Raw genomic sequence first — 54,992 nt, 5'->3', positions numbered from 1 at the left:
TGGAGGTCCTCGAACTGCTCCTGCACGCGCTCTTCCTGCTTCTCGAGGGTCTCGACGCGGACTTCGAGGCTGGAGACCTTCTCTTCGAGGTCGTCCTTGGCCTCGTCGAAGCCTGTCTTCACGAGGAGTTCGCCGACCTCGCGGTACATCGTCGTGTCCTCGTCGACGTCCTCGAGCTCGTCCAGCGCGGTGCGGGACTCCTGGAGGTTCGTCTCGGCCTGCTGTTTCTGTGCGGCGACCTGCTGTGCGGTCTCCTGCAGATCCTGCAGTTCCTCGAGCTTCTCCTGTGCTTCAGGCGGAAGATTACCCTGCATACTCCGAGGGTCGGGGCCCGGAGTGTTAAACCCACGCTTTCGTACCTATCGGTGCACCCACGTCGACGCCCGACGGCGTCGGGGTGGGCGTTTCCGGCGCGTTTCCGGTGGCCTGCGGCACCCCCGGTCGTCGTCGGGGACGCACCCGACCCCGCTACTCCGCAATCTCGCCGACCGCGCGTTCTCGTAGTTCGCCGGTGAGGTGCATCCCGTGCTGGTCGATGCGACGGACGATACGTTTGGCCTGTCGCGAACTGAGGTACTTGTCCTCGATGGCCGCGCGGACGACGACGCCGAAACTGCTCGTCACCTCGGCGCCGAGTCCCTGCGCGGTCCGGCGGACGGTGCGGTCCTCCGAGACGACGGCGACGGCCGAGCGGTCGGACTGGTCGCGGTGCGCGAGGACGCCGGCCAGAACGGTGACGGCGGCACCGATGTCCTTCTCGCCGAGGACGGTGCGGGCACGTTCTATCTGGCCCTCGTCGACGGCCGTCTCCACGTCGCCGCCCGCCAGAAACTCCGAGAGGTTGGTCGCGGTCGGTTCGACCGGTACCGCCTCGATGACCGGGTCGGGGACCACCACGTCGCCGTCGAACGACTCCAGCAACGCCAGTTCGCCCACCTGCCCGAGACTGTACAGCGCGGTGGGGCCGACGTAGATGCGGGTCATAGCTCCGCGGCGGTGTCGGCGTCGAGTTCGAGGTCCGACAGTTGCAGTTGCGTGGTCAGGTTGCGCTCGCGGGCCACGTCTAGCCACTCGGCGATGGAGAGGTCCGCAATCTGGGCGGCCTCCGCCGCGGAGATGTCGCCCGACTGGTACTGCTCGACGGCCACGCGGATGCGCAGGGTCTCTAACCCCTCGCGGAGTGCCTTCCGGATGGTGGTCGAGCGGTCCTCGGAGAGCAGTTCCGCCACGTCGTCGAGTTCGGCCTTCTCCTCGCTGGGGAGCCGCGCGCTAATTGTTGGCATTGTTTGCACAGTGGTCTCAGGTAAACACACATCAAGGTAGGGGTCGAGGAACCGAGTGTTAGTGCAGTGACCACTCCGGGCGCCGACGGCCCGGACCGCCAACCGTTAAGCGGGGCGGTCCCCGATAGATGGGCAATGAGCGAGCAGGCACGAGCGTTCGTCCCGGGCCACGTGACCGGGTTCTTCACGGTCGACCGGGCGGACGACCCGACGGAGACGGGGTCCCGGGGTGGTGGGCTGGCGCTGTCGGACGGCGTCTCGGTGACGGTGGAACCGGCCGCCGAGACGGCGGTAACACTCGACGGCGAACGCGTCGAGATGGCCGCCGTGGAGCGAGTGCTGGAGGCGCTCCGCGTCTCGGCACGCGTCACCGCCGAGACGCCGTTGCCGCTCGGTGCAGGGTTCGGCGTCTCCGGCGCGACGGCGCTTGGGACGGCGCTCGCGGCCAACGCGGCGTTCGACCGTGCTCTCTCGTACAACGAACTCGTCACGATAGCCCACGGCGCGGAGGTACAGGCCGGTACCGGGCTGGGTGACGTGGTCGGGCAGGCCCGCGGCGGGGTGCCGCTTCGACTCGAGCCCGGCGCGCCACGACACAACTACGTCGACGCGATTCCCGCCCGCGCCCGCGTCGAGTACCACACGCTGGGCGAACTGTCGACGGCCGACGTGGTGGGCGGGGACACGGCGACGCTGACGCGGGCCGGCGAGCGAGCGCTCTCGATGGTCGTCGAGGACCCGACGCTCGACACGTTCACTCGCGCGTCACGGCAGTTCTCCCGGGAGGCAGAGTTGCTGACCGAGGACGTCGGGCGCGTGGTTCGGGACGTGACCGGGGCGGGTGGCGACGCCGCGATGGCGATGCTCGGCGAGACGGTCTTCTCGTTCGGCACGGGGCTGACCGACGCGGGCTACGACGCCAGCGTCTGTGAGGTGTACCCGCCGGGCGCCACCGTCGAGAACGGACCGCCGTAACGGCCCGCGACCGACGACTTTTCGACGGTCCGCCGTCGAACGAACTGTATGAGCGACGAGGTCGACGTTCCCGAGAGCCACCCCCGCTACGAGTCGTTGTTGACGCGTCACCGCATCGAAGACGGCGTCGACCGCGGTATCACGTCGAGACAGGGACTCATCGCGCAGGGCCGCGGCGAGGCCTACGACTACCTGCTGGGCGAACGGACCCTCGAGAGCGCCGACCGGGCCGAACGGGCGGCGGCCGCCTACCTGTTGCGGGCCGACCACGCCGTCGTCTCTGTCAACGGCAACGCCGCCGCCCTCGTCCCCGGCGAACTCGTCGAACTGGCCGAGGCCACCGGCGCCGACCTCGAAGTGAACCTGTTCAACCGCACCGAGGAGCGGATTCGGGCCATCGCCGAGTACCTCCGCGACCACGGTGCCGAGGAGGTGTTGGGACTCGAAGCGGACGGGCGCATCCCGGGCCTCGACCACGAACGCGCGAAGGTGGACGCCGACGGCATCGGCGACGCCGACGTGGTGCTGGTCCCACTGGAAGACGGCGACCGAGCGGAGGCGCTGGGCGAGATGGGCAAGACGGAACTCGTCGTCGACCTCAACCCGCTCAGCCGGTCGGCACAGGTCGCGACGGTCCCGATAATCGACAACATCGTCCGGGCGATTCCGAACGTGACCGCTCACGCGCGCGAGATGGCCGACGACCCCGAGGCCCAGCGGGCGGCTATCGAGGCGTTCGACGCCGACGAAGCGCTCGAGGCCGCCGAGCGAGCGATTCGCGACGGGGCGTAGGCGGAGCGGGACGGCGGGGGCTTCTTGCCGCCGCGGCCCGTATCGCCCCGTAGATGCCTGTCTATCCCTCGGTCCGCGACCACGGCGTCTCGCTGTGCGAGCGGGCCGGTTACGACGTGACCGTGCACGAGGGCCTCGCCGGGCCGCCGGCGCTCGCCGAACCGGGCCAGTCAGCCGTCGGCCTCGTCGACGCGGAGGACCCGCGCCCGGTCGCCATCGAACCGCTCACCGAGGCCGACGTGGGACCGTCGGGACTGGTCCCGCGCTTCGCCGACGCCCTCCGGGAAGACCGTGACTGTCTGTTCGTCGTCCCCTCGACGGAGGCGACCGGGACGACGCTCACACAGGTCGTCGCGACGGTGCTCGGCGACCCCGCGTGCGTGGCCGTCGACGAACCCGACGGCAGACACTTCTACAAGGGCCCGGACCGCGTGCCGCTCTCGGACGGGAGCTACGCCTGTGCCCGCGCACCCGCCTCGGACCTCCAGTGGCGGGAGGTGCGCGTCGACGAGGGTCGGCCGCGACTGGAACTGAGCGTCGGCACCGAAGTCGTGGCCGTCTTCGAACACGTCGACGCACTGGGCGACGCGGGACGGCACGCCTTCCAGCACGCCTATCGCCGGGCCGACGACGGCCGCTTCGAGGTGACTGCTGGCGGCGAGGTGATAGAGCGGTTCCCCGGGCCGACGGCGATGCGCCGCGGCGGCTACGCCCCCGTGCCGATGCCCATCGTCCCCGAACACCTGTTCCCCGCCGACGCCGACCGGTCGCGCTGGGCCGTCTGCCAACCCGACGGTGGACGGGACGTTCTGACGGTCGCTGGCCTGCACGCCTGGGCCTGACTGCCGCCCGAAGCGCATCGTCGCCCGGTTCTCGCTTCCATCTGTCGCCCGAGCGACGGCACCGACCACACCACAACACCTATTTACCACAGTAAGATATTACTAGGTGGTATGAGCGAATTCGACAAGTTCAGCGACGTCGGCGAGGCGGAAGTCACACGCGCAATCGGACAGGAGTGGACCGAGGAGTTCATGGACTTCTCGGACTCGGACGTCATCATCGTCGGTGGCGGCCCCTCCGGCCTGATGGCCGCGAAGGAACTCTCCGAACGCGGCGTCCAGACGATGGTCGTCGAGAAGAACAACTACCTCGGCGGCGGGTTCTGGCTCGGCGGCTTCCTGATGAACAAGGTGACGGTACGGGACCCGGCCCAGAACGTCCTCGACGAACTCGATGTCGACTACAAGCGTTCGCAGGACAGCGAGGGCCTGTACGTCGCCAACGGGCCGGAGGCCTGTTCCGGCCTCATCAAGGCCGCCTGTGACGCCGGCGCGAAGATGCAGAACATGACCGAGTTCACGGACATCGTCGTCCGCGAGGACCACCGCGTCGGCGGCATCGTGATGAACTGGACGCCGGTCCACGCCCTGCCCCGGGAGATTACCTGCGTCGACCCCATCGCCGTCGAGGCCGACCTCGTCATCGACGCGACGGGCCACGACGCCATGGCGGTCAAGAAACTCGACGAACGCGGCGTCCTCGACGCGCCGGGTATCGAGGAGGGTGACACGGGGATGGACCAGACCGGCGACGACACCTACGGCGCACCCGGCCACGACTCACCCGGCCACGACTCGATGTGGGTCGGCGAGAGCGAGGACGCCGTCGTCGAACACACGGGACTGGCCCACGACGGCCTCGTCGTCACCGGCATGGCCACCGCGACCACCTACGGCCTCCCGCGCATGGGGCCGACGTTCGGCGCGATGCTCGTCTCCGGCAAGCGCGCCGCACAGGTCGCACTGGACGAACTGGAGGTCGACGCCGACCCAGTCGACCTGACCAGTCGCGACGCCGCGGCGACCGCCGACGACTGACGAACGGTCGTCGATTCTCGAACCTTATTCGTGTACTTACAGTAATATGTGGCTAGTGCCAACGATTATGTAGGAATTTCCCCCAATCGTGATTGTGATTGCCAACCGATGTCCGACGGATTACAACATCTGAACGGAACGGCGCCCGACACCGGTCCGGCGAACGGTCTCACGGTCGACCTCTGGACGCGACGGCCGGTGTGTGGGCCACGGACGACGGTCATCGACCGGTTGAGTAGCCTCCGGACGGCGGGGACGCTGAGCGACTTCACGGTCACGACGTGGCCCGACGAGATAGTGGTCTCCGACCGGAACCAGCACAGCGAGTTGCTGGCGACCATCGAGACGTTCGAGGCGTGGGCGGCCGAGAACGGCGTGAGCGTCCGGCCACCGTTCGAGACGCGGACGGCGTCGCTACTGGTCGGCGAGAGCAAGGAGGTGCTGACGACGCCGATGATGCTCGCCAGCCTCACCGACGGCGAGGACATCCTCGGGGTCTACCCCTGTACCGACGGCGACCGCACGTGGACGATTCCCGAGTTCCTCGACGTCCTCGAAGCCGACGAGACGTCGCTCGGCGGTACTGGCGAGCGAGCGGCGTTGCCGATGACCGGACTGGGGACTCCCTGAGAGAGCGGCGCACGCTCGTACGACTGCCGTCGTCGACTCGACGCTGTGACCGCCCCCACGTCGAGACCGAACCCGGTCCCGTCGACACTGATGTCCCTACTTCTACTCCGTTCACAACCTGTATCACTGGGCGGTACCACTGGCCGATATGATCGACCAGATCACGCTCTACCGCGCGCCGACTGCGGCGGCCGACGCCGACGCGATCGCCGACTGGCTCGGCGCCCACGTCGACGCCGAGGTAGCCGTCCGCGAGCGGTTCCTCTCTCGGTACGCCGACGACGACCTGCCCGAGGAGATGGCCTCGGTGCGCGTGCTGGACCCCTACGAGCGCGAGACCGGCAACACGATGCTCGGTATCGTCCGCTACGAGGAGCGCGCCGTCGAGAGCCCCGAACGGGCGGGTGGCGTCATCTACGACGGCCTCGAACTCCAGCGACTGTTCCACCGCCGGATTCCCGACGCCGAACGGTCGCTCGCCCACCTCCACGTCGTCCTGCTGGACCGGGTCGTCGGCACGTGGGGCGACCACGACGGCCGCTGGCACAAGCGCGTGAACGTCCTCGGCCAACCCGCCATCGTGTCGGTGCCGGGGCTGTACGAAGCGCCCGCGAAACCCGACCAGTACTACGAGGCACAGCAGCGACACGCGTTACTCACTGGCGACTCGCCGCCCCGAGAGGTGCTGGAGAACGAAGTCGAGGGCGACTTTCTGGTCGAGAACGACCCCCGGACGACCGAGGCGCTGAAGGGGTACGTCCTGCAGGCCTACCACTACCTCGCGACGGGCGAGGCGTTCTGCGACGAGGAGCAGTGTCGGCTGCACAACCCACACCGGCACCCCGGCGTCGTCGAAGCGCAACTGCGCGACCCCGACTTCTGTCCGCGCCACGCCGAGCGCTATCGGCGCTGAGCGGCCGCGTCTCCCGTCACTCGACGCGCCCGGAGACCAACCCGAGGTACCCACCCGCGAACGTCTCGTAGCGCCGGTCGACGGTCCGTTCGGCCAACCGGTCCCGGGCCGCCGTCACTCGTCGCTCGAAGGCGTCGGCGTGTGACTGTCGCGAGAGTCGCGTCCCGGGCGCGGAGAGGCGGACGAACCCCTCGAAGGCGACGTTCACCGGTGTCGCGAGTGGGTTCCGACTCCGCTGGAAGTTCAACAGCGCGACCCGGTCGCCGGGGGCGACGCAGTCACACCACGCGTCGACGGCCGCGGCGGGGTCCGCGAAGACGCCGGCGACGAACGTCGCCAGCACCGCGTCGGCACTGTCGACGGGCGGGCGCGTCGCGTCGCCGAGCAAGTAGTGGACGCCGTCGCCGGTCCGGTCGTCGTGGGCGCGTGCCTGCGCGAGCATCTCGCGAGTCAGGTCAACGCCGACGACCCGGCCCCCCGCCCCCACGCGACGGCGGAGGACCGGCACGTTCGCTCCGGTGCCACAGCCCATCTCGACGACGGTGTCGCCCGCCGACAGGTCGAGCGCGTCGGCCGCGCGGGCGCGCCACGACCGGAGGACCGGGAGGTCGGCGACGCTGTCGTAGAGGGCGGCCCAGCGCGCGTAGACGTTCGGGGGGTCGCTCACAGCAGGTCTCTGGTCCACTCGGCGACGGTCACGGCGTCGTCGCCCAGCAGATAGACGACCGGCTCGACGCCCATCCCGCCGGTCTGATAGATGACGTCGGCGTCGGGGTCGTCGGTCAGCGCCGCCTCGATAGCCGGTTCGAGAGCCGTCTCGGCGTCGAACTCGACGGCGGTGTGGCCGGCCTCTTCCAGCGCCGCGACGACGGACTCGTCGTACCGGACGTTCAGCGCCGCGCGGGCGTCGCTCCCGGCGGCACGCGCCGCCAGCAACACCGTGGCGACGTGTTCGCTCACACCGTACTCCGGTTCGGCGGGGATGGTCGCCCGCCCCTTCACGTCCAGAATCCGGCCGGGGACGGCGGCCACGTCCTCGATGCTGTCCCCGTCGGGGAGCGCCTGCACGAGGTTCGACCCGACGGCGGGGATGAGCGTCGCGAACCCGCTGGTGTTCTCTAACACCCGCAGGCCCTGCCGCACCGTCGACAGCGTCCGCTCTGCGGCCCGCAGTGTCGAGTCCGGGTCGTGGACGCTGAACTCGCCGCCGTACTCCGCGAGTTCCGGCACCGCGTCCTCGTGGAGCGACGCGAGCAGGCCGCCCTGTTCGAGTTCGCGGACGAACACCTCGGCCTCGACGAGCGCCTGCACGGGGCTCACGTCGCCGTCGGCCAGCCCCTCGGCCAGTCGCTCGACGAGTTCGTTCAGTCCGCGGTGGTCGAGCAGCGCCTCGTTGCGCTCGACGTCGCCGTGGACGTACTTCGAGACGGCGCTCTGACTGATGCCCAGCAGGTCCGCCACCTCGGACTGGGTGAGGTCCCGCTCTCGGAGGGCCTCGGCCAGCATCGACCGGAACGTCGGGAGGAACTCCTCGACGACGATCTCCTCGACGAAGCGCATCTACTGGTCGCCTCCGAACTCCCTATCGCCCTGTATCTTGCTCGCCTGCGGCCCCCGCTGGCCCTGATACTTCGAGCCGCGTTCGGACCCGTACGGCCGCTCTGCGGGCGTCTTCAGTTCGGTGAAGGTGAGTTGCGAGATTCGCATGCCCGGGGTGAGCGCGACCGGAGCGGTGCCCAGATTCGACAGTTCGAGCGTAATCTGGCCCTCGTAGCCGGGGTCACACAGACCGGCGGTGGCGTGGACGACGATGGCGAGTCGGCCGAGCGAGGACCGCCCCTCGACGTGGGCGATGAGGTCGTCGGGAATCTCGACGCGTTCGTGGGTCGTCCCCAGCACGAAGTCGCCGGGGTGGAGGATGTACTCGCCGTCCTCGTCTATCGTCGTCTCCTCGACGTAGTCGGCCACCTCGTCCTCGGAGTTGGGGTGGATACAGGGGATGTTGGCGTGCTGGAACTCCAGAAACTCGTGGCCGAGTCGGAGGTCGACGCTCGCTGGCTGAATCTGGATGTCGGGGTCGTCGAGCGGTTCGACCACGAGGTCGCCCTCGCGGAGGCGACGCTCGATATCCGCGTCGGAGAGTATCATTACCCGACGTAGCGGCGCGGGATACCTAAAGCGTCCCGTCTCGACCCCGACGACGCGAGCCTTCGGGTACCGCTCAACGCTCGTTTTTAGCATCCGTCGGGGGTTTTTTACAGGGTGGTGTACGGTCGAGTGGATGCGCGCTACTTGCCCTCCACCCATCCGAGACAGACCGTACAGCCCTATCGACCGCCCGACGCCGCAGGAGGTGTGCCCGTGACCGCCCGTCGAACCGCCGTCGTCAGTGTCGTCGCCGTCGGCGCGGTCCTCCTCGCCGGCGGCCTGTTCGCCCTGCCGGCCCTCTCCGGCCAGACGGGCGGGCCCGCCGAGGCCCCGACGACTGACTCGCCGGCCCCGAACGAGGTGAACGGCACCGTCGTCTCCCCGGTGAACGACTCGCTCGTCCTCGAGACCCGGGCGAACGAGACGGTCGACGGAGTGACCGACCTCGACCCCGGCGCGACCCTGACTCTCAGAATCAGGAGCGACAGCGCCGAGAACCCGTTCCTCTACCAGCGACAGACGACGGTACGAGAGAACGGTACCTTCGCGGTGCAGGTCGACCTCTCGAACGTCGAGGGGAACGCGACGGCGACCGTCAGCGTCCGTCACGACGGCGCAGAACTGACCAACCGGACGGCGCAGATTCGCCACGTCCCCGGAGCGTCGGACGGTGAGGCCGACGACGAGTCGAGCGCGGGGACGCAGTTCGACTACGACGGCGACGCTCTGACCGTCCGGAACGACGCCGACCAGTCGATTCGCGGGACGACCGACCTCGACCCCGGCACGAACGTCACGATTCGCGCGCGTAGTACCGGGTCGAGTACGCCGTTCATCCGGCAACGCGTGGCGACGGTAGCGGACGACGGGTCGTTCACCGTCACGATGGACTTCGAGTCTCTCCCGGACGGCACGGAGTTCGTGGTGCGCGCAGTCCACGACGACGAGACGCTCGCCGAAGCCGACGCACGCGTCGAGTGACGGCGTCGGCCTACGAGAGTACCACCGGCACGGTCGCCACGACCACGCCGACGACCACTGCCGCTCGACGACTGAGTTCGTGGGCGACGCGGAGGCCGCCGGCCCAGACGAACGCCTGCCACGCCGCGCCGACTATCTGTATCAGGAGGAACGTCAACCCGGAGACGCCCGACTGGAGCGTTCTGACCTCCGAGAGGAGCGTCTCCGGGGTCGCACTGGCGAGGTCGGCCTGCGCGGCGAAGGAGACCAGCGCCACGCCGGCCGCGGCCGTCACGAACGCCGTCGGGACGAGCCCCCACGCGGCGACTTCCATCGTCGCCCCGAAGCGCCCGCTCCCGCCGCCCAGCCACGCACCGACGTGGAGTGCGACGGCGAGGCCGAACCAGACGACCAGTACACCGACGAACAGCCACGGGAGCGTGCCGGTTATCTCCTCCCAGAGGAGCGCGCTAATCTCGACGGTCACCGTCGCCGGTTCGTCACAGCCACTCGGGGTCGTCCCGCCGACGCCGCCGTCCTCGCAGAACGTGTCGCCGGGATACGCCGGGTTGTCGACGGTCGTGGTGCCGGTGAACTGCCGGCTGAACAGGCGGAGCACGACGCCGAGGGCGAGGACTATCAGGAGCGAGAGTGCGGCGGCGAGGCCGGCCCCACGCAGACCGCTCAACCGGTCCGCTCGCCGCTCGAAGAACTCGCCGGGTCGCGCGACGAACGTCCTGACGGTGGCGGGCATCTCCGGGGAGTGCACACCCACACGGTAAGTGCCCTGTGGTACGTGCAACCGGTCGGGTACTCCGACGGGCGTTTAAGTACGGGTCGCTACGTACGGTGTATGAAGCAGGCCATCGTCGCCCGGGCCGACCTCGGTATGGGCGAGGGCAAACTCGCCGCGCAGGTCGCCCACGCCTCGCTGTCGGCCTACGAGGACGCCGGTCGGACGGCCCGCAACGCCTGGAAGGGCGAGGGCCAGAAGAAGGTGGTCCTGAAGGCGACCGGCGAGTCCGAACTGTTCGAACTCGCCGACGTCGCCGAGCGCGAAGGCCTGCCGCATGCCATCGTCAGGGACGCTGGCCACACGCAGTTGGACCCCGGGACGGTCACCGCCCTCGCGGTGGGGCCGGCCGAGGACGACCACGTGGACCGCGTCACCGGCGACCTCTCGCTGTACTGAGGGCAGCGGAGACGACATCGACGATGTCGTTATATACCAGAAGCCCTAACCTCAGGTGAATAACAGAGAACACCCACAATGCAAGGAAACGAACAACAGGCGTACGACCGCGGGATAACCATCTTCTCGCCGGACGGGCGCCTCTATCAGGTCGAGTACGCTCGTGAGGCAGTCAAGCGAGGGACCGCGAGTGTCGGCGTCCGCACGGCCGACGGCGTCGTGCTGGCGGCCGACCGCCACGCCCGCTCCCCGCTCATCGAGCGCGACAGCATCGAGAAGATACACGAGATCGACGACCACGTCGGCGTCGCGAGCGCCGGCCACGTCGCCGACGCCCGCCAGCTCATCGACGTCGCCCGGCGGCAGGCCCAGGTCAACCGCCTGCGCTACGACGAGCCCGCCAGCGTCGAGTCTCTGACCAAGGAAGTCACGGACTACATCCAGCAGTACACCCAGACCGGCGGCGCACGCCCGTTCGGGGTCGCCCTGCTGGTCGGCGGCATCGAGGACGGCGAGCCCCGCCTGTTCGAGACGGACCCCTCGGGGACGCCCTACGAGTGGCAGGCCGTCGCCATCGGCGGGTCTCGCGAGGAACTCCAGACGTTCCTCGAGGACGAGTACGCCGATGAGATGGACTTAGAGGGCGGCGTCGAACTGGCGCTACAGGCACTCGCCTCGGTCAACGAAGAGGGCCTCGACGCCACCGGCGTCGACATCGCCACCGTCGACGTCGAGACCGAGACGTTCACCAAGCTCGGCGAGGACGACATCGCCGGTCGCATCGAGGAGTTCGAACTCGGAGGTGAGAACTGATGTACGACCCCGATAACCGCCTGACCGACGCCTACGAACCCGAGGTCGGCACGCTGCCCAACGACGACGGCGGCCGCGACGAGGAGACGGTCACCAAGACCGGGACGACCACCGTCGGTATCAGTACCGAGGAGGGCGTCCTCATCGCGACGGACCGCCGCGCCTCGCTGGGCGGCCGCTTCGTCTCGAACAAGAGCGTCCAGAAGGTCGAGCAGATTCACCCGACGGCCGCCATGACGCTGGTCGGCAGCGTCGGCGGTGCCCAGTCGTTCATCCGCTCGCTGCGCTCGGAGGCGAACCTCTACGAGGTCCGCCGCGACGAACCTCTCTCGATTCACGCGCTGACGACGCTCGCGGGTAACTTCGCTCGCGGCGGCCCGTTCTTCGCCATCAACCCCATCATCGGTGGGGTCGACGACGAGGGCAGCCACGTCTACAGCATCGACCCGGCCGGCGGCGTCCTGCAGGACGACTACACCGTCACCGGCTCCGGGACGATGGTCGCGACGGGGACCATCGAGGGCGAGTACGACCCCGAGATGAGCCTCGAAGAGGCCCGCGCGCTGGCCATCCGCGCCGTGCAGGCGGCCGCAGAGCGCGACACTGGCTCCGGGAACGGTATCGTCCTCGCAGAGGTCACCGAGGACGGCGTCGAAATCGACCGCTTCGACGACTACGAGTCCGCGGCCTGACGGCGCGTCGGGACTGCGTTCTTCGCTTTTCTCGCCAGTCGTGAGCGACGCTCAGCGCGGCACGTCGACCCAGCCACATATCCACGACTCCTCGACGTCGGGGAGGTACGCGACGGTGCGCCCGCTGAACTCCGTTATCTCGACGTCGCTCGCGCGCCACTGCTCGACGCGGTCGGCCATGTCGTCGCGCCTGCGGTCGTGTGCGTGTTCGGGTTCGGTCACGGTCCTTGCTCGGGTGGACCTCGGTCGCCCACCGTTCTCGTTATGGAGCCGCTAACCACCGACCGAGTGGCGGGCTCCGAATCCGTATATAGCGGTATGGAGCGCCTGAAACCGGCAGAGTGCAGGTATAAGTGCCACCCGCCTCTTGCTCCGGTCGATGGCCACGGACCACGCCGAGGACGACGTCGACTTGCTCGACGCCTTTCGGCAGTTCTTCGCGCTCGAACGGGACGTCCTCGTCCTCTCGCTGTCGATGCTGGCGTTCTCGCTGGCCTTCCAGATGACCAGTCGGTACGTCCCCGAGTACATGCGCCTGCTGGGGGCGAGCGCGGGCGTCATCGGTCTGTACGGTAGCGTCGGGAACCTCATCAGCGCCGTCTACCCCTACCCCGGCGGGGCCGTCTCCGACCGCCTCGGCTCCCGGTTCGCGCTGACGGCCTTCGCCGTCCTCGCCACCGTCGGCTTCGGCGTCTGGTATCTCGCCGCCGTCGTCGGCACCGTCGCCGTCGGTCCGCTGACGGTCCCCGCGTGGGCCTTCGTCTTCGTCGGCCTCTTTCTGGCACAGGCGTGGAAGTCGTTCGGCCTCGGGGCGACGTTCGCCATCGTCAAACAGAGCGTCCCGCCCGAGCGACTGGCGATGGGCTTCGCCAGCACCGAGGTGTTCCGCCGCCTCGGCTTCCTCGTCGGCCCGCTCGTCGCCGCCGGTTTGCTGGCCGTCTCGGCGACGTTCGTCGGCGGCTTCCAGCTCGTCCTCCTCGTCGCCGTCGCCTGCGGCGCGGTGGCCACGGTGGCCCAGCACCGCCTCTACGACGCGGGCGAGGACACGCTGGGCAAGTCCTTCGAGGGACTCCAGCAAGTCCTCGGGGACCTGCGTGGGATGCCGGCGACGCTTCGCCCACTGCTCGTCGCCGACACGCTCGTCCGCTTCGCCAACGGCATGGTGTACGTCTTCTTCGTCATCGTCGTCACGGACTTCCTCTCGGTCGGCTTCTCGGGCTTCGGCCTCTCCCTGCGACCCGACGCCTTCTTCGGCGTCCTGCTGGGCGTGGAGATGGTCGTCGCCATCCTCTCGATGGCACCCGTCTCGAAGCTCGCGGAGTACGCCGGCCTCAAGCCCGCCGTCGCGCTGGGGTTTTCGGTGTACGCCCTGTTCCCGCTGGTGCTCATCTACGCACCGGCCGACCAGTGGATTCTCCTCCTCCTCTTCGCGTACTCGGGCCTGCGCTTCGCCGGCCTTCCGGCGCACAAGGCACTCATCGTCGGCCCCGCAGAACGGGACGCCGGCGGCCGCGTCACCGGCACCTACTACCTCGTCCGGAACACGCTGGTCATCCCGAGCGCCGCGCTGGGCGGGTGGCTCTACGGGAGCGAGTGGGTCGTCGGCGTGGCCGGGACGACCGTCCGGGCAGGCCCGGAACTGGCCTTCGGTCTCGCCACGGCCGTCGGGAGCGTCGGCGTCGCGTACTTCCTCGTCTTCGGCGAGGAGTTCGAGGCGTACGCGTGAGGCGGCGACCGGTAGGCGGAAGCCGTCGGCAGACGAGAGGGACGGTAGTCGCTCATGGACAGGAACAGGCAGTGGACTGCGCTCGCCGTCGCCGTGGGTGCCCTCGGCGCGGTGCTCGCGTTCGCCATCGAGGCCGACCTCGGCCTCGCCGACGGCATCTGGTACCCCGTCGTGTACGCGTGCGTGCCCGCCGTCGCGGCCACGGCGGCCTTCGCCCACGAACGGCCGGGTGAGAGCCCCGTTCTCGTGGCGACGGTCGGTGGCTGGCTCCTCGTCACGTCGGTGTTAGCACTCGCCGGGTTCCTCGTCCTCTCGCTCGGGTTCCCGCCACGAACCGCGCGCCCGCCGATAGTGGCGCTGGGGTTCGTCCTCGCCCTCTATCTGGGCTACCTGCTGGTCCCCGTCGCCGCGGCGCTGGCGGCCGGCCGAACCCGGGGTATCCGGGCTATCGGGGCACTCGCTCTCGCCCCGGTGGGCCAACTGCTCGTCGGTGCCGTGCTCGTCGTGCTTCGGTGAGAGTCTGGGCGACGAACGCCAACGCTAAACCCGGCCCGACGAACAGACCACCAATGCGCGAGGCCCACCCGATAGAGCAGGTGGTCGGCATGGAGTACTACGTCAGCGACGCCGACGGCGTTGGCGGCCGTCTCAGAGTCTCGCCCGAGGATTTCCGCGTCACCGAACTGGAGGCGTTCGACACGTCGCCCGTCGACGCCGACACGGGGGGGTACCCCCATCTCGTCCTCCGCGTCGAGTTGCACAACTGGGACACGAACGACTTCGCCAGCGCCCTCTCGGACAAACTGGGCATCTCCCGCGAACGCGTCTCGTGGGCCGGAACGAAGGACAAGCGGGCGGTCACTCGACAACTGTTCTCGGTGAAGGGTATCGACGCCGGCGACGTGCCCGAGGTGGACGGCGCCGACGTCGAGATAGTCGGCCGCGCCGGCCGGCCGGTCCTGTTCGGTGACCTCGCGGGCAACGCCTTCGACATCGTGGTTCGGGACACCGAGGACCCCGAGAACGCCGCGTCGGTGCTGGCAGATCTGCGGGCGTTCGCGGGCGAGGACGCCGATGGCATCGACGCCGACTCGCTCCCGGACGACGAGTCGACCGTCGGCGTCCCGAACTTCTTCGGCCAGCAACGCTTCGGGTCGCGCCGCCCGGTTACCCACGACGTCGGACTGGCAATCGTCCGCGAGGACTGGGAGGAGGCCGTCCTCGCCTACGTGGGTAATCCACACGAGCGTGAACCCGAGGACACGCAGGCCGCCCGCGAGTACGTCGACGAGACACACGACTGGCAGGGGGCGCTGGACCGCCTGCCGCGAGCGCTGGGCTACGAGCGGTCGATGTGTCACAAACTCGTCGAGAACGGTGCCGAGGGTCCCGAGGACTTCCGCGCGGCCGTCGAGACGCTCCCGACGAACCTCCAGACGCTGTTCGTCAACGCCGCGCAGTCCTACGTCTTCAACCGCGTCCTCTCGAAGCGACTGGAACGGGGCCTGCCGTTCGACCGGCCCGTCGAGGGCGACGTGGTGTGCTTTGCCGATAGTGACGCGCCGGCGGACCTCCGCCTGCCCGACCCCGACCGGACCCAGCGCGTCACGGAGAAGCGCCTGCGAACCGTCGAACGCCACTGCGAGCGTGGTCGGGCGTTCGTCACCGCACCGCTCGTCGGCACCGAGACGGAACTGGCCGACGGCGAACCCGGGGAAATAGAGCGCGAGGTCCTGTCCGACGTGGGCCTCGAACCCGCCGACTTCGACCTGCCGGGCGAGTTCGACAGTGAAGGGACCCGGCGGGTCGTGATGGTCCGCACCGACCTCGGCGTGGACCGCGACGGCGACGACCTGACGTTCTCGTTCGCGCTCCCGAAGGGCAGTTACGCGACGGTCTTGCTCCGGGAGTTCCGGAAGACCGACCCGGGCGCGTAGGGAATCTCGAACCGTCCGGCTTATCCGGCCGAACCTCCCTACACCCACCTATGGACTGCCGGCAGTGTGCGACGCCGCTGGACCGACCGGGCGACTACTGTCTGGTCTGTCACACTGCCAACACCGAGGCCGTCGTCCTCGAACTCGGCCGCGACCGGGCGACCGTCTCCTGTATCGCCGACGAGTCCGTCGTCGGCCGGCGCACGGTGACGACGACGCCGGAGGGCGAGGACACCGACGAGAAGGCCGTCGTCGAGTTGCGCAACTTCGCCGGCCTCGTCGCCGACGAGGTACGGCGCAAGCGCCCCGAAGAAGTGTACGTCACCGGCGACCGGGACGTCATCGCCGCCGTCCGAGGTCAGTTGCACCACGAGTTCTTCCGCGTCGAGGGCGACGACCCCGTTCAGCGCGTCCTCGACCGGCAGGGCGAACCCGCGCTCGACGTCGTCGACGCCGCGCCGGCCGAGAAGTTGGGTGGGAGCCACTCGACGCTCATCGGCGGCCGCTCCGGCCAGCGGGTCATCCACACCGTCGCCGGCCACCCGCACGTCAAGAAGGTCATCCCCGGCCCCATCGACGCCGGCGGGTCGAGTTCGCCCACGGGCGTGCGGGCGAAGGCGACCCGCGCCGACACCAACGGCAACGTCCGCGTCCTGATTCGGGACGGCTCCAGCGTGCAGGAGAACCGCGTCGTCACGACGGCCGGCGACCGGGAACTCGGCGAGCACGTCCGCGACGACCTGAACGAAGCCCTGCGGGACGCCGAGTTACAGGACTGAAGACGGCGATGACGCTCAGTCCGTCTCTTCGAGCGCCGCTTCGTAGCTCGACTCGACGAACGGCGCGAGTCGTTCGACCCCGTCTTCGTCGACGGTCACCTGCACCCACTTCGTCACCGTCCGCTCGCCCGCCCGAAACGGTCCCGTCTCGAACGCCGCCTCGAGTTCCGGTCGGTCCGTCTCGGGGAGGCGCGTGAGTGCGACGCCGTCGGTGACGACGACGGCGAACAGCGTCCCGTCGGCCTGATACGACGGACAGCCGAACATCGTTCGTTCGGTCACCGCCGGCCACTCCGAGACGAGGTCGTCGAGGGCCGCCTTCAGCGCCGCGCCGGTCTCCGGGTCGTAGTACGTCATCTGTCGGTCTCCGTGTACTCGCGAGTACGACAGCGAGCACGATAGCTGCTGTGACGCCCGCTCGGTGGCCGACCGAGTTCGCGGCCGGGGGACGCGTGGTTAGGATAGCCGCCGGGCGTCGAGCGCCAGCGGGGCCACGTGGAGCAACCCCAGCAGGAGAAAGGCGACCGGTTCGACGAGCGAGAACCGCACGCTCCCGACGAGGAGGACGGCCAGTGCGACGGCGCCCGAGGTGAGGTAGGTCCGGCCCCGCTCGGCGTCGCCGGCCCCTTCGAGCAGGCCGCCGGTCCAGCAGTAGCCGACTGCTGCGGCGCCGGCCCACACGTGCCAGAAGGCGATGGAGGCGGGGACGAGTCCCGCGAGACCGGCCAGCGTCAGGCCCGTCGCCGTGCCGTTGACCGCACCCCAGACGAACATCGCGTCGGAGAACCGCACGGCGTCCGGGCCGTGCAGGACCGTCGTGCCCGCGAACGCGCCCACGAGGACGACCCACAGCGCCGTAGCGGCAAGCGCGGCGTTCGGGGGGTCGAGCCACGCGAGCGCCTGTGTCCCGCCCCAGCCCAGAGCCCCCGCGGCGGTCCCGGCGAGCAGGAACTCGGATTCGGTGAGGCGGCCGCTCGTGGCGGGTGCGACGTCGCGGAGCCGAAGTCGGAGGCCGTCGGTCGGTGCCATCGCTCCTCGTTCGCGGTCGACGGTAATGGATGTGGCTGTCCCTACGTCAGCTCTGCGGCGAGCAGGAGGACGCTCGGTGCCACCAGCAGGACGACGCCCACGAACATGAGCAACGCCGGGAGCACGAGCAGTCCCATCTCGGTGAACAGCCAGAGCCCGAGCCCCGCGAGCAGTGCGACGAGCCCGACGAGGCGCAGTAGCCATGTGACGACACCCTCGAGTTCGGAGTCTGCGACGACTTCGACGACTTCGAGTGCTTCGTCCATAGCACCAGCACTGTTTGGCACGGCGTGGTTTAGTCGCTGTGGCCACGGTTCCACCGTTCCGTGGGTCACCGCGGGAGTGAGTGCCTGACGCAGTTCGGTTTGCGTCCGTCTCGAAGGGCTTATGTGGCCGCTCGGCCGACCACAGAGTACTATGGCCAACAAGAGAGGACGAACCGGGAGCGCCGGCCGCTTCGGCGCTCGCTACGGTCGCGTCGCTCGCCGCCGCGTCGCCGAAATCGAGTCGGAGATGAACGAGGACCACGCCTGCCCGAACTGCGGCGAGGACCGCGTCGACCGGCAGGGGACCGGTATCTGGCAGTGCAGCTACTGTGACTACAAGTACACCGGCGGGAGCTACAAGCCACAGACGCCCGGTGGCAAGACCGTCCGCCGTTCGATTCGCGCCGCGCTGGCCGAAGACGAGGAGTAAAGGGCCTTCACGCCCACCCATCTGGTATGAGCTACAAGTGTTCACGCTGTAAGCGCGACGTAACACTCGACGAGTACGGTGGCGTCCGCTGTCCGTACTGTGGCCACCGCGTCCTGCTGAAGGAGCGGTCGCCCGACGTCAAAGAAATCGACGTCAATTGACAGCGCCACACCGAACCGTTCTCACGTTCGACTACCCCGACGCGGAGCGCGCACGCCGCGTCGAGCGGAGCCTCCGTCCGGAACTCGGTGCCATCGACGGCGACCGGACGACGGCGACGCTGACCCGCGACGGCGCGACGCTGGAGTTCACCGTCGCGGCAGAGGACCTCGTCGCCCTCCGCGCCGGCTGTAACACGTGGCTGACGCTGACGAGCGTCGCCGAGGCCGCGGGCGAGAGCCTGTAGCACGGGTCGCAGTCGGTCGATTCTACTATCGTCTCTGATAAATTGACCGACAGTATATAGTTGTCAGAGGTGGTGCGTATGTGCAACGTGAGACGGCGGACCACTTCATGACAGACCACTCTCAGTCCCGGACTGTGGCCACGGATAGCCAGCAGACCGAGCGGACCACTATCCTGTACGTCGACGCCGACCCAGCGACGCGCGAACGGACGCGGGCCGAGGTGACTGAGCACCGGGCCGACATCGACGTCGCCGCCGTCGGGAGTACCGACGCGGCGCTCGACGTCGGGGCGGCGACGCCCCCAGAGAGTCTCGTCGTCGACCCCGTGGGTATCGAGGGGGCCGACCGACTCGTCGACACCTTCGACTGCCCAGTGGTACTGTACTCGGCACGGGACCCGGCGGACGTCGACGAGGCGCTGATCGACGCGGCGACGACGGTGGTCGAGAAGGGGGCCGACGCGAACGAGTCGTTCCTCGCCGAGAAGGTCGCCAGCGTCGTCGAACCGGCCGTAGACCGGTCCACACACGCCTTCCAGACCGCAGTCGAAGACGTCGCGGACCGCGCCGACGAGGGCGAACTGACGGTGTTGGTCGACGACGCTGGCGACCCGGTCTGGTCGCGTGGGGCCCTCGACGGCGTCGGCCTCGACTTCGGGGCGACGAACGTCTACGACGCGGTGGCGACGCTGGCGTCGGACACTGCGGCCGACGACGTCGCGGAGCGCCTTCGGGACGACCCGACGGACCCGGTGACGGTCCGCGTGGAGACGGACCAGAACGACCGACACCTCCGGCTTCGGGGCTACGACCTACCGGCCGCGGCCGGGTCGCTCCGCCTCTTCGAAATCGAGGACATCACGGGGGAGGCCCGTCGGGAGGCCAGACTGTCACGGCTCGAAGGACTCACCGAGCAAGCGCAGGACGGCTTGTACACCCTCGACGAACGCGGCGTCGTCGACTACTGTAACGCGTCGTTCGCCGAGATGCTGGGCTACGAGCCGTCGGAACTGACCGGGAAACACGCGTCGGAGACGCTCGCACCCGGCGAACTGGCGACGGGCCAAGAGACCATCGAACAGTTGCTCGAAGACGAGGCCGACGGCACGAGCGTCGACCTCACCTTCCGGTGCAAGGACGGGACGGAGCGGGAGATATCCGTCCACTACACGCTGCTCCGAGACGACAGCGGCACGTATCGCGGCCTGCACGGCGTCGCCCGGGACGTCACGGAGCGACGCGAACGCGAGCGCGAATTCAGGGAACGCACGGAACTGTTCGAACAGTTGGTCGACCGCTTCCCGAACGGTACGGTGTTCCTGTTCGACGAGGAGTTCCGGTACACGGAAGCGGGCGGCGAAGACCTGGCCGCACACGGGTTCGAACCGTCTGATTTCGTCGGGAAGACGCCACGAGAGGTGCTGCCCCCGGAGAACGCGTCGCTCCTCGAAGAAGCGTACGAAGCGGCCTTCGAGGGGCGGACCAGCGCGTTCGTCGACGAGTACCGGGGCACCCACTACTACGTGCAGGTGATACCGATACGCGACGACGACGGGGCGGTCGTCTCGGGAATGACCGTCGCACAGAACATCACGGACCGGGTGGAGTACGAACAGGAACTCGAGCAGTCGAACGCGCTCCTCTCGACGCTGCTCGACGCGCTCCCGGTGGGCATCCTCGTCGAGGACGACGACCGCGAGATTCTGACGGCCAACCAGCGACTCGTCGACGTCTTCGACATCCCCGGGTCGGCCGAGGACCTCGTCGGCACGGACTGTTCGGCCGCCGCCGAGCGCGTGAGCCAGCAGTTCGCCGACCCCGAGTCCTTCCTCGCCGAGACGGAGCAGTTGCTGGCGGACCGCTCGACCGACCTCCGAACGGACCTCGAACTGAGCGACGGGCGGACGGTACAGCGGAGTTACATCCCCATCGACCTGCCGGACAGCGAGGGCAATCTCTGGCTCTATCGGGACGTCACCGAGCAGCGAGACAGAGAGCGGGAACTGGAGCGAACGACCGAGCGCCTCGAACTCGCGCTGGAGGGGGCCGAACTGGGCGTCTGGGACTGGAACGTCGAGACTGGCGACGTCGCCTTCGACGAGCGCTGGGTCGGGATGCTCGGCTACTCACTGTCGGAAATCGAACAGCGAGTCGAGACGTGGGAGGAGTTAGTCCACCCGGACGACACCGACCGCGCCTGGGACGCTATTCAGGCCCACTTCGACGGCGAGTCGGACATCTACCAGTGTGACCACCGCCTGCGGACGAAAGACGGCGACTACAAGTGGATACGGGACATCGGCCGGGTGTTCGAACGCGACGAGGACGGGACGCCGCTCCGGGCCGTCGGTATCCATCAGGATATCACCGAGCGAAAGCACCGCCAGCAGGAACTCGAAGCACAGCGTGACGACCTGGCGACGCTCACACAGGTCCAAGTCCTCATCCAGGACGTCATCCGGGCGCTCGGGACGGCGGCGACCCGAGACGAAATCGAGACCACCGTCTGTGACCGACTGGTCGAGTCAGAGTTCTACGAACTCGCGTGGATCGGCGAACGTGCGGGCCCGGACAATCGAATCACCAGAGAGGCGGTCGCCGGCGACGAAGACGGGTATCTCGACATCGTTGCCGACCGGACGACGCCGTCAGACCGCGCACACGGACCGGGGACCGTCGCGATTCAGACGGGCGACGTGCAGGTCGTCGACGACATCGCCACCGACGACCGACTGGCTGGCTGGCGCGACGAAGCGCTCGACCGGAACTACCGGTCGGCGGTCGTGGTTCCGCTCCGACACGACGACGTCGTCCACGGGGTCCTCGTCGTCTACGCCAACCGCGTCGACGCGTTCAGCGACCGCGTCGTCGACGCGTTCACGGTCCTCGGTGAGATGGTCGGGTTCGCCTTCACCGCCGTCCAGAACAGACGGCTCCTGACGCACGACCGGGTCCTCGAGATGGAGTTCGAGTCCGAGGACCGGGACGCGTACCCCATCGTCGTGGCCAGCCGACACGACTGTCGGCTCGAAGCGGCGGGCAGCGTCGACGTCGGCGACGAGGCCCTCCAGTACATCCGCGTCGACGGTGCCCCGCCGGCAGACGTCCTCGAGAGTCTGTTGACGTTCGAGCCGATTCTCGACGGCCGCGTCGTCCGGGCCGGCGCTGACGGCGGTGTCGTCGAAGTCCGGACCACGGAGACTTACCAGTCGCTGCTCCTCGACGTCGGTGCACGCCTCGTCGACGCCGTCGCGGAACCGACCCGACTCTCGGTGGTCGTCGAGGCGCCGACGGACGCCGACCCGCGGACGATACAGGAGACGCTCTCGGCCCAGCACAGCGGGTTCGACCTCGTCGCGAAACGGGAACGCGAGCACCGACCGACGACCGTCACGGACGACTCGCCGCTCCGAGACCAGTTGACCGACCGGCAACTGGAAGTGCTCAGGGCGGCCTACCTCGCCGGCTACTACGAGTGGCCGCGGGATACGACGGCCGAACAACTGGCCGACACGCTCGACATCTCTTCCCCGACCCTCCACCAACACCTGCGACGGGCCGAACGGAACCTGTTCGACGCGCTGCTGGACGTCTGACCGTAGCGGTCCGAACGAACGGCCGGTCGCGACACTGTACCTAGAAGACTAGGTGCTGTGTTGATGTGCGATACTATCGTCGATTCGCACACGCGCCAATGAGCGACCAGTCATCCAACCCGGGGCCGGGGGAAGAAACGTGGCGTGGGATGACTCCGCAGGACCGGGGTCTCACGACGCCGATGGTGGACGACGTCTTCGAGGCACTGTCGGACTGGCGACGACGTGCGGTCTGTCGCTACTTCACGACCTGTGGGGGGACAGGAGCCGACGTCGGGACGCTCGCTGCCGCCGTCGCGGAACGGGGACGAGAGACCAGTCTGCCCGAGGCCGACACCGACGTCGAGGCCGTAGAGGCCGAACTGGTCGAGACACACCTCCCCGAACTCCACCGCCTGGGTATCGTCGACTACGACGAACGGAGCGAGGCCGTCCGGTACTGGGGGTCACCGACCGTCGAGAAGTGGGCCGAACACGCGGCGGCGGTCAGCGACCGCACCGAGTTCTGAGACGAACCGCCGTACTCGCGCGAGTACTGCGACGTGGCGGTTGCTACGAGCGTCACGCCGTCGTAACCGACACGCCCATCCGTTCGTCGTCCGAGCGAGGACTATGGACCTGCCACCGGTCGGTCTCGGGACGATGGGAATCGACGACCCCGACACCGTCACGACTGCTATCGACGCCGGCTACCGGCACCTCGACACGGCACAGGTGTACGAGAACGAACGCGTCGTCGGCGACGCCGTCGCGTCGGCGACTGTCGACCGCGAGGCGCTGACCGTCGCGACGAAACTGTGGATAGACCGCCTCGCGGAGGACGACGTTCGACCGGGGACCGAGGCGAGTCTCGACTGTCTCGGCCTCGACAGCGTGGACCTCCTGTACGTCCACCGGCCGCGCGGCGACTACGACCCGGCGACGACCCTACCGGCAGTCGACGCGGTTCGCGAGGCCGGCCTGACCACGCACGTCGGCCTGTCGAACTTCGACCCCGACCAACTCGACGCCGCCCGCGACCACCTCGCGAGTCCCGTCGCCGCCCATCAGGTCGAGTTCCACCCGTACTTCCGACAGGAGGCGCTCCTCGAGGACGCCCAGCGCCACGGCTACCCGCTGGTGGCGTACTCGCCGCTCGCCGGCGGGCAGGTGTTCGACGACCCGACGATACGGGCCGTCGCGGAGAAACACGACACCTCCCCCGCCGCCGTCAGCATCGCGTGGGTCACGTCCCACGACGACGTCGTCACCATCCCGAAAGCGTCCTCGCGGGCACATCTCGAAGCTAATCTCGCGGCCGCCGACCTCGAACTCGACGACGACGATATCGACCGCATCGACGCTATCGAGCACAGAGAAGAGCTGTTCCCGGAGTAGGCCTCCCGGTGCCGCCCGCCGGTACCGATACAGTTTGGGTCTGTCTGTTTACACGCCTCGCATCTATTGGTCCGTATGTCGACACTCGACGCAGTCACGACCGTTCCGCTCCAGACGACACAGTCCGATGCAGCGGCGGCCGTCGCATCGGACCTCCTGTTGTCCTCGTCGCTCTGGGTAAACATCGCGCTCGCGGGGCTCTCCATCCTCCTGTTCGTCTACATGGGCCGGGGGGTCGACGCGTCCCGCCCGAAGCTCATCTGGGCGGCGACGCTGTTCGTCCCGCTGGTGTCGCTGGCCAGTTACGCGGCACTGGTCGCCGGCCTCACCGTCGGCTTCACCGAGATGCCGGCGGGTCACCCGCTCGGCGGGCAAGAGGTCCTGAGCCAGTGGGGTCGCTACCTCACGTGGACGCTCTCGACGCCGATGATACTGCTCGCGCTGGGCCTGCTCGCGGACGTCGACACCGCAGACCTGTTCACCGTCGTCGTGGCCGACATCGGGATGTGCGTCACGGGACTGGCGGCCGCGCTCATCACGTCCTCGTACGGTATGCGCTGGTTCTTCTACGGCGTCAGCTGTGCGTTCTTCCTCGTCGTGCTGTACGCCATCCTCGTCGAGTGGCCGCGGGACGCCGCGGCCGCCGGGACCGACGAGATATTCGGGACGCTCCGTACCCTGACGGTCGTCCTCTGGTTGGGGTACCCTGTCATCTGGGCACTCGGCGTCGAGGGCCTCGCGCTCGTCCAGTCCGTCGGACTCACGTCGTGGGGGTACTCCCTGCTCGACATCGGCGCGAAGTACCTCTTCGCGTTCCTCCTGCTCCGCTGGGTGGCGAGCAATCAGTCGACGGTCGCCGAGGGGGCCGCCGGGACGACGGGCGGCGACGCCGCGCCCGCCGACGACTGAGTCCCCGGCACCGACGACCCGGCCGCTCGCCCACTCAGTTCTCTAGTTCGTCGGTGACGGCGTACCGGTCGGAGAACCGTTCCAGCGTGTCCCTGCGGAGCGCCACGTAGAGTCCGAACACGGCGAACATGGTGACGAGATAGACGTAGATGACCGGCTGTGAGAAGTCGGTCCCCCCGACCGGGAACGTCCCGAACCGGCCGACCGGCGTATAGAGGCTCGGGTCGGCGTCGCTGGCGGTCCATACGCTCGCTGCCGGCCGCTGGAACAAAAATCCCGGCGGACGCCGGTATCGGTACCGTCCCGGGGCGCGGTCGGCGGTCGGGCCGTCGCCTAGGGCGACAGACGCTGTCGGTCTCGCGGGAACAGCACTGCTTCGCGGATGTTCTCGAGTCCGAGCATCGTCATGACGAGGCGCTCGCCGCCGAGGCCCCACCCGGCGTGGGGCGGCATGCCGTACTTGAACATCTTGGTGTAGTAGTCGAACGCCTCGGGGTCCAGCCCCTGCTGTTCGAAGCCGGCGACGAGGTGGTCGTAGCGGTGCTCACGCTGGCCGCCGGAGACCAGTTCCATCGACGGGTGCATCATGTCGAACCCGGTCGAGACGTCCTCGTCGTCGTCGTGGTCCTTGATGTAGAACGGCTTGATCTCGCTTGGCCAGTCGGTGATGAAGTAGTGCTCGCCGACTTCCTGCCCGAGGACGTGTTCGGCCTCCGTCGAGAGGTCGTCGCCCCAGACCAGCGGCTCGTCGAGTTCGCCGGTGGCGTTGATCTTGTCGATGGCCTCCTGATAGCTGAGACGCGGGAACTCGCCCTCGGGGGCCGCGAACTCGTCTTCGAGGCCGAGCGCTTCGAGTTCCTCGGTGCAGTTCTCGGCGACGCCCTCGTAGGCGGCCGTGACGACGTGCTCGCAGGCGTCCATCGCCTCGGTGTGGTCGTAGAAGGCCGACTCGAAGTCGATGGAGGTCGCCTCGTTGAGGTGCCGGGGCGTGTTGTGCTCCTCGGCGCGGAAGATGGGGCCGATCTCGAAGACGCGTTCGAGGCCGGAGCCGACCATCAGCTGTTTGAACAGCTGCGGGCTCTGGTTCATGAACGCCTCGCGGCCGAAGTACGTGATGGGGAACAGTTCCGTGCCGCCCTCGGTCCCCGTGGCGACGATCTTCGGCGTGTTGATCTCCGTGCAGTTCAGCTCGCGGAAGGCCTCGCGCACGGAGCGCAGGACCTCGGCGCGAATCTCGAAGATGGCCTTGACCTCCTCCTTGCGGAGGTCCAGCGTGCGGTTGTCGAGTCGGGTCGGGAGTTCGGCGTCGACCTTCCCGGAGGGGTCGAGCGGCAGTTCGGGGTCGGCTTCCGAGACGACGTCGACGCTCTGGGGCGTGACCTCGACGCCGGTGGGAGCGCGTGGCTCCTCCTCGACGGCGCCGGTGACAGAGATGACGGACTCGCGGTGGACGTTCAGCCCCGTCTCCACGAGGTCGTCGTCCATCTCGTCTTTCTCGAACTTGACCTGAATCTTCCCGGTCGTGTCTCGAAGGATGAGGAACGCGATGCCACCGAGGTCCCGAATCTCGTGGACCCAGCCTGCCACGGTGACTTCGTCACCGGGCTCGGCGTCCGCTGTGTAGGTGCGGTCTTCCATAGGGATGCGTTCTGGTGGCCGGGACTTAAGGAAAGTCATTCGTAGCGAGGGGCCGCCCTCCGGGAGCGGCCCTCGAAGCAGCGAGCGGGGAGAGGCGGCCGGTCCAAACTAGTCGGGTAGTCGCGTTAGATACACACGGCGTCTCGTACCTGCTATGTCCGAGACGACCCTCGAAATAACAGCGTCGAAAGCGGTCCTGCAGTCAGCGGCCGACAGCGAGTGGTTGGCAAGCGACAGCGTCGTCGACCTGAGCGACTGGCCCTGACCGTCAGAAATCGCCCGGCTGGAGCCGGGTCGGACCCGCCGCCCCGTCTACGGTCTCCGCGTCGGTCCGGTCGGTAGACGCCGTCTCGTCGTTCGCCGTGACCTGTACCTGCGCGTCGGTCACGTCGTCGGCCTCGTCGATGTTCGCGTCGTCGTCGCGGTCGAGTTTGAACAGGTCGACGAGTTCTTCGATGTTGTCGCCCGCCGTGCTCAGCGCCGTCGCCCGACGAGCCACGGTGTCCATCGCCTCCGCCTGTTCGTCGATACCGCTCGCTATCTCTTCGACCGCGGCGCTCACCTGGTGGGCCATCGAGGCGGTATCGTCGACGAGCGCACTCACCTCTTCTGCATCGTGTGCCTGTGACTCGACGGCGTTCGTGATCTCCGAGACGCCGTCGTTGGTCTCCGAAATCCGCTCCCGGATGGTATCGAGGGTTTCGGCCGACTCCTCGACGGCGTCGGCCCCGGTCGAGACGCGCCTGTTCGCGTTCTGGATGCTCTCGGCGAGATGTGCCGTCATCGATTCGGCTTCCTCGATGATGCTGACGATGTCGTCGGCCGACTGCCGTGAGTCCTCCGCGAGGGTCTTGACCTCGTTCGCGACGACTGCGAACCCCTCACCACCGGTGTCGGCCCGAGCGGCTTCGATGTTGGCGTTGAGCGCGAGGATGTTCGTCTGGTCGGCGATGTCGCTGATGATGGCGACGATGTCGCCCACCTCTTTCATGTGGGCCTCCAGTTCGTTCATCTCCGTCGCCACGTCCGACGCGGCGTCGGTCGCGTCACGTATCTCGTCGAGGGTCTCCCGAATCGTCACGACCCCCTCCCGAGTGAGGCCCTCCGCCGTCTCAGAACGGGCACTTATCTCCTGTGCCGTCGCGGTAATCTCTTCGATAGACGCCGAGAGGTCGTCGACGGTCCGCTCGGCGGATTCGGCCTCCTCGGCGACCCTGCTCGCGCCCGTCGCCATCTCGTTGCTCGACGCGTCTATCTCCTGGATGGAGGCCGTGACCTCCTCCGTCGAGGCACTCAGCGTGTCACTCGTCGCGGCGATGGTCTCGGACTGGTCGTCGAGGCTCGAGACGACGCTCCGCACGTTGCTCACCGCCCGGCGGAGGTCGTCGTTCATCTCGACGAACTCCTCGTAGACGGCCTGCACCTCCTCGAAATCCGACTCGGGCGGTTCGACTGTCGGGTCGATGGTGAGGTCGCCGTCGCCGAGACGCGTGAGTTTCTCTCGGAGGTCGTCGAGAACGTCGCGCTGGTACGTCTCCAACGCCTCGGTCCGCTCTCGGCGCTCGATGCGGGCGCCGATGTCGCGGTCGATTTCGACGGCCCCAATACACGTCCCCGAGTCGTCGTAGACCGGTCTGACCGTCCGGCTGACGTCGATAGAACGGCCGTCGACGACGAACACCTCTTCCCGGTCCTCGATAGCCGACTCGTTGACGATTGCCTCCCGTGCGGCGTGGCTCACGCCGCTCTGGGTGTCGAGGAGCGATTCGGGTTCGACGCCGACCACGGTGTCTTCGTCGACAGCGAACAGGTCGCGTGCGTGGTCGTTACACTGCGTTATCTCGCCCTGTGCGTTCAGGACGAGCGTCGGCATCCCGAGTCCCGCGAGGACCAACTGGTCCGGGGTCGCGTCGTCGAGGTCCACGTCCGGTCCGTCCCGATTGCCAAACAGAACCATGACCTCACATGGCTAATGGTCTATTTATCTATTCTGCAGATTATCATCGGTTGAAAAGTCGGGTGTGTCACCCGTGGTGTAGCACTGTACTACCGAGCACCACTGCGTCTCGTCGGTCTACTGCGGGGCTTCGGCCTTCGCGTCCTGTGCGCCTTTGACCGTCTCTCGCACCGCGTCGACGCCCTCGTCGTGGACGAGGTCACCGACGACGATGGTGTCGGCGTGCTGGGCCATCGTCCGTGCGGACTCGTAGTCGTGGATGCCGCCGCCGTAGAACAGGGTCGCGTCGTCCAGAATGTCGGCCGCGGCGGCGACCTTCTCGGTGTCGCCGAGCATCCCCGAGTACTCGACGTAGACGATGTCCTGTCCGAGGAGGTGTTCGGCGGCCTCGGCGTAGGCGGCCACTTCGTCGGCGTCCAGGTCGCAGTTGGCCTGCGTGTAGGTGGCGACCGAGGCGTCGGGGTTCATCACGATGTACGCCTCGGTGAACGTGCGGGACCAGTCTATCTCGTCGTCGATGCGAATCCACTCCTTGTGGGCGCCGGTTATCCACGTCACGTCACCGGCGTTCATCACCACCGGGATGAGGTAGCCGTCGTGACGGTCGCTGTGGACGACGGAGGCGGGGTTCGACGGTTCGATGTAGACGGGGATGTCGTGCTTCCCGCAGGCGTCGACGACCCGCTTCATCTTCTCCTCGGTCATCCCGGTCGTGCCGCCGACTTCGATGGCGTCGGTGCCGGTCGCCGCCACGTCCTCGAACGTCTCGCCGTCGACCAGCGTCTTGTCCGGGTCGATTTTGACGATGTGGTCCCAGTCCGCCCAGTCGCTCATACCGATTTGACTTTTGCCTGAGGCCATAACGGCTTCGGATGGCGGAACGGTCCTCTCGTCGCGGCGACACGTACCGACGTGGGACGGCTGGTTCCGCCCGGACACGACCGCACAACGCTTTTTCACCGTGGTGACCTCCGAGAGCACATGGACGCCACGGGCGACGCCGAGGCCGTCGCCGACGCCACACCGACCGCGTTGGCACAGGCGCTACTGACGGCGACGCGCGTCGGCGACGACCCCGGTCCCGTCCTGTCTGCGCTCGCCGACCTCGACGAGACGGCATTGGACGGCGTTCGCGACGACCGTCGGACCGCGCTCGCGTTCTGGCTGAACTGCTACAACGCCGGAACGACGCTGCTGGTCGAGCGACTCCCGGACCTCTACGAGAGTCGGCTGCGCTCGCTGCGCTTCTTCAGAGCACCGGTGGTGACCGTCGCCGGCCACTCGCTGGGACTGGAAGCCATCGAACACGGCATCCTCCGTGGCTCCCGGTCGAAGTTCGGCCTCGGCTACCTCCCGCGGCTACTCCCGGATAGCTTCGAGCTACGCTACCGACTGACCGACCCCGACCCGCGGATTCACTTCGCCCTGCACTGCGGCGCGGCCAGTTGCCCGGCCATCCGGGCCTACGACCCCCCGGTCGTCGACGACCAACTCGACACGGCGACGCGGGCGTACCTCGACGCGACGGTCGAGTACGACGGCGAGGCGGGCGTCGCCCGCGTTCCCCGCCCGTTCAGGTGGTTCCCGGGAGACTTCGGCGGGCGGCGCGGCGTCCTCGCGTTCCTCCGCCGGTACGACCAGATTCCCGACGGAGAGACGCCGACGCTCCGCTATCTGGAGTGGGACTGGTCCCGGGACGCGCCGACGTTCGTGGACTGAGCCACCACCAGCCCTTAGCCGGTCGCGTCCCAGCACTGCCGTATGCACCAACTCACGACCGTCGAGCAGGTCCACGACACCGGGTCCTACCTGTTCACCGCGACGGGACCCCACGGCGACCGCGAGGAGGTGGTCGTCGTGCCCTGCGAGGACGGCGTCGAGGCGTGGGTCAACCGCTGTACGCACGAGAACCAGCGCTTCGACACCGGCAGAGGGGTCCCGATGCGGGACGGCCAGCTTATCTGTCCGCGCCACGGGTCGCTGTTCGACGCCTGCGAGGGCGACTGCGACAACGGCGAGGCCGCCGGGACGACCTTGCCGGGCGTCGACGTCGCCGAACGTCACGGGACGGTGTTTCTCGTGGACGACGACTACGAGTTCGACCACGAGGGCGGGACCGACGACGATGGCCCGAGTTCGACGTCACACCTGCAGTTGTAGCCACCATGCCCGACCGAGACGACCCGTCAGAGGGCGACGACGGCCCACGACCCGGCGACAGAGACGCCAACGTCATCGACCGCGAGAACCTGCGTGCGGGCGTCGTGACGTGTCCGCTCTGTGGCCGCCAACTCGTCGACCCGATGGCCAACGCCGTCGTCTACGGCGTCGTCGACGACGTCACCGCGGAGAACGCCGACGCTATCGAGTGTCCGGTGTGTGACGGGGTGACGTTCGTCGTCGACGAGTGAGGGGCGCTCTCAGGCTTCGAGTTCGGACTGCCAGTCCTGCACCTGTCCGGCGCTGACGCCCTGCACCTCGGCGGCGATGCCGTCCGGGTCGGCGTCTCGAAGGTCGTCCAGCGACTCGACGCCGGCGGCCGCGAGCTTCTCGGCCGTCGCGGCGCCGATGCCGTTCAGGTCTTCTAAGTCCTCGACGGCGTTGCGGGCCTGATACTCCTCGAAGTTGCAGATGGGACAGCCCAGTTCCCACGGGTCGTCGCTGTCGGGGTCGACGACGAGTTCGGGGAGGGCGTGTTCCTCACAGAACTCCTCGGTCACCTCGATGTCGCCGTTGCGGGGGAGCGGCAGCGAGTAGTCACAGTCGGGGTAGCGCGTACACCCGACTAGCCGGGAGCCAGAACGGAGGTGCTTGATTGCGAGTTCGCCACCCTCGTCCTCGCTCTCTTCGGCGGCTTCGCCGCCTTCGCCTCGTTGCTCCTCCGGAGCAACGCCACACTCGGGACACGGGCCGATGACCTCGTCGTCGCTCTCGTCGGCCTTCTCGGCCTCACAGCGGGGACAGCCGTGGACGAAGGTGTCCCGCCCGGCGAGCATCTTCACGTGGTGCATGTCGTGGTCCTCGCAGTGGTCGTCCAGCACGAGCGGTTCGCCCGTCGACGGGAGCGGCAGCGTGTTCCGACACTCGGGGAAGCCGTCACAGCCCACGAAGTACGACCCCTGTCGAGAGCGACGGACGAGCATGCTCTCGCCGCACTGTGGACACGGCCCCAGCGTCTTGTCGGCCTTCAGCGACTCCTGTAAGTGTTCGCCGATTTCTTCGCGGGAGGCCGCCAGTTCGTCGAACACCTGCTGGAGCATCTCGCGGGACTCGTCGGCCACCTCGTCTAAGGTCGCCTCGCCGTTGGCGATGCGGGTCATGTCTCGCTCCAGTTGGGCCGTCATGTCGTCGCTGACCACGCGGTCGGCGAACTCCTCGGCGGCCTCGACGACGGCGTTGGCGAGCGCCGTCGGTCGCGGCGGGTCGCCCTCGATGTAGCCGCGGTCGTACAGTTTCTCCAGCGTGTTGTGTCGGGTCGCCTTCGTCCCAAGTCCCAGATCCTCCATCGTCTCGATGAGCCGGGACTGGCCGTAGCGGCGGGGTGGCTGGGTCTGTTTGTCCTCCAGTCGGACGTCCGAGATAGCGAGTTCCTCGCCCTCCTCGACGTCGGGGACGTGGTTCTCGCTGGCGCTGGAGTAGGGGTAGACCGCGTGGTAGCCCGGTTCGACGAGTCGCTTGCCGTTGGCCTTCAGCGAGCGACCGCCGGCCTCGCTGACGACGCGCAGGCGCTCCCACGTCGCCGCCTCCGCGACGGTAGCGAAGAAACGCCGGACGACGAGTTCGTATATCTCCCACTCGTCCTCCGATATGTCTGCCTTCGAAGGAATCTCTCCAGTCGGGTGAATCGGCGGGTGGTCGGTCGTCTCCTCGTCGCCCTCGGTGGCGACGACGTCGTCCTGTTCGAGCAGCGACTCGGCGTCCTCGCCGAAGGTCGGTGACCCGACGAACTCGTCCAGCAGGGCGTCCTCCTCCAGATCGTCGGGGTAGACGGTGTTGTCCGTCCGAGGGTAGGTCATGTAGCCGGCCGTGTACAGTTCCTCGGCGATAGACATCGCGCGCTGGGCGGAGTAGCCGAGCGAACTGGCCGCGGAGATGAACGCGGTGGTGTTGAACGGCGTCGGCGGGCTATCGGTACGGGTCCGACGGCGGACGCTCGTCACGGTGGCCGCGTCGACGCTCGTCAGGTCGGCGTAGGCGGCGTCGGCGTCGGCCTCGTTCCAGACGCGTTCGGCCTCGCTGCCGTCGTCGTCGTAGAAGTACTGCGCCTCGAACCCCGACCCGTTCTTCTGGAGGTCGGCGAAAATCTCCCAGTAGTCTTCGGGGTCGAACGCCTCGATTTCGCGCTCGCGGTCGACGATGAGTTTCAGCGTCGGCGACTGGACCCGGCCGACGGAGATGAAGTCGTCGCCCAACTGCCGGGCCGACAGCGAGAGGAACCGCGTGAGTGCCGCGCCCCACACGAGGTCGATGATCTGGCGGGCCTCGCCGGCGGCCGCGAGGTCGAAGTCTATCTCCTCGGGGTCGGCGAAGGCGTTGCGGACCTCTCGCTCGGTGATCGAGGAGAAGCGCACGCGCGAGACGGGGATGTCGGTCTCCTCGCGGATGAGTTCGTAGGCCTCCTTCCCGATGAGTTCGCCCTCGCGGTCGTAGTCGGTAGCGACCACGGCCTCGTCGGCCCGGCGAGCGAGCGTCTTGAGCGTCGTGACGATGTTCTCCTGAGTCGGTTCCTTGGTCACCTCGGCGTCGATGAGTTCGGCGGGTTCGACGTCGCGCCAGTCGTTGTACTCGGGCGGGAAGTCGACGCCGACGACGTGGCCCGAGAGGCCGACGACGCGGGTGTCGCCCCACCGATAGACGTTGACGCCGTTCCGCCGCTCGGCCGTCGCGCTCCCCTCCGAGAGGATGTCGGCGATGCGGCGGGCGGCGTTGTCCTTCTCCGTGATGATTAGTTCCATCGGACACCACCTGCGGTAGTCATTAGCGGTCGCTACGCCCGGAGACGTTCTAAAGACTTTCGGCGGAAATCGGCCGACAGCGCGGGTGTGCGGGCGCTTGCGAGCGCACACACACGCACGTGCGGTGGAGACTCGATAGGACGGCACGCACCGGGTACCACTCCCCGAACGGTCGCCCGGGCGCGACGGCGAGCATTAAACAATATATTGCTGTATTGACGATACTAGTGTGTTATTAGTTAACTTTTAACAATGAGGGTCACCATTGCCTGTCCGTCCCAGTAGCGACCTGAGTCTGTTCGGCGCGCGACGAGGTGTCGGTGACGTACACCAGCACCCACGGCACCCACTCAACGACCGTGACGAGTCCCGACACCGATACGCCACTGTCCGACCCCCACGACCAGCGTGCGAACTGTGGGGTGGGCGTCCTCGTGAACCTCGACGGCCGGCGAACGCACGACGTCGTCGAGGACGGGTTCGAGGTGCTGGAGAACCTCGACCATCGCGGCGCACGCGGCGCGGAGGCCAACACCGGCGACGGGGCCGGGATGCTCGTCCAGAAGCCTCACGCCTTCTTCAGCGACGTCGTCCCCGACCTCGGCGGATACGACGAGTACGGCGTCGGACAGGTGTTCCTCCCGCGAGACCCCGACGAGCGCGACCGGTTCCGTGACCTGCTAGAGAGTGCGGCCGACGACGAGGGGTTCGAGGTGGTCGCGTGGCGCGAGGTGCCGACGGACAACACCGGCCTCGGGGCGACGGCGCTGGAGAGCGAACCCGCCGTCTGGCAGGTGTTCGTCGAACCGAGGGACTCGCTCGCCCCCGATGACCTCGACACCCGGCTGTACGTCCTCCGACGGGTCGTAGAGCGGCGGGTCGACGAGCGTGACCCGCCCGGCGCGGACCGCTTCTACGTCTGTTCGCTGGACCGCCGCACCGTCGTCTACAAGGGCCTGCTGACGAACGGGCAACTCCGGTCGTACTACCCCGACCTCTCGGACGAGCGGGTCCGAACGAGACTCGTCTTCGTCCACGCGCGGTTCTCGACGAACACGCTCGGCGCGTGGGAACTGGCCCACCCGTATCGGAAGGTCGTCCACAACGGCGAGGTCAACACCCTGCGGGGCAACCTCAACTGGATGGCCGCCCGCGAGTCCGACCTCGCCAGCCCCGTGTTGGGCGACGCCGTCGAGAAACTGACGCCCGTCACGCACGCCGACCAGAGCGACACGGCCGTCGTCGACAACGTCTTCGAACTCCTCGTCGAGGGCGGCCGCTCGCTCCCGCACGCCCTCCGGATGCTGGTCCCCGAGGCGTGGCACGGTGACGACGCGATGGACGCCGACCGGCGGGACTGGTACCGCTACCACGCGACCGTCAACGAACCGTGGGACGGGCCGCTCCTCGTCGCGGCAACCGACGGTGACCGCGTCGGTGCGGTGCTGGACCGTAACGGTCTGCGCCCCTGTCGGTACTACGTCACGACCGACGACCGACTGGTGATGGCCAGCGAGACGGGCGTCCTCGATGCGGACCCCTCGGAGGTGGTCACGAAAGACCGCCTCCAGCCCGGTCAGATGTTCTACGCCGACCCCGACGAGGGTCGCATCGTCCCCGACGAGGAGGTGTTCGACCGACTCACCGACGACAAGTACGGCGCGTGGGTGTCCCGCGAGCGAGTCGACCTCTCGGACCTCGTGGACGGGAGCGACCCGCTACCGTCGCCGCCAGCGGACGCCGGGGTCGGCGCCCGGCAGCGAGCCTTCGGCTACACGCGCGAGCACCTCGACCGCCTCGTCGAACCGATGGCCGAGGCGGGCAGTGACCCAATCGGCGCGATGGGCAACGACACGCCGCTGTCGGTGCTCTCGGAGCGCAACAAGACCCTGTTCACGTACTTCAAACAACTGTTCGCGCAGGTGTCGAACCCGCCGCTGGACTACATCCGCGAGGACGTCGTCACCTCCCTGTACACCCACGTCGGCCGCCAGCGGAACCTGCTCGGCGAGACGCCGGCCCACGCCCGACGCCTGTTCTGCGAGTCGCCGATACTCACCCGCGAGGAACTCGCCGCCGTCGAGAACGTCGACGAGAACGGCATCCGCGCGGCCACGATAGACCTGACCTACGAGAAGGGGGCGACGACCCTCGCACCCGCCGTCGAACGCGTCCGCGAGGCCGCCGACGCGGCCATCGACGACGGGTGTGAGGTGCTCGTCCTCTCGGACCGGGCCGTCGGCCCCGACCGCGTGCCGATTCCGTCGTTGCTCGCCGTCGGTGCGGTCCACCACCACCTCGTCCGCACCGGCCGTCGTACACACGTCGGGGTGGTCCTCGACTCCGGCCAGCCCTGTGCGGTCCACCACGTCTGCACGCTCGTCGGCTACGGGGCCGACGCGCTCTGTCCGTCCCTCGCCTACGAGAGCATCGACGCGATGGTCGCGGACGGCGTGCTGGAGTGCGACCGGGACGAGGCGCTGGCGGCCTACCGGCACGCCCTCGAAGACGGCCTCCAGAAGGTGATGGCCAAGATGGGCATCTCGACGCTGTCGAGTTACAAGGGCGCGCAGGTGTTCGAGGCCGTCGGGCTGGACTCCGAGTTCGTCGCGGAGTACTTCGCGGGGACGACGGCCCGCACGGAGGGCATCGACGTCGACGACCTGGAGGCCGACGTGCTCGAACGCCACCACAACGCCTTCGAGGCCGACGCTGGCACGAACCTCGACCCCGGCGGCGAACTCTACTGGCGACGGGACGGCGAGTTCCACCAGTGGAACCCCAACACCATTGGCAAACTCCAGTACGCCGCACAGGCCGGCGACTTCGAAGCGTACCGGGAGTTCGCCGAGATGGTGAACGACCAGCAGGAACGTCTCCAGACGCTCCGGGGCCTCCTTGAACTCGACACCGAGGGCCGCGAGTCGGTTCCGCTCGACGAGGTGGAACCCGTCCACAGCATCGTCGAGCGGTTCTTCACCGCCTCGATGTCGTTCGGGTCGCTCAGCAAGGAGGCCCACGAGACGCTGGCCGTCGCGATGAACCGCATCGGCGGGACCGCTTGCTCCGGCGAGGGCGGCGAACCCGTCGAGCGGTTCGGCACCGAACGCGAGTGCGGGAACAAGCAGGTCGCCTCGGGCCGGTTCGGCGTCACCGCGACGTATCTGGCCAACGCCGACCACCTCGGCATCAAGATGGCTCAGGGGTCGAAACCCGGCGAGGGAGGTCACCTCCCCGGCGAGAAGGTCGACGAGACAATCGCCGAGACGCGCAACACGACCCCCGGCGTCCCCCTCATCTCGCCGCCGCCCCACCACGACATCTACTCCATCGAGGACCTCGCGCAACTCGTCCACGACCTGAAGTGTGCGAACACCGACGCCGACGTCCACGTCAAACTCGTCTCCGAGGCGGGCGTGGGCATCATCGCCGCCGGCGTCGCGAAGGCGAAGGCCGACGCCGTCCTGATAAGCGGCCAGTCGGGCGGCACCGGCGCGTCGCCGAAGACGAGCATCAAGTCCGCCGGCCTGCCGTGGGAACTGGGCGTCGCCGAGGCGAACCAGATTCTCCGGGCGAACGACCTGCGCTCGCGCATCCGGGTCCGCGTCGACGGCGGCATGAAGACCGGGCGTGACGTCGTCGTCGCGGCGCTTCTGGGTGCCGAGGAGTACGGCTTCGGAACCGCACCGCTCGTGACCTGTGGCTGTATCATGCTCCGGAAGTGCCACTGCAACACCTGCTCGGTCGGCGTCGCCACGCAGGACCCGGACCTCCGGGAGAAGTTCCCCGGCCGACCCGAGTACGTCGTGAACTACGTGACCTGCATCGCACAGGAGGTCCGGGAGTACATGGCCGAACTGGGCGTCCGGTCGATGGACGACCTCGTGGGTCGCGTCGACCTGCTCTCCCAGCGCGCGGTGAGCCACGACCGCGCCCAGTCCGTGGACCTCTCGGCGCTGCTGACCGTCCCCGAGGGTGGCGGCCGCCGGCAGACCCGGACGCAGAATCACGGACTGGACGAGAAACTCGACCACGAACTCCTCGACCGGGCCGGACCGGCGCTGGAACGCGGCGAGTCCGTCGACGTCTCGCTCCCGATTCGCAACCGGAACCGGACGGTCGGAGCGATGCTGAGTTCCGAAGTCGCCGACCGCTACGGCGAGGCGGGCCTCCCCGACGACACTATCACCGTCGAGTTCGACGGGTCGGCCGGTCAGAGCTTCGGTGCCTTCCTCGCGTCTGGGGTCACGCTCTCGCTGGCCGGCGACGCGAACGACTACGTCGGGAAGGGGCTCTCCGGCGGGAAACTCGTCGTGTGGACGCCAGACGAGGCGGCCTACGACGCGACGGACAACGTCGTGGTCGGCAACGTCGCGCTGTACGGCGCGACGGACGGCGAGGCCTACGTCAACGGCGTCGCCGGCGAGCGCTTCGCTGTCCGCAACTCCGGCGTGACGACCGTCGTCGAGGGCGTCGGCGACCACGGCTGTGAGTACATGACCGGCGGCGTCGTCGTCGTGTTGGGCGACACCGGCCGGAACTTCGCCGCGGGGATGTCCGGCGGCGAGGCGTACGTCCTCGACAGGGACGGCGGGTTCCGCGACCGGGTCAACACCGGGATGGTCCACTTCGACCCACTGGACGACCGGGACCGCCGCCTCGTCAGGCGCATGGTCGAGAACCACTACCGCTACACCGGCAGTGACCGCGCCCGCGAGGTACTGGACGACTGGGAGACGACCGTCGCACAGTTCGTGAAGGTGATGCCGGACGCCTTCGCCGCCGTGTTGGACGACCGACTCGCCGAGGGGGAGGACCCGCGGGCGTCGCTCCCGCCGGAACCGGCGGCCGCCGCAGAACGGGTGACCACAGATGACTGAGCCACATCCCAACGGCTGGCGCGACCACGACCGGGCCGACATCGAGAAGCGCGACCCCGAGGAGCGGGCCGACGACTTCGACGAGATATGGCAGGAGACGTGGGACGCCGAGACGCTCCGCGAGCAGGGAGAACGGTGTATGGACTGCGGCGTCCCCACCTGCATGAGCGGGTGCCCCATCGGCAACGTCGTCCCCGAGTGGAACGACCTCGTCTACCGCGACGACTGGAAGCGGGCGCTGGACCGCCTCCACGAGACCAACAACTTCCCGGAGTTCACGGGCTACACCTGCCCGGCGCCCTGCGAGAGCGCCTGCGTCCTCGCGTACAACGACGACCCGGTGACCATCAAGAGCATCGAGCGCGCCATCGTCGACGTGGGATGGGCGGAGGGGTGGATTACGCCCGAACCGCCGGCCGAGCGGACCGAGTACCACGTCGGCGTCGTCGGCAGTGGGCCCGCGGGACTGGCCGCCGCCCAGCAACTCGCCCGCGTCGGCCACCGCGTCACGGTGTACGAGCGAGACGACGCGGTCGGCGGCCTGATGCGCTACGGCATCCCCGACTTCAAGTTCCGGAAGTCCCGCATCGACCCCCGAATCGACCAGCTACGGGCCGAGGGCGTCACCTTCCAGACGGATACCGAAGTCGGGAGCGACGTCGCGGCCGACACCCTCGTCGCCGACCACGACGCCGTCTGCCTCGCCGTCGGCGCACAGCGCCAGCGCGACATCGACCTGCCGGGCCGTGACCTCGACGGCATCCACTTCGCGATGGAGTACCTCCGACAGACGAATCGCGAACAGGCGGGCGACGACGTCGAACGGACTCCCATAGCGGGGCGCGACGTCGTGGTGCTGGGTGGCGGCGATACCGGGGCCGACTGCGTGGCGACGGCCCACCGACACGGGGCGTCACAGGTCGTCCAGATAGGCATCCGGGAGCGACCGCCCGAGGAACGACCGCCGAACAACCCGTGGCCCGAGCAACCGAAGACGTATCATAAGACGTACGCGCAGGAGGAGGGCGGGAGCGAGTCGTTCGGCGTCGACACGCAGGCGTTCCTCGACACCGACGGCGACGGCCACGTCGACTGCCTCGACGCCGAACGGGTCGAGTGGAGCTACGACGACAGCGGCGACCGCGCCGAGAAGACCGTCGTCGACCCGTCGCTCGAAATCTCTGCCGACGTCGTGTTCGTCGCTATCGGGTTCACCGGCCCCACGAACAACCCGTTCGCCGACCTCGGGGTCGAACGGGCCACCGACGGCACCGTCGAGACGGACGAGCGGAAGATGACGGCCGTCGACGGGGTGTTCGCCGCCGGCGATGCGACCCGCGGGCAGTCACTCGTCGTCTGGGCCATCGGCGAGGGACGCGACGCCGCCCGACACGTCGACGCCTACCTCACCGGGGAGACGGACCTCCCGCCGAGTCTGGAGACGGACAACCCGGCGTTGCTCTAGCCCTGCGCGAGCGACTTCTCGACGCGAACCCGCCGGACGTCGCCGTCTCGCTCGACAGTCTCGCCGCGCTCGAACCCGCGTCCCTCGAAGAAGCCGACGGCGGTCCGCGGCACGGCGGCGTGGAGGCGGTCACGCCCCCCCTCGCGTGCCCGCCGTTCGAACTGTGCCAGTAGCGTACTCCCGCATCCTCGTCCCTGGTGCTCGGGCGCGGTGTACAGCGCACCTACCTCGCCGGTCGCCGTGTTGACGGCGCCGTAGCCGACGGCCGTGACGTCGCTCTCGGCGACGAGGACGACCCACGCCGGGTCGGCTACCCACTCTGGCAGACGGTCGTCCGGCGACGCTACGAGGTCCGCGAACGCCGCGCGGTCGTACTCGTCCGTGAACGCGGCCTCGATGGCCTGTCTGCGAATCACGTCGAGTACGGGGACGTCGGCGGCGGTGGCTTCGCGGACGTTCATGCGTGGTCGGACGGCGCGGCGTCCGTCGCCGGAACATCGGCCGCCTGTGGGTTGACTCTACCGCCCGGTCGCTCGACCGGTCGCCGACCGCGAACTGGCCCAGTGGTAGCCGTAGACGCCCGCCTCCGTCAGGAGCCAGCCGACCAGCAGCAGGCCGGCCAGCGCGGCGTAGAACAGGTCCCACCCGCTCATCCACACCGGGCGGAGCCACGGCGCGTAGTGGCCCCAGAGGGTCCCGAGTTCCTCGCCGACGCCGGCCAGCGGCGTCCCGGCGACCGTCGCGGTGATGAACGTCCCGACGCTCGTCTGCTGGCCGCTCCCGGCGACCAGTCCCGCGCTGCCGGTTATCTCGTAGGTCCCGGTCGCGTTCTGCTCGCGGATGGTCGGCCCCGTCGACCCGTCCCCGTGGGCCACTCGCTCGGCGTCGTAGGGCCCCCACGTCGCGTAGTACTCCCAGACGACTTCGCCGGTCGGCGTCACCTCGATGACGCGGTGGTTCAACGTGTCGGTGATGAGGGTGTTGCCGTTCGGGAGGCGGTCGGCGTCGCGCGGCCAGTTGAGCGACTCGGACCCGACGGACCACGTTCTAGTCCACGTCCCGTTCGTGTAGGCGTACTCGACGACGCGGTTGTTGCCGCTGTCGGCGACGAGCATCGTCGGCGTCCCGTTCTCCCCTTCGAGGTAGTCGGGGTTGTGCTGTTCGCGGAGGACGCTGTAGTTGTCGTCTTCGCCGAGTCGCATGTCGATGGCCTTCGTGGTCCGGTTGACGAGTAGCACCTGGTCGAAGTTCCGCGGCGAAACGAGGAACTGGTCGTCGCCGACGGCGTCGACGTCGTTGCTGTGGGTCCAGTCGTGGTTCATCCCGCCGTCGGTGCTGTTCGGGAAGTGGTTCCGGTAGCGCCAGCGCCACGTCACCGACTCCGTCGTCAGGTTGTAGACGACGATTTCGTCGTTCGAGACTTCACGGCTCTCGTTCCACGCCCGCATGTGCGAGACGACCAGTGCGGTGTCGTTGAGCATGTCGACGTCGTGGGTGTCCTCGTAGGGGAGCAACTGCTCCCACTCTCGCTCCTTCGTCTCGGGGTCCAGTTCGTAGACGAGGGTGTTGCCCGAGCGCGGCGAGACGACCAGCAGGTTCCCGTTGGGGAGCGGGTCGACGTCGAAGAACCACGCGTCGGTGCCCTGTCGGCTCTGGTAGGTCCAGTTCAGCCTGCCGCGTTCGTCGAGCGCCACGAGCCGTGCGGGCTTCTTCGGGTTCGTGTTGCCCCGGAACGTGTAGCCCTGCGTACTGACGACCGTCTGGCCCTCGGCCGCGTCGGTGACCGTCCCACGCTGGAGCGACTCGCTCTCGCTCGGTTCGTAGGTCAGGGCGCTGGCGACCGACGGCGTGAGCAACACGAGGACGAGCAACAGGACGACGCCACGGGCGAGCGTTCGGCGCGAGAGACGACCGGGGAGCACACTCCTTTTCAGAGAGTCCCGGGATTAAACGCTTCGAGACTTTGCCGACCAGTCGGCGTCGCTTGCTCTCCGGGTACGCACCACTCGCACACGACCGGTCCGCACTCCGATGGCCTCTTGTCACGCTCACCCGAACCTCCGGGTATGGAGCAACGGACCGCCAGAGTACTCCGGGCTGTCGTCGCCGCCCTCGTCTTCGCGACGGCGGCGTTCCACCTCTGGTGGGGCCTGCCACGGAGTATCGTCTACCTGCAAGCCTACGGCCTGCTGTCGGCACAGGGGATTCCGCCGGACCCGCGACCGTACTTCTTCGTCGTCTTCGCGGTGCTCCTGCTGTCCGGCCCCTACCTCGTCACCCGCCGGGTCGTCAGCCTGCGCAACGCCTACGTCGCCGGGACGCTCCTGCTGGTCGGCTCTATCGCCGCGTGGGTGTTCTGGCACGCCACGGGCCACGGCGCGTTCCTCGTCGACAGCGCCCAGACGGCGTCGACGGCGAGCGGTCACAGCCACGGGAGTCAGAGTACGGTGTTCCTCGTCCTCGACCACTTCGACACCGAACCCGTCGAGTCCGCTATCAAGACCATCGAGTTCCTCGGCGTCGCCATCTTCGTGACGCTGCTCTGGAAGGACCCGGCTATCGTCCCGAACGAAAGCGCAGAACGGGCCGAGGCCGACAGCGCCAGTGAGAGTTAGGCGTCCGTCGCCGTCGACTGCTCGGTGACGGTGAGACGCTCCGACCGCCGGCCGTCGGGCCACGACAACACGAGTTCGTACTCCTCCCCCGCCAGTCGGTCCAGCGGTGCGCCGTCGCTGGCACTCCACGTTATCCGTGTGCTGAAACTGACGCTCTCACCGGCCGCCACGTCGCGTTCTATCAGCGTCGGCCACACCGTCGCCCGCGGGACGGTCGCCCGAAACGTCCCCGGTCCGGTCCCCACGTTGGCGACGGTGAGGTCGGCGACCAACGAGTCACCGGGCGAAACGGTATCGGGGAGCGTGAACTCGCGTACCTCGAAGGACGGGTCGCCGGTCAGTCGCTCGCGCTGTGGGTTCGACAGGTCGTGTGACCACGCCTCGCCGTATTCGAGCGTCGCACTGTCCACGGTGTCGCGCACGTCCACGACGAACCCGGTGACGCTCTCGTCGTCGGCGACGCGGTCGGTCGAGTTCGCGATAGTCTCGAAGTCCGCGTAGGTATCCGCGGGCGGTTTCGGGGCGTACCGCTCGCCGTCGACGACGAGCGAGAACGCCTCCGGGTCGACGCGGCTCTCGTCGACGTAACTCGCGAACACCAGTTGCGTTCCGTCGGGGGACCCCGAGACCATCCGACTGTCCACCATCGCAGTGTGGGCGACGCTGTCGGTCACCCAGACCGTGCCGACGTCGGGCCTCACGGTGTCGGTCCACTCCGCGGTGGTCGTCGTGGTGTCGGTCTGTGCTACGGTGGTCGTCGTCCCGGTCGCGGGCGGGTCGCTTTCGGTCCCGAGACAACCACCGGCGGCGAGCAAGGCGGTACAGGCCGCGAGGACCGAGCGGCGAGAGCGTTGGGAGGGCATACGCCGCGGCTACCGAGGGAAGTGATAAATATCTTCTACCGGACGTCAGACGCCGTGAGTCGACCGAACTCGCTCGCTACCCGTGAGTAGTACGCTATTCCCCGTCCAGTTCCTCGCGCAACATCCCGTTGACCTCGCCGGGGTCCGCGCTCCCGCCGGTCTTCTGCATCACCTGTCCGACGAGGAAGTTGAGCGCGCCGTCCTCGCCGCTGTGGTAGTCGGAGACGGCGTCGGGGTTCTCCTCTATGGCCTCTTCGACGGCTTGCTGGACCGCGTCGCCGGACGTCTTGCCCAGTCCCTCCCGTTCGACGACGGTGTCCGGGTCGTCGCCCTCGTCTAACATGTCCCGGAGGACCGTCTCGCGGGCGTTCTTCGCGGTAATCTCGTCCTCGGCGACGAGTTCGACGAGGCGGGTGACCTCGTCGAAGCGGTCGTCGACGTCGGTGATGGCCATGTCGCGGTAGTTCAGTTCTCCGAGGAGGTTGTCGGCCACCCACGTCGCCGCGAGGTCGGCGTCGAACTGCTCGGCGATGCTCTCGAAGAAGTCCGCCACCTGTTTGGTGCTGGTGAGTTTCGAGGCGGCCTCGTCGCTCAGGCCGTACTCGGCGACGAACCGCTCGCGGCGGGCGTCGGGCAGTTCCGGGATGGCTATCTCGTCTTTCCAACTCGACACGCGGAGCGGCGGGATGTCGGCCTCGCGGAAGTAGCGGTAGTCCTTCTCCTCCTCCTTCGAGCGCATCGAGACGGTGTTGCCGTGAGTCTCGTTGAAGTGCCGGGTCTCCTGTTCGACGGCGCGGCCCGACTGGATGAGTTTTCGCTGGCGGGAGGCCTCGAAAGAGAGGGCCTGTTCGGCGCCCTTGTGGCTGGAGATGTTCTTGACCTCGGTGCGGTTGGCGTCTTCCAGTACCGATTCGTCGATGTGGCCGTCGTCGCTCACCTCGTCGGCGTCGACCATCGAGAGGTTCGCGTCGATGCGGAGACTGCCGTCGCGGGTGGCGTCGAAGACGCCGAGATATTCGAGGACCTCTTCGAGTTTCTCGAGGAACGCTCGGACCTCGCCCGGCGCGCGGAAGTCCGGTTCCGTGACTATCTCCATCAGCGGTGTGCCGGCGCGGTTGTAGTCGACGAGGGTGTAGTCGGCCCGTTCGATAGAGCAGGTCCGCGATTCGAGTGGGCCGGTGCCCTCGCGGACGTGCTTGATGGACCCGGGGTCCTCTTCGAGGTGGGCGCGGCGGATGTCGACGGCCCGTCGCTCGCTCTCGACGCTGAACTCCAGTTCCCCGTCCTGACAGATGGGGGCGTCGTACTGCGTTATCTGGAAGTTCTTCGGGAGGTCGGGGTAGTAGTAGTTCTTCCGGTGGAACGTCGTCTCCTCGGGGATGTCGGCGTCGATGGCCTTCCCCACCTTCACGGCGGCCTCGACGGCGCCCTCGTTGACGACGGGGAGGGCGCCCGGGAGGCCGAGACAGACCGGGCAGGTGTGGGTGTTCGGCTCGTCGGTCGGTTCGGTCGAGCACCCGCAGAATATCTTCGTCTCCGTCTCTAGCTGGACGTGGACCTCCAGCCCGATGACGGCCGCGAGTTCGCGGGACTCGGCGGCTTGCGCAGTCATTACCCGTCGTTCGGCGTCGGCTGGCTAAAGGGTAACGACCCCCGGTGGCGCTCGTTCGCCGAACAGGTCGTCAGAGACGAGTACGGCTATATGGTCTGGCACGCGGAGGCGCCCGGGAGGACGACGGGACCCACTCCTCGTGGGAAACGCACGTTTCTGGCCGCCGAGCGCCCCCGAGGCGGCGTCTCAGACGTACTGTTCGGCCGCGTCGAGGTGCTCCGACAGCGTTCCCAGAAACCGGGCAGCGTCCGCGCCGTCGACGACACGGTGGTCGAAGCTCAGGTCCAGCGGCATCTGTCGGCGGAAGGCGACGTCGCCGTCGCCGTTCTGTGTCGCCCGCTCGGTGATGCGCCCGACGCCGAGGATGGCGACTTCGGGCGGGTTGATGATGGGGTCGAACGAGTCGACGCCGAGGGGGCCGAGGTTCGACACGGTGAACGTCCCGCCGCGGAACGTGCTCATCGTGTACTCGCCCTCTTTGACGCGTTCGGTCAACTCGTGGCGCTCGGTGGCGAGTTCGCCGAGTGACTTCGACCCGACGTCGGCGACGACGGGCGTGACGAGGCCGTCCTCGATGGCCACGGCGACGCCGACGTTGTGTTCCTCGTACACCACGTGCGTCTCGTCCTCGAACGTGGCGTTGAACGCGGGGTGTTCCTCCAGCGTGTCCGAGAGCGCACAGAGGAGGACGTCGACCATCGAGGGGCTGACGCCGTCCTCGTCCGGGTCCGCGGCGGCGACGGCACTCAACAGGCTCTCCGCGTCCACCTCACGGCTGACCGTCACGTGGACGGCCTCCCGATAGCTCTCCTGTAACCGACTGGCGATGGTCTTGCGCATCGGACTCAGCGACCGCTCCTCGCGGACGGTTCGCTCCGCGGCTTCGTCGTCGGTCATGCTGGCTCCACCCACGCGAGCGTGTCCCCGCGTGCGAACTCGTCGTCCTCGCCACAGACGACTTCGACGAGCGTGCCGTCTGCTGGTGCGAGAACGTCGAGACTCACCTTCTCTATCTGGACTTCACACAGGCTATCGCCTTCCGTGACGCTCGCGCCCTCCCGCGTGAACCAGTTGACGACGACGCCCTCGTCGCTGTCGGCGTCGTCGGGCCACTCGGCGACCGTCACCTCGACCCGGTTGTCCCCGCTCATCGGTCACTGTGTCCGCTCGACCGCCGCTTCGATGTCGGCCACGTCGGGGACGACTTCGTTCTCCAGCGGCCGGGAGTACGGAATCGGCACGTCCGGGACGGCGAGACGTTCGACGCTGTCGAGAGCGCCGAGGTTCTCCTCGGCGACGCTGGCGACGATTTCGCCGGTCACGCCGAACGAGCGGTAGTCCTCGTCGACGACGACGAGGTTCCCCGTCTTCTCGACGGACTCGACGACGGTGTCGGTGTCCAGCGGGACCAGCGACCGCAGGTCGACGACTTCCGCGCTGACGCCGTCGTCGGCCAGCGACTCGGCCGCCTCCAGCGCCCGGTGGACGTGCAGGCCGAGGGTGACGATGGTCACGTCGTCGCCCTCGCGTTTTACGTCCGCACTGCCGAAGGGGATGGTGTAGTCCTCCTCCGGGACGGGCGTCTTCGGCCCGTCCGGGGCCGGGAGCCACCCGATGCCCATCAGGCGCTTGTGGAACATGTACATCACCGGGTCGTCGTCGCGGATGGCGTTGTGCATCAGCCCCTTCGCGTCGTAGGCCGTCGACGGCACGACGACTTTCAGCCCGGGCACGTGTGCGAAGGTCCCGTACAGCGTCTGGGAGTGCTGGGCGGCGTCGTTGTAGGTGCCACCGACGGCGGCCGTCAACACGAGCGGAACGCTCACGTTGCCGCCGCTCATGTACGTGTTCTTCGCCATCTGGTTGTATATCTGGTCCATCGCGACGCCGAAGAAGTCGACGAACATCAGTTCGGCGATGGGGCGCATCCCCTCCTGTGCGGCGCCGACGGCCGCGCCGAGGTAGGCCGTCTCGCTGATGGGGACGTCCATGATGCGGTCGTAGCCGAACTCGTCTAAGAGGCCCTGCGTGGAGTCGAAGATGCCGCCGTAGTCGGCGACGTCCTCGCCCATGTAGAACACCTCCTCGTTCTCCCGCATCTCGTGGGCGATGGCTTCGACCATCGCTCTGCTCATGGTCAGTTCGCGTTCGATTACCTTCGAGTGTTCTTTCTGTGCCATCAGTCGTCACCTCCCGCGAGGTCGTACTCCGGTTCGGTGTCTGTCACGCCGCTCGGTGGGTTGACGAACACGTCCTCGTGTGCCGCGCTCGGGTCCGGTTCTGGTTGGTCTTTCGCGAACGCGATGGCGTCCTCGACGCGTTCGTGTGCGTCGTCCCGCAGTTCCTCGATACTCTCCTCGTCGACGCCGTGAGACTGCAGGTCGGCCTCCAGTCGGGCGATGCTGTCTCGCTCGGCCGCCGCTTCCTGGTCCTCCTCCGGGCGATAGCTCTCGGGGTCGCCCATGAAGTGGCCCATCCGCCGGTGGACCTGCACCTCCATCAGTGTCGGCCCGTTCCGGTCGCGGGCGCGGCCGATGGCTTCCTTCGCGGCGTCGTAGATAGCGACGGCGTCGTCGTGGTCGACGCGGACGCCCGGCATGTCGAACCCACCGGCCCGCTGGGCCCCGTTCTCGACGTCGGTGACGCGACCCTTGGGCATACTGATGGCCCAGTCGTTGTCTTCGACGACGAAGACGACCGGCAGGTCGTGGACCGCCGCGAAGTTCAGCGACTCGAGGAACGCCCCCTGGTCGATGGCGCCCTCGCCGAGGTAGGCGACGGCGACGCTGTCTGTGTTGCGCTTCTTCGCGGCGAGTCCCGCGCCGGCCGCGGGCGGACACCCCTCCGCGATGATGCCGCTACACGCGAACCCCACGTCGGGGTCGAACAGGTGCATGTGGCCGCCCTTCCCCTTTCCGAGGCCCGTCTCCCGACCGAATATCTCGGCGGTCATCCGTTCGAGGTCGACGCCCTTCGCGATGGCGACGTGGTGGGGCCGGTGGGGTGCCGTCACCGTGTCGTCGTCCCGGAGGTGCTGGCAGACGCCCGCGGCCGAGGCTTCGTGCCCGGCGGCGAGGTGCAGTTCCCCGGGAATCGGCCCCGCCGAGATGTCGAACGCCGGTTGTTTCCCCTCCAGATACTCCTCCTGCAACCGCTCTTCGTAATGGCGGGCCGTCACCATGTCGACGTACATCTCTCGCAGTTCGTTAACTGATACCATGGAAGTCCACCGTGAAGGTTAGATTGAATTACACATAACGCTAGGGGCCCGACCGAACGGCGTCTCTGACGGGCCGGAAACCGCTCGGTCAGCGGACCGATTCGAGCAACTGTCTCTGTGGCCACCTCTCTCCCATCGGTCACTATCAGCCGCTCGAACATTGGATTTCGACCACGGCGTCCGCTCCCTCGTCGACGCCGTCGCCGAGGGCCCTACGGCGACTTTCGGTGGTCGGTCAGATGTATCAGATTAACTGTCAATGTCTGACGTAAGTTTATGACGATAGCGTGGCTGGCATTGTGATATGTGCGGCAACCGCGTCGAGGAACTAGAAGAGCAGGTTCAGGAACTGCAGGCTTCCGTCGAGGGGCTGACCGACGAACTCGTCGAGTGTAAAGTTCGCCTCCGCGAACTCGAGAACACCGTCGACGAGGACAGCGGGTTCGGGGCCGACGCCCACAAGGGCGACGCCCAGAACGACGCCGCAGCACCCGAGCAATCGACGACCAACGAAGACGAGATTCTGGCCCCAGAGGCCGACACACCTAACACGGAGGCCACCGACGACACCGACAAGGAGGCCGAGGCCGCGTCCGAGTCGGAGTCCGAGGAGGACTCCGGCTCCGACATCATCGTCGCGTAGGAGACGGCCAACGACCGTATGCATATCAAAGAGCTCGTCCTCGACAACTTCAAGAGCTTCGGGCGGAAGACTCGCATCCCGTTCTACGAAGATTTCACTACCATCAGCGGCCCGAACGGCTCTGGGAAGTCGAACATCATCGACGCCGTCCTGTTCGCACTCGGACTGGCCCGGACGTCGGGCATCCGCGCCGAGAAACTCACCGACCTCATCTACAACCCCGGCCACGCCGACGAGGACGTCGACGTCTCGGGCGACCGGCAGGCCAGCGTCGAGGTCATCCTCGCCAACGAGGACCGGACCCTCGAACGCGCACAGGTCGTCAACGCCGCCGGCACCGAGGACGTCGGCGACGTCGACGAGATAGCTATCAAGCGTCGGGTGAAAGAGACCGAGGACAACTACTACTCGTACTACTACATCAACGGCCGCTCGGTCAACCTCTCGGACATCCAGGACTTGCTCGCGCAGGCGGGCGTGACGCCCGAGGGGTACAACGTCGTCATGCAGGGCGACGTCACCGAGATAATCAACATGACGCCGGGGTCTCGTCGAGAGATTATCGACGAGATAGCCGGCGTCGCCCAGTTCGACCAGAAGAAGGCCGACGCCTTCGAGGAACTGGAAGTCGTCGAGGAGCGCATCGACGAGGCGGAACTCCGCATCGAGGAGAAACAGACCCGTCTCGACCAACTCGAAGACGAACGCGAGACGGCACTGGAGTACCAGTCGCTCCGCGAGGAGAAAGAGGAGTACGAAGGCTACCGCAAGGCCGCCGAACTCGAAGACAAGCGCGCGGAACTCGACGCCGTCGAGGACCGCATCGCCGAGCTGGAGGCCGAACTCGCCGACCTGCAGGAGGAACTGGACGCCCGACAGGGCAAGGTCGTCCGGCTGGAGGACGAACTCCACGAACTCAATCAGGAGATAGAGCGCAAGGGCGAGGACGAACAACTCGCCATCAAGCGCGACATCGAGGAAATAAAGGGCGACATCTCGCGCCTCGAAGACAAGATAGAGACGGCCGAGGAGGCCGTCGAGAGCGCTGAGAACGAACGCCGACAGGCGTTCGTCCAGATAGACCGCAAGCAGGAGACCATCGACGACCTCGAGTCGGACATCCGCGAGACGAAAGTCGAGAAGTCCAACGTCAAGGCCGACGTCGCGAGCAAGGAGAGTGACCTCGCCGACGTCCAGCAGCGCATCGACGACATCGGCGAGGAGTTCGAGGAGATAAAGGACGAACTCGAGACGAAGCGGGACCGCCTCGAACAGCTCAAGAGCGAGCGCAACGACCTCCAGCGAGAGCAGGACCGCCTGCTGGACGAGGCCCGTCGGCGCTCCAACGAGGAGGACGAGAAGCGGGCGGCCATCGAGGAGGCCGAGGCGACGATTCCGGACCTCGAAGCCGACATCGAGGACCTAGAGTCCGAACTGGCGAAGGCCGAGAAGAACAAGGCCACAATCGGCGAGGTGGTCGACGACCTGCGTGCCGAGAAGCGGGAACTCCAGTCGGACTTGGACGACCTCGAAGACGAGATAAGCGCCAAACAGCAGGAGTACGCCCAACTCGAAGCGAAGGCCGGCGAGGACGGCGACTCCTCGTACGGCCGCGCGGTGACGGCCATCCTGAACGCCGACCGCGAGGGGGTCCACGGCACCGTCGGACAGTTGGGTGGCGTCGACCCAGAGTACGCCACGGCCTGTGAGACGGCGGCCGGCGGGCGACTCGCCCACGTCGTCGTGGACGACGACGGCGTCGGACAGTCCTGTATCGAGTACCTCAAAGCCCGCAACGCCGGGCGAGCGACGTTCCTGCCCATCACGCAGATGCAGAACCGCTCGCTCCCGTCGCTGCCCAGCGCCGACGGCGTGGTCGACTTCGCGTACAACCTCGTGGACTTCGACCCGGAGTACGCGGGCATCTTCTCGTACGTCCTCGGTGATACGGTCGTCGTCGACAGCATGGACACCGCACGCGACCTGATGGGCGACTACCGCATGGTGACGCTGGACGGCGACCTCGTCGAGAAGTCGGGCGCCATGACCGGGGGGTCCTCCTCGGGGACTCGCTACTCCTTCTCCGGCGGGGCCGGGAAACTCGAACGGGTCGCACAGCGCATCAACGAACTCGAAGACGAACGCGCGGACGTGCGCGACGACCTGCGAGACGTCGAGGACCGACTCGACGACGCCCGCGACCGCGAGTCCGACGCGACCGAACAGGTCCGTGACATCGAGACGAGCATCGAGCGCAAGGAGACCCAACTCGAAGAGACTCGCGAGCGCATCGACTCGCTCGAAGCCGACCTCGAAGACATCGCGGCCGACCGCGAGGCCGTCGCCGACGAGATGGACGAACTGGAGGCCGATATCGAGGCCAAGAACGAGGCCATCGCGGAGGTCGAGGCAGACATCGACGAACTGGAGACGGAGGTGCAGGACTCGGACCTGCCGGACCTCACCGACGAACGCGAGGCCATCGAGAGCGAGATAGACACGCTGGAGGACCGACTCGACGACCTCGACGCCCAACTCAACGAACTCCAACTGGAGAAGCAGTACGCCGAGGACGCCATCGAGGACCTCCACGACGACATCGAGGCCGCCCAGAACCGCAAGGCCGAGAAGGAAGAGCGCATCGCCGACCTAGAGGAACAGGTCGAGGCCAAGCAGGAACTGAAAGCCGAGAAAGAGCAGGAGGTCGCCGAGCTAGAGGACGAACTCGCCGACCTCAAGAGCGAGCGCGAGGACCTGCGCGAGGACCTGCAGGACGCGAAGGAGGCCCGCGACGAACAGCAGTCGAAGGTCACCGACGTGGAACGCGACCTCGAAGACGAGACGGAGGAACGCGAACGGCTGGAGTGGGAGATAGACGAACTCGAAGCGCAGGTCGGCGACTACGACCCCGAGGACGTCCCCGACCACGACACCGTCGAGGCCGAAATCGAACGTCTGACTGCCGAGATGGAGGCCCTAGAGCCGGTCAACATGCGCGCTATCGAGGAGTACGACCGCGTGGCCGACGACCTCGCAGACCTCGAAGACCAGAAGGAGACGCTGGTCGAGGAGGCCGAAGGCATCCGCGACCGCATCGACGCCTACGAGGCCCGCAAGAAGGAGACGTTCATGGAGTCGTTCGACGAGATAAACGACCAGTTCCAGGACATCTTCGAGCGCCTCTCCAGCGGGACCGGGCACCTCCACCTGGAGAACGAGGACGACCCCTTCGAGGGCGGCCTGACGATGAAGGCCCAACCCGGCGACAAGCCCATCCAGCGGCTGGCGGCGATGTCGGGCGGCGAGAAGTCCCTGACTGCGCTGGCGTTCATCTTCGCCATCCAGCGGCACAACCCCGCGCCGTTCTACGCGCTGGACGAGGTGGACGCCTTCCTCGACGCCGCGAACGCCGACCTCGTCGGCGAGATGGTCGACGAACTCGCCGGCGACGCGCAGTTCGTCGTCGTCTCGCACCGCTCGGCCCTGCTCGAACGCTCGGAACGCGCTATCGGCGTGATGATGCAGGGCGACAACGTGAGCGCCGTGACCGGTATCGACCTCTCGGGCGAGGGGCCGGACGACGAAGAGGAGGCGGTGGTGAGCGATGACTAGCGAGGGGCCGACCGAGCAACGCGAGGGAGGGCCCTCGGGAACGCGAGCGGTGGGAACCGCGAGCGAGCGGGCTGATTCGTCGACGGCGCACCGCTATGGGGGGCCCTCGGGAACGCGAGCGGTGAGAACCGCGAGCGAGGTGGTGTACCGCCATGACTGACGACGACATCCCACTGGACATCACGGGACACGAAGACCGCGAGCCGCCACGCGGCTCGAGGCAGCCCCGCGGGGAGGGGACCGACCCGCAAGACCGCGAACGCCCCGACGACTCGGCGTCGTCGCTGTTCGGGGACGACGCGGACGACCCCGAGGAAACCGAGGGCGACACCCCCGAGGACGTCGAGTTACTGAACGAGACCGGAAGCGAGGGCGACGAGGACGACGACGTCGCCGAACCCGTCGAGGTGCTGGTCCAACTGGCCGACGACGGCGAGATAGACCCGTGGGACATCGACGTGGTCGAGGTCACCGACAAGTTCCTCGCCCGCATCGACGAGGGTGACCTCCGCACCGGCGGACGGGCGCTGTTCTACGCCTCCGTCCTCGTCCGGATGAAGAGCGACGCGATGCTCGGCGAGGACGAACAGGAGGACCCGCCGGCAGAGCCGTGGGAGCAGGCGATGACCGAGGACGCCCCCATCGAGGAGCCGGACCCCTTCTCGGCGCTGGAGTCCGAGATGGACCGCCGACTCGAACGCCGTCGGGCCCGCGGGATGCCCCAGACGCTGGACGAACTCGTTCGCGACCTGCGCGACGCCGAGCGGGACTCGTGGTGGAAGGAGTCCCGCGAGTACGACACCAGCGGGTCGCCCAGCGGGTTCCAGCGCGGGACTCAGGAACTGGACTACCGGAGCGCCGACGACATGCGGATGGACGACGAGCCGTCGGCCGCCGACGTGACCGGCACCGCCCACGCCGAGCAGATAGACGACATCATCGACGACGTGTACGCGGCGGTCCGCGAGCAGTACGACCAGGGGCGCGACGAGGTACTGTACAAGGAGGTCGAACACGCGGGCGGGTCGCGTGTCGAGACGTTCCTCGGACTGCTGTTTCTGGCTCATCGGGGACAGGTCGTGCTCCAGCAAGACGACGTGTTCGGCGACCTCTGGATACAGGACCCCAACGCGGTGAGCGGGTCCGAGGAAGCGCTGGCCGACTGACCGGCGGCCGAGCGACGCCCAGCGTCGGTCAGGGTGGCAAACAGGTTCAAACGGGTCGAGTCCCTACTGTGGACAATGGCACAGCAGTCGTTGCCGACGGAGCTCCCGGACCCCGAGCGACTCGCCGACGCCTTCCACGTCTACGAAGTGGACGCCAGCGCGGAGGACGGCGTGCGCTACTACGGCGAGCCACAGACGGAGTCCGAGCAGGTCCTCCAGCGGGTCGGGCCGACGTTCCGACAGCGCGGGTATCGCGTCCGCCTCCAGCGCGAGATGGGCGAACACGTCCTCGTCGCGAGCGAGCGCTCGCTGGGCGTCGACGGCGTCCCGTGGACGAACGTCCTGCTGGCGGTGGCGACGCTGCTCTCGACGCTGTACGCCGGGAGCCGGTGGTACGGCCTCTCGGTCGTCGAGGACCCGGCCGCCATCGTACAGGCGTGGCCGTTCGCGGCCGCCGTCCTCGGCATCCTCGCTATCCACGAGTTCGGCCACTACGCCCTCTCCCGGTACCACGAGGTGCAGGCCAGTCTGCCGTACTTCATCCCGTTGCCGTTCAACGTCATCGGGACGCTCGGGGCCGTCATCCGGATGAACGACAACATGCCCGACCGGGAGGCGCTGTTCGACATCGGCGTCGCCGGTCCGCTCGCCGGACTGATAGCGACGATAGCGGTGACGGCTATCGGCGTGACGCTCGACCCCATCCGGGTCACCGGCGGCGTCGCCGCCCAGATAGAGCTCGGCTACCCGCTGCTGATTCGGGGTATCGCGGCGCTCATGGGCGAACAGGTCGTCTACGCGGACCCGGCCGTCATCCCGAACCCCGTCGTCATCGGGGCGTGGGTCGGCGCGTTCGTCACCTTCCTGAACCTCCTGCCCGTGGGGCAACTCGACGGCGCACACGTCACCCGGTCGTTGCTCGGCGAGCGGATGTCGGCCGTCCAGACGGCCGTGCCCGTCGCGCTGTTCGGACTGGCGGGCTACCTCTTCGTCTTCGAGAACGGCGACGCGGCGGCGCTGTGGGGGTTCTGGGGCGTGCTGACGCTCCTCTTCAGCCGCGCCGGCTCGGTGACGCCGCTGGACGAGACGGCCCTCGGGCCGAAACGACAGGCGATAGGCGTGCTGACGCTGGTCCTCGGCCTGCTGTGTTTCGTCCCCGTCCCCATCACTATCTCGCTGTAACTCAGATGCCGTAGGGGTCGTACGTCGGCCGGGAATCTCCCGCCGGGTCGACGTCGTACCGGTCGTGCCACTCGGTCAGCACCGCGTCGGCGTCCTCGCCGAAGAGGACGACCACGCCGAAGGGGCGCGAGTAGCGGTCGGCGTCGGGTGGGTCGGGGTCGAGAAAGAGCGCGTGGCTCGCGGACCCACCGACGACCGGTAGCACCGAGAGCGGCCCCTCCAGCGGGACGAGACCGGTGAGGACGCTCGGGACGAACGACCCACCGGGGAGTGGCTCGCGGGGCTGGACGTGCAGTTCCGCGACCGGGTCGCCGTCCTCCTCGACGACGCTACTGCTCGGGTGTGTCTGTCCCGCCGACCAGAGTTCTTCGGCGAGGGCGGGCATCTCGACGTCGACGGCGAAGGACATCCCGACGCCGCCGACTCGCTCCAGCGACTGGATGGACCACGC

Annotated in this window: 56 protein-coding genes (2 of these 56 cut by a window edge); 31 read left to right on the top strand and 25 right to left on the bottom strand. The window is 67.9% G+C overall.

Features of this window, described 5'->3' with window-relative positions; translation table 11 throughout:
* The 3 genes from EGH21_RS02950 to EGH21_RS02940 all read right to left on the bottom strand — a co-directional run.
* Positions 1-314, bottom strand: the 5' portion of a protein-coding gene (locus tag EGH21_RS02950; protein ID WP_220616972.1) for a prefoldin subunit beta. Its footprint begins 61 nt before the window's first position; 314 of the gene's 375 nt are visible here — the first part of the coding sequence; the start codon lies at positions 312-314; its stop codon lies beyond the left edge, outside the window.
* 154 nt (positions 315-468) lie between these two features.
* On the bottom strand, positions 469-984 hold the full coding sequence (locus EGH21_RS02945) for a PIN domain-containing protein (protein WP_220616971.1): 516 nt from the start codon (positions 982-984) through the stop codon (positions 469-471).
* Positions 981-1,283, bottom strand: a complete 303-nt coding sequence (locus EGH21_RS02940; RefSeq protein ID WP_166968469.1) for a UPF0175 family protein — start codon at positions 1,281-1,283, stop codon at positions 981-983. The genes EGH21_RS02945 and EGH21_RS02940 overlap by 4 nt, the downstream gene beginning before the upstream one ends.
* Before the next feature lie 135 nt (positions 1,284-1,418).
* Between EGH21_RS02940 and EGH21_RS02935 the strand changes: the two genes are divergently transcribed.
* From EGH21_RS02935 to EGH21_RS02910, 6 genes are all read left to right on the top strand, one after another.
* Positions 1,419-2,258, top strand: coding sequence for a pantoate kinase (locus tag EGH21_RS02935; RefSeq protein WP_220616970.1), 840 nt, complete (start codon positions 1,419-1,421; stop codon positions 2,256-2,258).
* A 48-nt stretch (positions 2,259-2,306) separates the two neighbouring features.
* Positions 2,307-3,050 (top strand): 4-phosphopantoate--beta-alanine ligase, encoded by a 744-nt coding sequence (locus tag EGH21_RS02930; RefSeq protein WP_220616969.1) that lies wholly within the window; start codon positions 2,307-2,309, stop codon positions 3,048-3,050.
* Between the two features lie 53 nt (positions 3,051-3,103).
* Positions 3,104-3,892 (top strand): hypothetical protein, encoded by a 789-nt coding sequence (locus tag EGH21_RS02925; protein ID WP_220616968.1) that lies wholly within the window; start codon positions 3,104-3,106, stop codon positions 3,890-3,892.
* Between the two features lie 111 nt (positions 3,893-4,003).
* A complete protein-coding gene (locus tag EGH21_RS02920) occupies positions 4,004-4,930 on the top strand; it encodes a sulfide-dependent adenosine diphosphate thiazole synthase (protein ID WP_220616967.1) in 927 nt (308 codons plus the stop codon).
* A 108-nt stretch (positions 4,931-5,038) separates the two neighbouring features.
* Positions 5,039-5,560 (top strand): HTH domain-containing protein, encoded by a 522-nt coding sequence (locus tag EGH21_RS02915; RefSeq protein ID WP_220616966.1) that lies wholly within the window; start codon positions 5,039-5,041, stop codon positions 5,558-5,560.
* Positions 5,561-5,711: 151 nt separating this feature from the next.
* Positions 5,712-6,473 carry a DUF7001 family protein gene (locus EGH21_RS02910; RefSeq protein WP_220617298.1) on the top strand — a complete coding sequence of 254 codons (762 nt, stop codon included), beginning with the start codon at positions 5,712-5,714 and terminating at the stop codon, positions 6,471-6,473.
* A gap of 16 nt (positions 6,474-6,489) precedes the next feature.
* Here EGH21_RS02910 and EGH21_RS02905 read toward each other — a convergent pair whose 3' ends face one another.
* The 3 genes from EGH21_RS02905 to dcd are packed head-to-tail and all read right to left on the bottom strand — an operon-like array spanning position 6,490 to position 8,621.
* On the bottom strand, positions 6,490-7,140 hold the full coding sequence (locus EGH21_RS02905; RefSeq protein WP_220616965.1) for a class I SAM-dependent methyltransferase: 651 nt from the start codon (positions 7,138-7,140) through the stop codon (positions 6,490-6,492).
* Positions 7,137-8,033, bottom strand: a complete 897-nt coding sequence (locus EGH21_RS02900; protein ID WP_220616964.1) for a thiamine-phosphate synthase family protein — start codon at positions 8,031-8,033, stop codon at positions 7,137-7,139. The genes EGH21_RS02905 and EGH21_RS02900 overlap by 4 nt, the downstream gene beginning before the upstream one ends.
* Entirely contained in the window at positions 8,034-8,621 is a 588-nt protein-coding gene (dcd, locus tag EGH21_RS02895; RefSeq protein ID WP_220616963.1) for a dCTP deaminase, read from the bottom strand.
* A gap of 213 nt (positions 8,622-8,834) precedes the next feature.
* On the opposite strand from dcd, the gene EGH21_RS02890 reads away from it, so the two are divergent.
* Complete coding sequence (locus EGH21_RS02890; RefSeq protein WP_220616962.1) at positions 8,835-9,602, top strand: BGTF surface domain-containing protein; 768 nt, start codon at positions 8,835-8,837, stop codon at positions 9,600-9,602.
* 10 nt (positions 9,603-9,612) lie between these two features.
* Here EGH21_RS02890 and EGH21_RS02885 read toward each other — a convergent pair whose 3' ends face one another.
* Positions 9,613-10,335, bottom strand: a complete 723-nt coding sequence (locus EGH21_RS02885; protein WP_236035364.1) for a Yip1 family protein — start codon at positions 10,333-10,335, stop codon at positions 9,613-9,615.
* 99 nt (positions 10,336-10,434) lie between these two features.
* Between EGH21_RS02885 and pth2 the strand changes: the two genes are divergently transcribed.
* The 3 genes from pth2 to psmB all read left to right on the top strand — a co-directional run bounded on the left by pth2 (position 10,435) and on the right by psmB (position 12,278).
* A complete protein-coding gene (gene pth2, locus EGH21_RS02880) occupies positions 10,435-10,773 on the top strand; it encodes a peptidyl-tRNA hydrolase Pth2 (RefSeq protein WP_220616960.1) in 339 nt (112 codons plus the stop codon).
* 78 nt (positions 10,774-10,851) lie between these two features.
* Positions 10,852-11,586: an archaeal proteasome endopeptidase complex subunit alpha gene (psmA, locus tag EGH21_RS02875; RefSeq protein ID WP_220616959.1), complete on the top strand. Its 735-nt coding sequence runs from the start codon at positions 10,852-10,854 to the stop codon at positions 11,584-11,586.
* On the top strand, positions 11,586-12,278 hold the full coding sequence (gene psmB / locus EGH21_RS02870) for an archaeal proteasome endopeptidase complex subunit beta (RefSeq protein WP_220616958.1): 693 nt from the start codon (positions 11,586-11,588) through the stop codon (positions 12,276-12,278). Before psmA ends, psmB begins: the two co-directional genes overlap by 1 nt.
* Before the next feature lie 51 nt (positions 12,279-12,329).
* Here the strand turns inward: psmB and EGH21_RS02865 are convergent, their stop codons facing one another.
* Positions 12,330-12,500 carry a hypothetical protein gene (locus tag EGH21_RS02865; RefSeq protein ID WP_220616957.1) on the bottom strand — a complete coding sequence of 57 codons (171 nt, stop codon included), beginning with the start codon at positions 12,498-12,500 and terminating at the stop codon, positions 12,330-12,332.
* A 157-nt stretch (positions 12,501-12,657) separates the two neighbouring features.
* Between EGH21_RS02865 and EGH21_RS02860 the strand changes: the two genes are divergently transcribed.
* From EGH21_RS02860 to EGH21_RS02845, 4 genes are read left to right on the top strand one after another with little or no spacing between them, the layout of a single operon-like run.
* Positions 12,658-14,004, top strand: a complete 1,347-nt coding sequence (locus EGH21_RS02860) for an MFS transporter (protein ID WP_220616956.1) — start codon at positions 12,658-12,660, stop codon at positions 14,002-14,004.
* Positions 14,005-14,058: 54 nt separating this feature from the next.
* Positions 14,059-14,520, top strand: a complete 462-nt coding sequence (locus tag EGH21_RS02855; RefSeq protein ID WP_220616955.1) for a hypothetical protein — start codon at positions 14,059-14,061, stop codon at positions 14,518-14,520.
* A gap of 53 nt (positions 14,521-14,573) precedes the next feature.
* Positions 14,574-15,941 carry a tRNA pseudouridine(13) synthase TruD gene (gene truD, locus EGH21_RS02850; RefSeq protein WP_220616954.1) on the top strand — a complete coding sequence of 456 codons (1,368 nt, stop codon included), beginning with the start codon at positions 14,574-14,576 and terminating at the stop codon, positions 15,939-15,941.
* A 50-nt stretch (positions 15,942-15,991) separates the two neighbouring features.
* The gene (locus EGH21_RS02845) at positions 15,992-16,720 is read left to right on the top strand and encodes a DUF2103 domain-containing protein (protein WP_220616953.1); all 729 of its coding nucleotides are present in this window, start codon (positions 15,992-15,994) and stop codon (positions 16,718-16,720) included.
* Positions 16,721-16,735: 15 nt separating this feature from the next.
* Here EGH21_RS02845 and EGH21_RS02840 read toward each other — a convergent pair whose 3' ends face one another.
* From EGH21_RS02840 to EGH21_RS02830, 3 genes are all read right to left on the bottom strand, one after another.
* Positions 16,736-17,077, bottom strand: a complete 342-nt coding sequence (locus EGH21_RS02840; protein WP_220616952.1) for a TfoX/Sxy family protein — start codon at positions 17,075-17,077, stop codon at positions 16,736-16,738.
* A gap of 99 nt (positions 17,078-17,176) precedes the next feature.
* Positions 17,177-17,749 (bottom strand): hypothetical protein, encoded by a 573-nt coding sequence (locus tag EGH21_RS02835; protein ID WP_236035363.1) that lies wholly within the window; start codon positions 17,747-17,749, stop codon positions 17,177-17,179.
* A gap of 41 nt (positions 17,750-17,790) precedes the next feature.
* Complete coding sequence (locus tag EGH21_RS02830) at positions 17,791-18,015, bottom strand: hypothetical protein (protein WP_220616951.1); 225 nt, start codon at positions 18,013-18,015, stop codon at positions 17,791-17,793.
* Between the two features lie 121 nt (positions 18,016-18,136).
* Here EGH21_RS02830 and EGH21_RS02825 point away from each other — a divergent pair, with 121 nt between their 5' ends.
* The 7 genes from EGH21_RS02825 to EGH21_RS02795 all read left to right on the top strand — a co-directional run bounded on the left by EGH21_RS02825 (position 18,137) and on the right by EGH21_RS02795 (position 24,733).
* Positions 18,137-18,445: a 50S ribosomal protein L37ae gene (locus tag EGH21_RS02825; RefSeq protein ID WP_220616950.1), complete on the top strand. Its 309-nt coding sequence runs from the start codon at positions 18,137-18,139 to the stop codon at positions 18,443-18,445.
* A 26-nt stretch (positions 18,446-18,471) separates the two neighbouring features.
* Positions 18,472-18,606 (top strand): DNA-directed RNA polymerase subunit P, encoded by a 135-nt coding sequence (locus tag EGH21_RS02820; protein WP_162316872.1) that lies wholly within the window; start codon positions 18,472-18,474, stop codon positions 18,604-18,606.
* Positions 18,603-18,851 (top strand): KEOPS complex subunit Pcc1, encoded by a 249-nt coding sequence (locus EGH21_RS02815; protein ID WP_220616949.1) that lies wholly within the window; start codon positions 18,603-18,605, stop codon positions 18,849-18,851. Before EGH21_RS02820 ends, EGH21_RS02815 begins: the two co-directional genes overlap by 4 nt.
* A gap of 107 nt (positions 18,852-18,958) precedes the next feature.
* Entirely contained in the window at positions 18,959-22,447 is a 3,489-nt protein-coding gene (locus EGH21_RS02810) for a PAS domain S-box protein (RefSeq protein WP_220616948.1), read from the top strand.
* Positions 22,448-22,545: 98 nt separating this feature from the next.
* On the top strand, positions 22,546-22,956 hold the full coding sequence (locus EGH21_RS02805; RefSeq protein WP_236035362.1) for a DUF7344 domain-containing protein: 411 nt from the start codon (positions 22,546-22,548) through the stop codon (positions 22,954-22,956).
* Between the two features lie 103 nt (positions 22,957-23,059).
* Positions 23,060-23,824 carry an aldo/keto reductase gene (locus EGH21_RS02800; RefSeq protein ID WP_220616947.1) on the top strand — a complete coding sequence of 255 codons (765 nt, stop codon included), beginning with the start codon at positions 23,060-23,062 and terminating at the stop codon, positions 23,822-23,824.
* Between the two features lie 75 nt (positions 23,825-23,899).
* Positions 23,900-24,733, top strand: coding sequence for a bacteriorhodopsin (locus EGH21_RS02795; protein ID WP_220616946.1), 834 nt, complete (start codon positions 23,900-23,902; stop codon positions 24,731-24,733).
* A 34-nt stretch (positions 24,734-24,767) separates the two neighbouring features.
* Here the strand turns inward: EGH21_RS02795 and EGH21_RS02790 are convergent, their stop codons facing one another.
* The 4 genes from EGH21_RS02790 to EGH21_RS02775 form a co-directional block, all read right to left on the bottom strand.
* Positions 24,768-25,004, bottom strand: a complete 237-nt coding sequence (locus tag EGH21_RS02790) for a hypothetical protein (protein ID WP_220616945.1) — start codon at positions 25,002-25,004, stop codon at positions 24,768-24,770.
* A 62-nt stretch (positions 25,005-25,066) separates the two neighbouring features.
* Complete coding sequence (gene aspS / locus EGH21_RS02785) at positions 25,067-26,371, bottom strand: aspartate--tRNA(Asn) ligase (RefSeq protein ID WP_220616944.1); 1,305 nt, start codon at positions 26,369-26,371, stop codon at positions 25,067-25,069.
* Between the two features lie 268 nt (positions 26,372-26,639).
* A complete protein-coding gene (locus EGH21_RS02780; RefSeq protein ID WP_220616943.1) occupies positions 26,640-28,328 on the bottom strand; it encodes a methyl-accepting chemotaxis protein in 1,689 nt (562 codons plus the stop codon).
* Positions 28,329-28,445: 117 nt separating this feature from the next.
* Entirely contained in the window at positions 28,446-29,162 is a 717-nt protein-coding gene (locus EGH21_RS02775; protein ID WP_220616942.1) for a phosphoglycerol geranylgeranyltransferase, read from the bottom strand.
* Between the two features lie 147 nt (positions 29,163-29,309).
* Here EGH21_RS02775 and EGH21_RS02770 point away from each other — a divergent pair, with 147 nt between their 5' ends.
* The 3 genes from EGH21_RS02770 to EGH21_RS02760 are packed head-to-tail and all read left to right on the top strand — an operon-like array spanning position 29,310 to position 30,739.
* Positions 29,310-30,047: a DUF547 domain-containing protein gene (locus tag EGH21_RS02770; protein WP_220616941.1), complete on the top strand. Its 738-nt coding sequence runs from the start codon at positions 29,310-29,312 to the stop codon at positions 30,045-30,047.
* A 42-nt stretch (positions 30,048-30,089) separates the two neighbouring features.
* The gene (locus tag EGH21_RS02765; RefSeq protein ID WP_220616940.1) at positions 30,090-30,488 is read left to right on the top strand and encodes a Rieske (2Fe-2S) protein; all 399 of its coding nucleotides are present in this window, start codon (positions 30,090-30,092) and stop codon (positions 30,486-30,488) included.
* Positions 30,489-30,493: 5 nt separating this feature from the next.
* Complete coding sequence (locus EGH21_RS02760; protein ID WP_220617321.1) at positions 30,494-30,739, top strand: hypothetical protein; 246 nt, start codon at positions 30,494-30,496, stop codon at positions 30,737-30,739.
* Positions 30,740-30,748: 9 nt separating this feature from the next.
* Here the strand turns inward: EGH21_RS02760 and EGH21_RS02755 are convergent, their stop codons facing one another.
* Entirely contained in the window at positions 30,749-33,283 is a 2,535-nt protein-coding gene (locus tag EGH21_RS02755) for a DNA topoisomerase I (RefSeq protein ID WP_220616939.1), read from the bottom strand.
* Between the two features lie 359 nt (positions 33,284-33,642).
* On the opposite strand from EGH21_RS02755, the gene gltB reads away from it, so the two are divergent.
* Positions 33,643-38,163, top strand: a complete 4,521-nt coding sequence (gltB, locus tag EGH21_RS02750) for a glutamate synthase large subunit (protein ID WP_220617296.1) — start codon at positions 33,643-33,645, stop codon at positions 38,161-38,163.
* Positions 38,156-39,628, top strand: coding sequence for a glutamate synthase subunit beta (locus tag EGH21_RS02745; RefSeq protein ID WP_220616938.1), 1,473 nt, complete (start codon positions 38,156-38,158; stop codon positions 39,626-39,628). Before gltB ends, EGH21_RS02745 begins: the two co-directional genes overlap by 8 nt.
* Here the strand turns inward: EGH21_RS02745 and EGH21_RS02740 are convergent.
* Both EGH21_RS02740 and EGH21_RS02735 read right to left on the bottom strand, forming a co-directional pair.
* Positions 39,625-40,089 (bottom strand): GNAT family N-acetyltransferase, encoded by a 465-nt coding sequence (locus EGH21_RS02740; RefSeq protein ID WP_220616937.1) that lies wholly within the window; start codon positions 40,087-40,089, stop codon positions 39,625-39,627. The genes EGH21_RS02745 and EGH21_RS02740 overlap by 4 nt on opposite strands.
* Before the next feature lie 57 nt (positions 40,090-40,146).
* Complete coding sequence (locus EGH21_RS02735) at positions 40,147-41,550, bottom strand: aryl-sulfate sulfotransferase (RefSeq protein WP_328765147.1); 1,404 nt, start codon at positions 41,548-41,550, stop codon at positions 40,147-40,149.
* A 144-nt stretch (positions 41,551-41,694) separates the two neighbouring features.
* Between EGH21_RS02735 and EGH21_RS02730 the strand changes: the two genes are divergently transcribed.
* Positions 41,695-42,243, top strand: coding sequence for a hypothetical protein (locus EGH21_RS02730; RefSeq protein ID WP_220616936.1), 549 nt, complete (start codon positions 41,695-41,697; stop codon positions 42,241-42,243).
* Here the strand turns inward: EGH21_RS02730 and EGH21_RS02725 are convergent.
* From EGH21_RS02725 to EGH21_RS02700, 6 genes are all read right to left on the bottom strand, one after another.
* A complete protein-coding gene (locus EGH21_RS02725) occupies positions 42,240-43,106 on the bottom strand; it encodes a COG1361 family protein (RefSeq protein WP_220616935.1) in 867 nt (288 codons plus the stop codon). The two genes, EGH21_RS02730 and EGH21_RS02725, sit on opposite strands and share 4 nt — an antisense overlap.
* 94 nt (positions 43,107-43,200) lie before the next feature.
* Positions 43,201-44,718, bottom strand: a complete 1,518-nt coding sequence (gene gatB, locus EGH21_RS02720; RefSeq protein ID WP_220616934.1) for an Asp-tRNA(Asn)/Glu-tRNA(Gln) amidotransferase subunit GatB — start codon at positions 44,716-44,718, stop codon at positions 43,201-43,203.
* 186 nt (positions 44,719-44,904) lie between these two features.
* Complete coding sequence (locus EGH21_RS02715; protein WP_220616933.1) at positions 44,905-45,615, bottom strand: dihydrolipoamide acetyltransferase family protein; 711 nt, start codon at positions 45,613-45,615, stop codon at positions 44,905-44,907.
* Positions 45,612-45,869: a lipoyl domain-containing protein gene (locus EGH21_RS02710; protein WP_220616932.1), complete on the bottom strand. Its 258-nt coding sequence runs from the start codon at positions 45,867-45,869 to the stop codon at positions 45,612-45,614. Before EGH21_RS02710 ends, EGH21_RS02715 begins: the two co-directional genes overlap by 4 nt.
* A gap of 3 nt (positions 45,870-45,872) precedes the next feature.
* A complete protein-coding gene (locus EGH21_RS02705) occupies positions 45,873-46,898 on the bottom strand; it encodes an alpha-ketoacid dehydrogenase subunit beta (RefSeq protein ID WP_220616931.1) in 1,026 nt (341 codons plus the stop codon).
* Entirely contained in the window at positions 46,898-47,911 is a 1,014-nt protein-coding gene (locus EGH21_RS02700; protein WP_220617294.1) for a thiamine pyrophosphate-dependent dehydrogenase E1 component subunit alpha, read from the bottom strand. Before EGH21_RS02700 ends, EGH21_RS02705 begins: the two co-directional genes overlap by 1 nt.
* 331 nt (positions 47,912-48,242) lie before the next feature.
* Here EGH21_RS02700 and EGH21_RS02695 point away from each other — a divergent pair, with 331 nt between their 5' ends.
* From EGH21_RS02695 to EGH21_RS02680, 4 genes are all read left to right on the top strand, one after another.
* Positions 48,243-48,581: a DUF7518 family protein gene (locus tag EGH21_RS02695; RefSeq protein ID WP_220616930.1), complete on the top strand. Its 339-nt coding sequence runs from the start codon at positions 48,243-48,245 to the stop codon at positions 48,579-48,581.
* Positions 48,582-48,599: 18 nt separating this feature from the next.
* Entirely contained in the window at positions 48,600-52,193 is a 3,594-nt protein-coding gene (smc, locus tag EGH21_RS02690; protein WP_220616929.1) for a chromosome segregation protein SMC, read from the top strand.
* 152 nt (positions 52,194-52,345) lie between these two features.
* Positions 52,346-53,359 carry a segregation/condensation protein A gene (locus tag EGH21_RS02685; RefSeq protein ID WP_220616928.1) on the top strand — a complete coding sequence of 338 codons (1,014 nt, stop codon included), beginning with the start codon at positions 52,346-52,348 and terminating at the stop codon, positions 53,357-53,359.
* Positions 53,360-53,434: 75 nt separating this feature from the next.
* Positions 53,435-54,541, top strand: a complete 1,107-nt coding sequence (locus EGH21_RS02680; protein WP_220616927.1) for a site-2 protease family protein — start codon at positions 53,435-53,437, stop codon at positions 54,539-54,541.
* 1 nt (position 54,542) lies between these two features.
* Here EGH21_RS02680 and EGH21_RS02675 read toward each other — a convergent pair whose 3' ends face one another.
* On the bottom strand, positions 54,543-54,992 hold the 3' portion of the coding sequence (locus EGH21_RS02675) for a hypothetical protein (protein WP_220616926.1). 201 nt of this gene lie beyond the right edge of the window; the window shows 450 of its 651 coding nt (coding positions 202-651); its start codon lies off the right edge, out of view; the stop codon is at positions 54,543-54,545.

This window comes from Haloarcula rubra, assembly GCF_019599465.1.
GTDB classification, from domain to species: domain Archaea; phylum Halobacteriota; class Halobacteria; order Halobacteriales; family Haloarculaceae; genus Haloarcula; species Haloarcula rubra.
Note: the sequence above shows the minus strand (reverse complement) of the source record. Positions and strands in the feature narration are given on the sequence as shown.

Bases quoted from the DNA above. Each gene is read 5' to 3' on its own strand.
- EGH21_RS02945 (WP_220616971.1), bottom strand. From the start codon at position 984: ATGACCCGCATCTACGTCGGCCCCACCGCGCTGTACAGTCTCGGGCAG.
- EGH21_RS02940 (WP_166968469.1), bottom strand. From the start codon at position 1,283: ATGCCAACAATTAGCGCGCGGCTCCCCAGCGAGGAGAAGGCCGAACTC.
- EGH21_RS02935 (WP_220616970.1), top strand. From the start codon at position 1,419: ATGAGCGAGCAGGCACGAGCGTTCGTCCCGGGCCACGTGACCGGGTTC.
- EGH21_RS02930 (WP_220616969.1), top strand. From the start codon at position 2,307: ATGAGCGACGAGGTCGACGTTCCCGAGAGCCACCCCCGCTACGAGTCG.
- EGH21_RS02925 (WP_220616968.1), top strand. From the start codon at position 3,104: ATGCCTGTCTATCCCTCGGTCCGCGACCACGGCGTCTCGCTGTGCGAG.
- EGH21_RS02920 (WP_220616967.1), top strand. From the start codon at position 4,004: ATGAGCGAATTCGACAAGTTCAGCGACGTCGGCGAGGCGGAAGTCACA.
- EGH21_RS02915 (WP_220616966.1), top strand. From the start codon at position 5,039: ATGTCCGACGGATTACAACATCTGAACGGAACGGCGCCCGACACCGGT.
- EGH21_RS02900 (WP_220616964.1), bottom strand. From the start codon at position 8,033: ATGCGCTTCGTCGAGGAGATCGTCGTCGAGGAGTTCCTCCCGACGTTC.
- dcd (WP_220616963.1), bottom strand. From the start codon at position 8,621: ATGATACTCTCCGACGCGGATATCGAGCGTCGCCTCCGCGAGGGCGAC.
- EGH21_RS02885 (WP_236035364.1), bottom strand. From the start codon at position 10,335: ATGCCCGCCACCGTCAGGACGTTCGTCGCGCGACCCGGCGAGTTCTTC.
- pth2 (WP_220616960.1), top strand. From the start codon at position 10,435: ATGAAGCAGGCCATCGTCGCCCGGGCCGACCTCGGTATGGGCGAGGGC.
- psmA (WP_220616959.1), top strand. From the start codon at position 10,852: ATGCAAGGAAACGAACAACAGGCGTACGACCGCGGGATAACCATCTTC.
- psmB (WP_220616958.1), top strand. From the start codon at position 11,586: ATGTACGACCCCGATAACCGCCTGACCGACGCCTACGAACCCGAGGTC.
- EGH21_RS02860 (WP_220616956.1), top strand. From the start codon at position 12,658: ATGGCCACGGACCACGCCGAGGACGACGTCGACTTGCTCGACGCCTTT.
- EGH21_RS02855 (WP_220616955.1), top strand. From the start codon at position 14,059: ATGGACAGGAACAGGCAGTGGACTGCGCTCGCCGTCGCCGTGGGTGCC.
- truD (WP_220616954.1), top strand. From the start codon at position 14,574: ATGCGCGAGGCCCACCCGATAGAGCAGGTGGTCGGCATGGAGTACTAC.
- EGH21_RS02845 (WP_220616953.1), top strand. From the start codon at position 15,992: ATGGACTGCCGGCAGTGTGCGACGCCGCTGGACCGACCGGGCGACTAC.
- EGH21_RS02840 (WP_220616952.1), bottom strand. From the start codon at position 17,077: ATGACGTACTACGACCCGGAGACCGGCGCGGCGCTGAAGGCGGCCCTC.
- EGH21_RS02835 (WP_236035363.1), bottom strand. From the start codon at position 17,749: ATGGCACCGACCGACGGCCTCCGACTTCGGCTCCGCGACGTCGCACCC.
- EGH21_RS02830 (WP_220616951.1), bottom strand. From the start codon at position 18,015: ATGGACGAAGCACTCGAAGTCGTCGAAGTCGTCGCAGACTCCGAACTC.
- EGH21_RS02825 (WP_220616950.1), top strand. From the start codon at position 18,137: ATGTGGCCGCTCGGCCGACCACAGAGTACTATGGCCAACAAGAGAGGA.
- EGH21_RS02820 (WP_162316872.1), top strand. From the start codon at position 18,472: ATGAGCTACAAGTGTTCACGCTGTAAGCGCGACGTAACACTCGACGAG.
- EGH21_RS02810 (WP_220616948.1), top strand. From the start codon at position 18,959: ATGACAGACCACTCTCAGTCCCGGACTGTGGCCACGGATAGCCAGCAG.
- EGH21_RS02805 (WP_236035362.1), top strand. From the start codon at position 22,546: ATGAGCGACCAGTCATCCAACCCGGGGCCGGGGGAAGAAACGTGGCGT.
- EGH21_RS02800 (WP_220616947.1), top strand. From the start codon at position 23,060: ATGGACCTGCCACCGGTCGGTCTCGGGACGATGGGAATCGACGACCCC.
- EGH21_RS02795 (WP_220616946.1), top strand. From the start codon at position 23,900: ATGTCGACACTCGACGCAGTCACGACCGTTCCGCTCCAGACGACACAG.
- aspS (WP_220616944.1), bottom strand. From the start codon at position 26,371: ATGGAAGACCGCACCTACACAGCGGACGCCGAGCCCGGTGACGAAGTC.
- EGH21_RS02780 (WP_220616943.1), bottom strand. From the start codon at position 28,328: ATGGTTCTGTTTGGCAATCGGGACGGACCGGACGTGGACCTCGACGAC.
- EGH21_RS02775 (WP_220616942.1), bottom strand. From the start codon at position 29,162: ATGAGCGACTGGGCGGACTGGGACCACATCGTCAAAATCGACCCGGAC.
- EGH21_RS02770 (WP_220616941.1), top strand. From the start codon at position 29,310: ATGGACGCCACGGGCGACGCCGAGGCCGTCGCCGACGCCACACCGACC.
- EGH21_RS02765 (WP_220616940.1), top strand. From the start codon at position 30,090: ATGCACCAACTCACGACCGTCGAGCAGGTCCACGACACCGGGTCCTAC.
- EGH21_RS02760 (WP_220617321.1), top strand. From the start codon at position 30,494: ATGCCCGACCGAGACGACCCGTCAGAGGGCGACGACGGCCCACGACCC.
- EGH21_RS02755 (WP_220616939.1), bottom strand. From the start codon at position 33,283: ATGGAACTAATCATCACGGAGAAGGACAACGCCGCCCGCCGCATCGCC.
- EGH21_RS02745 (WP_220616938.1), top strand. From the start codon at position 38,156: ATGACTGAGCCACATCCCAACGGCTGGCGCGACCACGACCGGGCCGAC.
- EGH21_RS02740 (WP_220616937.1), bottom strand. From the start codon at position 40,089: ATGAACGTCCGCGAAGCCACCGCCGCCGACGTCCCCGTACTCGACGTG.
- EGH21_RS02730 (WP_220616936.1), top strand. From the start codon at position 41,695: ATGGAGCAACGGACCGCCAGAGTACTCCGGGCTGTCGTCGCCGCCCTC.
- EGH21_RS02725 (WP_220616935.1), bottom strand. From the start codon at position 43,106: ATGCCCTCCCAACGCTCTCGCCGCTCGGTCCTCGCGGCCTGTACCGCC.
- gatB (WP_220616934.1), bottom strand. From the start codon at position 44,718: ATGACTGCGCAAGCCGCCGAGTCCCGCGAACTCGCGGCCGTCATCGGG.
- EGH21_RS02715 (WP_220616933.1), bottom strand. From the start codon at position 45,615: ATGACCGACGACGAAGCCGCGGAGCGAACCGTCCGCGAGGAGCGGTCG.
- EGH21_RS02710 (WP_220616932.1), bottom strand. From the start codon at position 45,869: ATGAGCGGGGACAACCGGGTCGAGGTGACGGTCGCCGAGTGGCCCGAC.
- EGH21_RS02705 (WP_220616931.1), bottom strand. From the start codon at position 46,898: ATGGCACAGAAAGAACACTCGAAGGTAATCGAACGCGAACTGACCATG.
- EGH21_RS02700 (WP_220617294.1), bottom strand. From the start codon at position 47,911: ATGTACGTCGACATGGTGACGGCCCGCCATTACGAAGAGCGGTTGCAG.
- EGH21_RS02695 (WP_220616930.1), top strand. From the start codon at position 48,243: ATGTGCGGCAACCGCGTCGAGGAACTAGAAGAGCAGGTTCAGGAACTG.
- smc (WP_220616929.1), top strand. From the start codon at position 48,600: ATGCATATCAAAGAGCTCGTCCTCGACAACTTCAAGAGCTTCGGGCGG.
- EGH21_RS02685 (WP_220616928.1), top strand. From the start codon at position 52,346: ATGACTGACGACGACATCCCACTGGACATCACGGGACACGAAGACCGC.
- EGH21_RS02680 (WP_220616927.1), top strand. From the start codon at position 53,435: ATGGCACAGCAGTCGTTGCCGACGGAGCTCCCGGACCCCGAGCGACTC.